At 66.7% G+C, this 57,671-nt stretch carries 50 protein-coding genes and 1 pseudogene (1 of these 51 running past the window's edge); 34 read left to right on the plus strand and 17 right to left on the minus strand.

Translation table 11 applies throughout. From position 1 onward, the window contains the following. The first annotated feature begins 281 nt into the window (after positions 1–281). Entirely contained in the window at positions 282–2,117 is a 1,836-nt protein-coding gene (locus tag CFB82_RS04470; RefSeq protein WP_089430682.1) for a S10 family peptidase, read from the plus strand. 157 nt (positions 2,118–2,274) lie between these two features. Here the strand turns inward: CFB82_RS04470 and CFB82_RS04475 are convergent, their stop codons facing one another. The 5 genes from CFB82_RS04475 to CFB82_RS04495 form a co-directional block, all read right to left on the minus strand. Then, on the minus strand, positions 2,275–3,063 hold the full coding sequence (locus tag CFB82_RS04475; RefSeq protein WP_069247280.1) for a sulfite exporter TauE/SafE family protein: 789 nt from the start codon (positions 3,061–3,063) through the stop codon (positions 2,275–2,277). 341 nt (positions 3,064–3,404) lie between these two features. Continuing rightward, positions 3,405–4,844: a DHA2 family efflux MFS transporter permease subunit gene (locus CFB82_RS04480; RefSeq protein ID WP_089445038.1), complete on the minus strand. Its 1,440-nt coding sequence runs from the start codon at positions 4,842–4,844 to the stop codon at positions 3,405–3,407. Positions 4,845–4,983: 139 nt separating this feature from the next. Beyond that, entirely contained in the window at positions 4,984–5,715 is a 732-nt protein-coding gene (locus CFB82_RS04485; RefSeq protein WP_069247282.1) for a DsbA family oxidoreductase, read from the minus strand. 207 nt (positions 5,716–5,922) lie between these two features. Further along, the gene (locus CFB82_RS04490) at positions 5,923–6,717 is read right to left on the minus strand and encodes a helix-turn-helix transcriptional regulator (RefSeq protein ID WP_069247283.1); all 795 of its coding nucleotides are present in this window, start codon (positions 6,715–6,717) and stop codon (positions 5,923–5,925) included. Beyond that, positions 6,714–7,676, minus strand: coding sequence for an ornithine cyclodeaminase family protein (locus CFB82_RS04495; protein ID WP_069247284.1), 963 nt, complete (start codon positions 7,674–7,676; stop codon positions 6,714–6,716). Before CFB82_RS04495 ends, CFB82_RS04490 begins: the two co-directional genes overlap by 4 nt. A gap of 379 nt (positions 7,677–8,055) precedes the next feature. Here CFB82_RS04495 and CFB82_RS04500 point away from each other — a divergent pair, with 379 nt between their 5' ends. From CFB82_RS04500 to CFB82_RS04545, 9 genes are all read left to right on the plus strand, one after another. Beyond that, on the plus strand, positions 8,056–8,835 hold the full coding sequence (locus tag CFB82_RS04500) for an ABC transporter substrate-binding protein (RefSeq protein WP_069247285.1): 780 nt from the start codon (positions 8,056–8,058) through the stop codon (positions 8,833–8,835). Between the two features lie 73 nt (positions 8,836–8,908). Next, positions 8,909–10,153 (plus strand): NAD(P)/FAD-dependent oxidoreductase, encoded by a 1,245-nt coding sequence (locus CFB82_RS04505; RefSeq protein WP_069247286.1) that lies wholly within the window; start codon positions 8,909–8,911, stop codon positions 10,151–10,153. 483 nt (positions 10,154–10,636) lie between these two features. Further along, complete coding sequence (locus CFB82_RS04515) at positions 10,637–13,858, plus strand: beta strand repeat-containing protein (RefSeq protein ID WP_089483539.1); 3,222 nt, start codon at positions 10,637–10,639, stop codon at positions 13,856–13,858. Positions 13,859–14,147: 289 nt separating this feature from the next. Further along, positions 14,148–14,507, plus strand: coding sequence for a COG4315 family predicted lipoprotein (locus CFB82_RS04520; RefSeq protein ID WP_069247288.1), 360 nt, complete (start codon positions 14,148–14,150; stop codon positions 14,505–14,507). Between the two features lie 34 nt (positions 14,508–14,541). Continuing rightward, positions 14,542–15,057, plus strand: coding sequence for a sigma-70 family RNA polymerase sigma factor (locus CFB82_RS04525; RefSeq protein ID WP_039361534.1), 516 nt, complete (start codon positions 14,542–14,544; stop codon positions 15,055–15,057). Next, positions 15,054–15,836, plus strand: a complete 783-nt coding sequence (locus tag CFB82_RS04530) for an anti-sigma factor family protein (protein ID WP_089483540.1) — start codon at positions 15,054–15,056, stop codon at positions 15,834–15,836. The genes CFB82_RS04525 and CFB82_RS04530 overlap by 4 nt, the downstream gene beginning before the upstream one ends. Positions 15,837–15,864: 28 nt before the next feature. After that, positions 15,865–16,296, plus strand: a complete 432-nt coding sequence (locus CFB82_RS04535; protein WP_174946097.1) for a quinol oxidase — start codon at positions 15,865–15,867, stop codon at positions 16,294–16,296. Then, positions 16,293–16,925, plus strand: coding sequence for a LolA family protein (locus tag CFB82_RS04540; RefSeq protein WP_069247291.1), 633 nt, complete (start codon positions 16,293–16,295; stop codon positions 16,923–16,925). Before CFB82_RS04535 ends, CFB82_RS04540 begins: the two co-directional genes overlap by 4 nt. A gap of 44 nt (positions 16,926–16,969) precedes the next feature. Then, positions 16,970–17,485 carry an SRPBCC family protein gene (locus CFB82_RS04545; RefSeq protein ID WP_069247292.1) on the plus strand — a complete coding sequence of 172 codons (516 nt, stop codon included), beginning with the start codon at positions 16,970–16,972 and terminating at the stop codon, positions 17,483–17,485. A 46-nt stretch (positions 17,486–17,531) separates the two neighbouring features. On the opposite strand, the gene CFB82_RS04550 is transcribed toward CFB82_RS04545, so the two are convergent. The 6 genes and pseudogenes from CFB82_RS04550 to CFB82_RS04575 form a co-directional block, all read right to left on the minus strand. After that, a complete protein-coding gene (locus tag CFB82_RS04550) occupies positions 17,532–18,581 on the minus strand; it encodes an ABC transporter ATP-binding protein (RefSeq protein ID WP_089483541.1) in 1,050 nt (349 codons plus the stop codon). Positions 18,582–18,608: 27 nt separating this feature from the next. After that, entirely contained in the window at positions 18,609–20,207 is a 1,599-nt protein-coding gene (locus tag CFB82_RS04555; RefSeq protein WP_089483542.1) for an ABC transporter permease, read from the minus strand. A 2-nt stretch (positions 20,208–20,209) separates the two neighbouring features. Continuing rightward, positions 20,210–21,244 carry an iron ABC transporter substrate-binding protein gene (locus CFB82_RS04560; RefSeq protein ID WP_089445047.1) on the minus strand — a complete coding sequence of 345 codons (1,035 nt, stop codon included), beginning with the start codon at positions 21,242–21,244 and terminating at the stop codon, positions 20,210–20,212. A gap of 65 nt (positions 21,245–21,309) precedes the next feature. Further along, the gene (gene efeB, locus CFB82_RS04565) at positions 21,310–22,614 is read right to left on the minus strand and encodes an iron uptake transporter deferrochelatase/peroxidase subunit (RefSeq protein WP_089445048.1); all 1,305 of its coding nucleotides are present in this window, start codon (positions 22,612–22,614) and stop codon (positions 21,310–21,312) included. Positions 22,615–22,625: 11 nt separating this feature from the next. Next, positions 22,626–23,758: pseudogene (locus tag CFB82_RS04570) on the minus strand (hypothetical protein). 64 nt (positions 23,759–23,822) lie between these two features. After that, the gene (locus tag CFB82_RS04575) at positions 23,823–25,289 is read right to left on the minus strand and encodes a carbohydrate porin (RefSeq protein ID WP_089445050.1); all 1,467 of its coding nucleotides are present in this window, start codon (positions 25,287–25,289) and stop codon (positions 23,823–23,825) included. Positions 25,290–25,969: 680 nt separating this feature from the next. On the opposite strand from CFB82_RS04575, the gene groES reads away from it, so the two are divergent. Both groES and groL read left to right on the plus strand, forming a co-directional pair. Then, positions 25,970–26,263, plus strand: coding sequence for a co-chaperone GroES (gene groES, locus CFB82_RS04580; RefSeq protein WP_004186661.1), 294 nt, complete (start codon positions 25,970–25,972; stop codon positions 26,261–26,263). A 46-nt stretch (positions 26,264–26,309) separates the two neighbouring features. Beyond that, positions 26,310–27,950 (plus strand): chaperonin GroEL, encoded by a 1,641-nt coding sequence (gene groL, locus CFB82_RS04585; protein ID WP_039361154.1) that lies wholly within the window; start codon positions 26,310–26,312, stop codon positions 27,948–27,950. Between the two features lie 188 nt (positions 27,951–28,138). Here groL and CFB82_RS04590 read toward each other — a convergent pair whose 3' ends face one another. Next, a complete protein-coding gene (locus CFB82_RS04590; RefSeq protein WP_089424656.1) occupies positions 28,139–29,005 on the minus strand; it encodes a hydroxymethylpyrimidine/phosphomethylpyrimidine kinase in 867 nt (288 codons plus the stop codon). Positions 29,006–29,259: 254 nt separating this feature from the next. On the opposite strand from CFB82_RS04590, the gene CFB82_RS04595 reads away from it, so the two are divergent. The 8 genes from CFB82_RS04595 (at position 29,260) to CFB82_RS04630 (ending at position 35,857) form a co-directional block, all read left to right on the plus strand. Further along, a complete protein-coding gene (locus CFB82_RS04595) occupies positions 29,260–29,430 on the plus strand; it encodes a rubredoxin (protein ID WP_004186709.1) in 171 nt (56 codons plus the stop codon). 104 nt (positions 29,431–29,534) lie between these two features. Beyond that, positions 29,535–30,836: a hypothetical protein gene (locus CFB82_RS04600; protein WP_089445051.1), complete on the plus strand. Its 1,302-nt coding sequence runs from the start codon at positions 29,535–29,537 to the stop codon at positions 30,834–30,836. A 182-nt stretch (positions 30,837–31,018) separates the two neighbouring features. Next, positions 31,019–31,597: a YqgE/AlgH family protein gene (locus tag CFB82_RS04605; protein WP_011351143.1), complete on the plus strand. Its 579-nt coding sequence runs from the start codon at positions 31,019–31,021 to the stop codon at positions 31,595–31,597. Then, complete coding sequence (gene ruvX / locus CFB82_RS04610) at positions 31,594–32,043, plus strand: Holliday junction resolvase RuvX (RefSeq protein WP_089445052.1); 450 nt, start codon at positions 31,594–31,596, stop codon at positions 32,041–32,043. Before CFB82_RS04605 ends, ruvX begins: the two co-directional genes overlap by 4 nt. After that, on the plus strand, positions 32,030–32,542 hold the full coding sequence (pyrR, locus tag CFB82_RS04615; RefSeq protein ID WP_089445053.1) for a bifunctional pyr operon transcriptional regulator/uracil phosphoribosyltransferase PyrR: 513 nt from the start codon (positions 32,030–32,032) through the stop codon (positions 32,540–32,542). The genes ruvX and pyrR overlap by 14 nt, the downstream gene beginning before the upstream one ends. Before the next feature lie 73 nt (positions 32,543–32,615). Continuing rightward, the gene (locus tag CFB82_RS04620; RefSeq protein ID WP_006476735.1) at positions 32,616–33,647 is read left to right on the plus strand and encodes an aspartate carbamoyltransferase catalytic subunit; all 1,032 of its coding nucleotides are present in this window, start codon (positions 32,616–32,618) and stop codon (positions 33,645–33,647) included. 52 nt (positions 33,648–33,699) lie between these two features. Next, complete coding sequence (locus CFB82_RS04625; protein ID WP_089445054.1) at positions 33,700–34,980, plus strand: dihydroorotase; 1,281 nt, start codon at positions 33,700–33,702, stop codon at positions 34,978–34,980. Between the two features lie 19 nt (positions 34,981–34,999). After that, positions 35,000–35,857, plus strand: coding sequence for a lysophospholipid acyltransferase family protein (locus CFB82_RS04630; protein WP_089445055.1), 858 nt, complete (start codon positions 35,000–35,002; stop codon positions 35,855–35,857). A 32-nt stretch (positions 35,858–35,889) separates the two neighbouring features. On the opposite strand, the gene CFB82_RS04635 is transcribed toward CFB82_RS04630, so the two are convergent. Next, positions 35,890–36,729, minus strand: a complete 840-nt coding sequence (locus CFB82_RS04635) for a symmetrical bis(5'-nucleosyl)-tetraphosphatase (RefSeq protein WP_089445056.1) — start codon at positions 36,727–36,729, stop codon at positions 35,890–35,892. A 339-nt stretch (positions 36,730–37,068) separates the two neighbouring features. On the opposite strand from CFB82_RS04635, the gene rfbB reads away from it, so the two are divergent. The 8 genes from rfbB (at position 37,069) to CFB82_RS04675 (ending at position 45,167) form a co-directional block, all read left to right on the plus strand. After that, positions 37,069–38,130, plus strand: coding sequence for a dTDP-glucose 4,6-dehydratase (rfbB, locus tag CFB82_RS04640; RefSeq protein WP_089445057.1), 1,062 nt, complete (start codon positions 37,069–37,071; stop codon positions 38,128–38,130). Positions 38,131–38,141: 11 nt separating this feature from the next. Beyond that, positions 38,142–39,035, plus strand: coding sequence for a glucose-1-phosphate thymidylyltransferase RfbA (gene rfbA, locus CFB82_RS04645; RefSeq protein ID WP_089445058.1), 894 nt, complete (start codon positions 38,142–38,144; stop codon positions 39,033–39,035). Continuing rightward, a complete protein-coding gene (gene rfbC / locus CFB82_RS04650) occupies positions 39,020–39,568 on the plus strand; it encodes a dTDP-4-dehydrorhamnose 3,5-epimerase (protein WP_089445059.1) in 549 nt (182 codons plus the stop codon). Before rfbA ends, rfbC begins: the two co-directional genes overlap by 16 nt. Next, positions 39,565–40,461: a dTDP-4-dehydrorhamnose reductase gene (rfbD, locus tag CFB82_RS04655; RefSeq protein WP_089445060.1), complete on the plus strand. Its 897-nt coding sequence runs from the start codon at positions 39,565–39,567 to the stop codon at positions 40,459–40,461. Before rfbC ends, rfbD begins: the two co-directional genes overlap by 4 nt. A 76-nt stretch (positions 40,462–40,537) precedes the next feature. Continuing rightward, a complete protein-coding gene (locus tag CFB82_RS04660; RefSeq protein WP_089445061.1) occupies positions 40,538–41,344 on the plus strand; it encodes an ABC transporter permease in 807 nt (268 codons plus the stop codon). Continuing rightward, positions 41,334–42,647, plus strand: a complete 1,314-nt coding sequence (locus CFB82_RS04665; protein WP_089445062.1) for an ABC transporter ATP-binding protein — start codon at positions 41,334–41,336, stop codon at positions 42,645–42,647. The genes CFB82_RS04660 and CFB82_RS04665 overlap by 11 nt, the downstream gene beginning before the upstream one ends. Positions 42,648–42,724: 77 nt before the next feature. Next, positions 42,725–43,870 carry a DegT/DnrJ/EryC1/StrS family aminotransferase gene (locus CFB82_RS04670; RefSeq protein WP_089445063.1) on the plus strand — a complete coding sequence of 382 codons (1,146 nt, stop codon included), beginning with the start codon at positions 42,725–42,727 and terminating at the stop codon, positions 43,868–43,870. Further along, positions 43,800–45,167 (plus strand): glycosyltransferase, encoded by a 1,368-nt coding sequence (locus CFB82_RS04675; RefSeq protein WP_256978734.1) that lies wholly within the window; start codon positions 43,800–43,802, stop codon positions 45,165–45,167. The genes CFB82_RS04670 and CFB82_RS04675 overlap by 71 nt, the downstream gene beginning before the upstream one ends. Positions 45,168–45,196: 29 nt before the next feature. Here CFB82_RS04675 and CFB82_RS43885 read toward each other — a convergent pair whose 3' ends face one another. After that, positions 45,197–45,613, minus strand: a complete 417-nt coding sequence (locus CFB82_RS43885) for a hypothetical protein (RefSeq protein WP_240159137.1) — start codon at positions 45,611–45,613, stop codon at positions 45,197–45,199. On the opposite strand from CFB82_RS43885, the gene CFB82_RS04680 reads away from it, so the two are divergent. Beyond that, a complete protein-coding gene (locus tag CFB82_RS04680; protein ID WP_256978735.1) occupies positions 45,608–46,567 on the plus strand; it encodes a glycosyltransferase family 4 protein in 960 nt (319 codons plus the stop codon). The two genes, CFB82_RS43885 and CFB82_RS04680, sit on opposite strands and share 6 nt — an antisense overlap. Before the next feature lie 55 nt (positions 46,568–46,622). Then, on the plus strand, positions 46,623–48,527 hold the full coding sequence (locus tag CFB82_RS04685) for a glycosyltransferase family 2 protein (RefSeq protein WP_256978737.1): 1,905 nt from the start codon (positions 46,623–46,625) through the stop codon (positions 48,525–48,527). A gap of 46 nt (positions 48,528–48,573) precedes the next feature. Here CFB82_RS04685 and CFB82_RS04690 read toward each other — a convergent pair whose 3' ends face one another. Both CFB82_RS04690 and CFB82_RS04695 read right to left on the minus strand, forming a co-directional pair. Beyond that, entirely contained in the window at positions 48,574–49,242 is a 669-nt protein-coding gene (locus tag CFB82_RS04690) for a NeuD/PglB/VioB family sugar acetyltransferase (protein WP_089445067.1), read from the minus strand. A gap of 115 nt (positions 49,243–49,357) precedes the next feature. Next, positions 49,358–51,733, minus strand: coding sequence for a glycosyltransferase (locus tag CFB82_RS04695; protein ID WP_089445068.1), 2,376 nt, complete (start codon positions 51,731–51,733; stop codon positions 49,358–49,360). Between the two features lie 353 nt (positions 51,734–52,086). Here CFB82_RS04695 and CFB82_RS04700 point away from each other — a divergent pair, with 353 nt between their 5' ends. From CFB82_RS04700 to CFB82_RS04715, 4 genes are read left to right on the plus strand one after another with little or no spacing between them, the layout of a single operon-like run. Beyond that, entirely contained in the window at positions 52,087–52,878 is a 792-nt protein-coding gene (locus CFB82_RS04700) for a glycosyltransferase family 2 protein (protein ID WP_256978739.1), read from the plus strand. Beyond that, positions 52,875–53,840, plus strand: a complete 966-nt coding sequence (locus CFB82_RS04705; RefSeq protein WP_089445070.1) for a UDP-glucose 4-epimerase family protein — start codon at positions 52,875–52,877, stop codon at positions 53,838–53,840. Before CFB82_RS04700 ends, CFB82_RS04705 begins: the two co-directional genes overlap by 4 nt. 5 nt (positions 53,841–53,845) lie before the next feature. Beyond that, a complete protein-coding gene (locus tag CFB82_RS04710) occupies positions 53,846–54,862 on the plus strand; it encodes an MraY family glycosyltransferase (protein WP_089445071.1) in 1,017 nt (338 codons plus the stop codon). A 12-nt stretch (positions 54,863–54,874) separates the two neighbouring features. Then, positions 54,875–56,749, plus strand: a complete 1,875-nt coding sequence (locus CFB82_RS04715) for a polysaccharide biosynthesis protein (protein WP_089445072.1) — start codon at positions 54,875–54,877, stop codon at positions 56,747–56,749. 99 nt (positions 56,750–56,848) lie between these two features. On the opposite strand, the gene CFB82_RS04720 is transcribed toward CFB82_RS04715, so the two are convergent. Continuing rightward, positions 56,849–57,671 carry the 3' portion of an MraY family glycosyltransferase gene (locus CFB82_RS04720; protein WP_089445073.1) on the minus strand. Its footprint extends 284 nt past the window's final position, so 823 of the gene's 1,107 nt are visible here — the last part of the coding sequence; its start codon lies off the right edge, out of view; it ends in the stop codon at positions 56,849–56,851.

The raw sequence follows: 57,671 nt of genomic DNA on the forward strand, positions 1-57,671 counted from the left end.
TACAGCCCGGAGCTCAATCGCATCGAGAAACTGTGGCACAAGATGAAATATGAGTGGCTGGCCTTCAAGGCGCGTGACATCCAAACCCTTGAAGAAGACGTCGATACGGTCCTTCAAGGATTCGGATCAAATTATAGATTTACTTTCTGTTGAGAGCTTATTCACCGAGCCGGTAAAAAACTCGGAGTGCGTCGCATAACGAATGCATTCCCGGTGCGGAGCGCCGGCGCAAATGATCCTTTGCGACCGGCGGTATTTATCGTTCTGTTCGAGAGGCAATAATGACGACACGGAAGTCCTTGAAAGACGGTTTCGCGCTATTCGGAACGACACTGAGCGTGCCGCTCGCAGCGGCCGCGGCCGCTGCGCTGCTCGTCACGGGGTGCGGCGGCGACGACGGGTCGAGTCCGGCCGCTTCGGCCGCCGCCGCCGCCGCGACGTCGGCCGGCGCCAGCACGTCGGCCAACACCACCGCAACGGCCGCCGCGGCCGACCAGCCGTACGTCGACAACGACGTGTACGGCACCGGGCCGAACGACGCGGTCACGGATTCCACGGAAGGGGCGGCCGTCGTGCACCGTACGGTCACGATCGGCGGCAAGACCATCAAATACACGGCCACCACGGGCCACCTGACGACGATCGATCCGGTCACGTCGGCGCCGAACGCGAAGATGTTCTACGTCGCGTACACGCAGGACAATCCGGACCCGTCGAAGCCGCGCCCGGTCACGTTCTTCTACAACGGCGGCCCCGGCTCGTCGTCGGTCTACCTGCTGCTCGGCTCGTACGGGCCGAAGCGCCTGCAGTCGTCGTTCCCGAACTTCACGCCGCCCGCGCCGTACAAGCTGCTCGACAACCCGGACAGCCTGCTCGACCGTACCGACCTCGTGTTCATCAACCCGGTCGGCACCGGTTACTCGGCGGCGATCGCCCCGGCGAAGAACAAGGACTTCTGGGGCACCGACCAGGACGCCCGCTCGATCGATCGCTTCATCCAGCGCTACCTGACCAAGTATTCGCGCTGGAATTCGCCGAAGTTCCTGTACGGCGAGTCGTACGGCACCGCGCGCAGCGCGGTCGTGTCGTGGGTGCTGCATGAGGACGGCATCGACCTGAACGGGATCACGCTGCAGTCGTCGATCCTCGACTACGCGAACGCGCTGTCCGCGCCGGGCACGTTCCCGACGCTCGCCGCCGATGCGTTCTACTGGAAGAAGACGACGCTCAACCCGACGCCGACCGACCTCGACGCGTACATGGTCCAGGCCCGCAACTACGCGGACAACACGCTCGCGCCGCTCGCGCAGAAGCCGAACCCGCAGGACGGCGGCTTCGTGAACGTGCGCCTGAACCTGAACCTGCAGACCGCGCAGCAGATGGGCGCGTACATCGGCACGGATCCGACGTCGCTGATCCAGACGTTCGGCAACCCGGCCGCGCTCGGCAACGTGCCGTCGTCGAACGACAACCCGCCGTACACGTTCTTCCTGACGCTCGTGCCGGGTACGCAGATCGGCCAGTACGACGGTCGCGCGAACTTCACGGGCAAGGGCATCGCGCCGTACATCCTGCCGAACTCGGGCAGTAACGATCCGTCGATCACGAACGTGGGCGGTGCGTACACGGTGCTGTGGAACAGCTACATCAACACCGACCTCAAGTACACGTCGACGTCGTCGTTCGTGGACCTGAACGACCAGGTCTTCAACAACTGGGACTTCAGCCACACCGACCCGACCGGCGCGAACAAGGGCGGCGGCAATACGCTGTACACGGCGGGCGACCTGGCGTCGACGATGAGCGTGAACCCGGACCTGAAGGTGCTGTCGGCCAACGGCTATTTCGACGCCGTCACGCCGTTCCACCAGACGGAGCTGACGCTCGCGCAGATGCCGCTCGACCCGACGCTCAAGGCGCAGAACCTGACGATCAAGAACTACCCGTCGGGCCACATGATCTACCTGAACGACGCGTCGCGGACCGCGCTGAAGGGCGATCTCGCCAACTTCTACGACGGCATCCTGGCCAACCGCACCGCGCTGCAGCGCGTGCTGAAGCTGCAGATGCGCACGCAGCAGCTCAAGCAGCAGAAGTTGCAGCAGCAGGGGCAGTAAGCGGCGAGGGCGGCTTGCGCCGCCCCGGATGGACGACAGCCCGATCGGCGCAGGCCGGTCGGGCTGTTTTTATTTGGGGAGGGCGAGGGGCCGGCGCGTCGTGCGCCGACAGAGAAATGGCGTCAAACCGTCGAGGACAGGGCGTTCGCGCCGCGTGTTACGCGAGCACGAGCCGGATGCCGACCGCGACGAGCGTCGAGGCGAGCAGGTTGCGCAACAGCCGTTCGGGCGCGCGCGCCGACAGCAGGCTGCCGATCACGATGCCGGGCAGCGAGCCGAGCAGCAGCGACAGCAGCATCGACCAGTCGACCGAGCCGAGCAGCCAGTGGCCCATGCCCGCGACGAGCGTGAGCGGCACCGCGTGCGCGATGTCGGAGCCGACGATGCGGGTCGTCGCGAGCATCGGATACAGCAGCAGGAGCACGGTCACGCCGATCGCGCCCGCACCGACCGACGTCATCGACACGAGCACGCCGAGCACGGCGCCCGTCAGCACGGTCGACCACAGCGTGCGCGCGGGGCTCGGCGCGAGCGGGTTGCGTGCGGCGAACGCGGTGAGCTGCGGCCGGAAGATCAGCGCGAGCGACGTGAGCAGCAGCGCGATGCCGAGCACGAGCTGGATCATCCGCGCGGTGCCCGGCGTGTTCATCCCGTGCGTATGCAGCCACCACAGCGTGACGGCCGCGGCCGGGACGCTGCCCGCCGCGAGCCGGCCCGTGATGCGCCAGTCGATCGAGCCTTTCAGGCCGTGGACGAGCGTGCCGGTGGCCTTGGTCGCGGCCGCGTACAGCAGGTCGGTGCCGACCGCCGTTGCGGGGTGGACGCCGAACAGCAGCACGAGGATCGGCGTCATCAACGAACCACCGCCAACGCCCGTCAGGCCGACGAGGATGCCGACGAACAGGCCGGACAACGAGTACAGCAGATCGATATGGGGAAGCGACATCGGAAGCAGACGGTTATGCGGCGACGGTTATGCAATGTTCGGCGGCGGCGCGTGGCCGCTGCGCGCGCATCAAAGTCCGCCATTGTCGCAAATGTGGCGCGTCGATGTACGACTGCGTTAAAAATCGAAGGGGAAAGCCCGTGGGGCGGGCATCCGGCTGGAAGTAAAACGGGCGTTTGAGTGGCGTGGGGGCGTGGTGGCCGTCCTCCTCGCGGCTGATCGGCCTGAAACGTCCGGTGAAGCGAGAGCGGGTGCCAGGCCTGGCACGTATAAAAAAGGGCGCGACAGTGCGCGCCCTGGTTCGATGGCGGCGGTGGACACCACCAGCCACCAGCCACCGGTCAGTGCATCGCGGGGCCGACGCCTTCGACCGCACCCTGCTGCCGGATGCGCAGCGCGAGGCCGATCAGCGCGGCGACGGCGGCGAATGCCGCGCCGAACGCGAAGGCCGCATGGTAGCCGCCGTTCAGCGCGTCGAGCGGCGCGGCATTCGCTGCCGCGAGCGCGTCGGCGCGGGCAGCCGCGAGGCTCGCGAGCACGGCGAGGCCGAGCGCGCCGCCCATCATGAACGCGGTGTTGACGATCCCCGACGCGAGCCCGGAATCGGCCGGATCGACGTCGCTCATCGCGGCGAGCAGCACCGGATTGAACGCGACGCCCGCGCCGATGCCGAGCAGCGTCATGCCGGGCAGCACGTGCCAGACGAAGCCGCCGTCCACCGGCGCACGCGAGAACAGTGCGAGGCCGCAGGCCGCGATCAGCAGGCCGGCCGCGATCGGGCCGCGGATGCCGAAGCGCATCACGATCCGCGCGGACAGCCCGAGCGAGAACGCGGCCATGATCAGGTTCGCCGGCAGGAAGGCGAGACCGACCTGCAGCGGCCCGTAGCCAAGCACGCGCTGCATGTACAGCGCGGACAGGAAGAACCACGCGAACATCGCGGCCGCCCACAGCACGGCGATCACGTTCGCGAGCGAGACGTTGCGCGAGGCGAACAGCGAGAGCGGCATCAGTGGATGCGCGGCGCGCGCCTCGATCGCGATGAACAGCGCGAGCAGCGCGGCGGCCGCGCCGATCAGCGCGACGGTCTGCGTCGACAGCCAGCCGGCCTCGTTGCCGCCGACGATCCCGTAGACGGCCAGCATCAACGACGCGGTCACGGTGATCGCACCCGCGACGTCGAGCCGCGCGTTGCCAGCCGGCGCGCGCAGGCGCGGCAGCAGCGCGGCGCACATCGCATAGACCGCGATGCCGATCGGCAGGTTGACGAGGAAGATCCAGTGCCACGACAGCGAGCTCGTCAGCAGCCCGCCGAGCAGCACGCCGATGCTGCCGCCGCCCGCGCAGACGAAGCCGTACACGCCCATCGCGCGGGCGCGTTCGCCGGGCTCGGTAAAGAGATTCATGATCAGCGACAGCGCGACGGCCGATACGACCGCGCCGCCGATTCCCTGCACCGCGCGCGCGGCGATCAGCATCGCCTGCGATTGCGCGAGGCCGCACGCGAGCGATGCGAGCGTGAAGACGACGAGGCCCGCGAGGAACATGCGCCGCTGGCCGTACAGGTCGCCGAGCCGCCCGCCGAGCAGCAGGCAGCCGCCGAACGTCAGCAGGTACGCGTTGACGACCCACACGAGGGCCGTCTCGGTGAAATGGAGGTCGGTGCTGATCGACGGCAGGGCAACGTTCACGATCGTGCTGTCGAGCACGATCATCAGCACGCCGAGGCAGAGAACGATCAGCGCGTACCAGCGCTTCTCGCCGTGAATCCCGTGGGTCATGGGCTTGCCGCCTTCTGATCGTTATTTGAACGGCTGCATTGTAGACCCCCTCGGCGCGGGCTTCCTGCCGGTTTGTGGCAGCAGCGATGCGTAGTCGCGCGTCCGGGCGGGACGCGCGTGACGATGGACGCGACGGGCGTTACGAGCGCGCCGGCAGTTCGCAGCCGTCGGGGCCGCACGCGGCTGCGTCGCCGCCATCGAGTTCGACGATGCCGTCGCGCCATGCCTGGTCGAGCGCCTGCGCGAACGCGTCGGCCGGTTGCGCGCCCGATACCGCGTAACGGCCGCCGAACACGAACAACGGCACGCCACGGCCGCCGATCTGCGCGGCGCGGGCGGCATCGGCGTCGACTTCGGCGTGGTACTGGTCGCTGCGCAGCACGGCTTCGACGGCCGAGCGCTCGAGCCCCGCTTCGACCGCGAATTCGGTCAGCTCGGCGTGATCGAACAGCGAGCCGTGCTCGCAGAAATACGCGCGGTACAGCCGCTCGGTCAGCACGTGTGCGCGGCCCGTCGCTTCCGCGAGCTTCACGAGCCGGTGGCCGTCGAGCGTATCGCCGACGAGCGTGCCGGGCAGGTCGTAGCGCAGCCCGACGCTCGCGGCCGCATCGGTCACCTGGCGCAGCATCTGGTCGACCTGCGCGGGCGACATCCGGTACTTGCCGGCGAGCATCGCCTCGACCGGCTCGACGGGCTGGCCGGGCATCAGCCGGTACGCACGCAGCGCGACGTCGACGCGGTCGGCGTGCGCGAACGCGGCGAGCGCCTCGTCGAAGCGGCGCTTGCCGATCCAGCACCACGGGCAGATCAGGTCGGACCAGATTTCGACGGTCAGGGTCGGGCGGGCAGTCGGGGCGGGAGCGGTCGTCATGGGCGGTTCCGGGCAGCAAAAAAAGTGTAACCGGGACTATATCATTTTGTTCTTCGACGCTTCGTGTTGGCCGGGCGGCCATGCGGTCATATGAAACGGGCGCCCGGCGTATCACGAAGCATAGACACGGAAGCGGCGTCCCGATAGCGAATGCCGATGCCCGGCCGTCGCCGTGTGCTGCGGCGAACCGGCCCGAAAGGGGAGCGCTTACGCGTCGCCCTGCGTTTCCTTCAGGTGCTTGAGGTGCTTGTAGACCGTCGCGCGGCCCATCCCGAGCACGTTCGCGACGTAGTTCGCCGCGCTCTTGCCGCGGAACGCGCCCTCCGCGTAAAGCGCTTCGACGAGCTCGCGCCGGTGCTCGCGCGTGAGCCCGTTCAGCCCGACCTGCCGCTCGCGCAGCCAGCCGTGCAGGAACGTGTTGATGCGCTCCTGCCAGTCGTCGCGGAACAGCTCGTCCGGCTGCGCGACGACGCCCGCGCCCTTGATGAACAGGTCGAGCGTCGCGCGCACCTCGTCGAACACCGCGATGTTGAAGTTGATGCACATCATCCCGGCCGGGCGGCCTTCGTCGTCGAACAGCACGTTGCTGACGCAGCGCATTCGCCGGCCGTCCCAGTTCAGCTTCTCGTACGGGCCGATCACGCGCTCGCGTGCGGAATGATCGATTTCCTCGAGCGCGGAATCGTCGCCGACCTCGCGCTTCGACAGGTTGTTCGCGAGATACAGCACGGTCTGGTCGTGCAGGTCGTGGATCACGACTTCCGCGTACGGGAAGAACAGCGCGGCGATGCCGTCGGCGATCGGCGCATAGCGGGTGAGCAGCAGGTCTTTGACGGGGGATTTCTTCTTGCGCATCGGGTTCGCCATCTCGGGTGGGCGGGGGCCGGGCAGCGCATCGGGCCGGCGTGCCGGCGCACCGTTGGCCGGCATGCCCGTGCGCCCGCGCGCGGCCGCCGCGGCGGTTGCGCCATTGTATCGGCCCCGCGCGCGCGTGCCGCTCATGCGCGCGTCAGGTGCGTGTACAGCGCGTGCGCGATCGCAATGTCCTCGAGGCCGAGGCCGATCGAGCGGAAGAACGCGTGACGGGCGTACGACGGTGCCGGGCAGGTGCCGGCGACGAGCGCGGGCAGGTCGCCGGCGATCCGCGCGGCGTCCCAGCCGTGCTCGGCCGCCGCGATCTGCATCTCGCCGGCGCTCGCGGGCGTCGTGTGCCGGTAGTCGCAGTACACGTCCATGTCGGGCAGCCAGGCCGGCGGGATCTCGTGCGCGTGTGCGACGTTCGTGCTGATCGACGTGACGAGCGCGGGGCGCGTGAGCATCCCGTCGCCGAGCACGGGCGTGCCCGACGACGTGCACAGCATCACGACGTCCGCGTCGCGCACGCAGGCTTCGACGCTCGCCGCGGCACGCGCACGCGGATCGAGCTGCGCGAGCGCCGCATGCTGCGCCGCGTCGCCGGCGAGCGAGGGCGAGTACACGCGGATCGTCTCCCAGTCGCGCAAGCCTGCCGTGTGCCGCAGGTGCGCGAGGCCGACCGCGCCCGCGCCGACGATCGCGAGATGGCGCGCGTCGCGCGGCGCGAGGCAGTCGACCGCGAGCGCGGTCGTGCCGGCCGTGCGCTCGACGGTGAGCCGCCCCGCGTCGCACCACATCAGCGGCTGGCCCGTGCGCATCGACATCAGCGCGGTCCACGCGGTGACGATGGGCTTGCCGCCCGTCACGACATACGGCGACAGCTTCGCGCCGAACACCTGCGCGTCGGCGAGCGCGCCGAGATACGTGATGAAGTCGCCTGCCTGATCGGGAAACAGCGTGAGCGTCTGCGGCGGCTGCACCGCGCGCGCCGCGGCGAGCGACGCGAACATGCTGCGCAGCGTGCCGAGCACGTCGAGCGACGGCAGGGCCGCGCGCACCGCGGCTTCGTCGACGGTCAGCGGCAGGGACGGGGCGGTTTGCGTCATGGGGACATCTCCGGTCGGGGCCGGACAGGACAGTCTCGATCGACGGTGTCCGGCAATGTTCGTGATGGACGAAAAGTCTAATATAGACAAACAAAATCGGGAGAATTTTTCTTTTCGAGACTTCGTGTCTTCGCTTGGCTCGAAAAAAACACCGGTAAATCAACGGCATTTCTGGTGGGTGGTGATTTTTTGATGTCGCGTATCGGGGCACGATTCTCGTATCCCCTATAGTCTATAGTAGACTTTGAGTCTATATTTCGCGTGCAGGACACGATGCGCCGCCGTGTGGCGGCCGCCTGCTTCGAATGCCGATCCGGCGTCCGGCCGGCACCGTCGTGCACCGATCTTCATCGCCTCAATCCAGAACGGAAGGACCGTCATGAACTGGAAGCTCTCCCTTTGCGCCGCCGCGGCGCTTGCCTGCGCGGCCGTCACGGCCCATGCGGAACAGACCACGTTGCGCTTCGGGATCGAAGCCGCCTATCCGCCGTTCGAGAGCAAGACGCCGGCCGGCCAGCTGCATGGCTTCGACGTCGACATCGGCAACGCGGTGTGCGCGAAGCTGAACATGAAATGCGTGTGGGTCGAGAATGCGTTCGACGGCCTGATCCCGGCGCTGCAGGCGCGCAAGTTCGACGCGATCAACTCGGCGATGAACATCACGTCGAAGCGCCGGCAGAGCATCGATTTCACGCCGGCGATCTACGTGGTGCCGATCGTGATGATCGCGAAGCACGGCTCGCCGCTGCGGCCCGACGTCGCGAGCCTGCGCGGCAAGCACGTCGGCGTGCTGCAGGGCTCGTCCCAGGAGGATTTCCTGAAGGCGCACTGGGCCAACGCGGGCGTGGCCGTCGTGTCGTACCAGGATCAGGACCAGATCTATGCCGATCTCGTCGCGGGTCGCCTCGACGCGGCCGTGCAGGAAGCACAGACCGCGCAGGACGGTTTCCTCGACAAGCCGGCCGGCCGCGACTACCAGATCGTCGGCGAGCCGCTGAAGGATCCGGCGACGCTCGGTGAAGGCACGGGCTTCGGGATGCGCAAGAACGACAAGGCGCTGCAGGCGAAGATCGTCGGTGCGCTCGACGCGCTGAAGAAGGACGGCACGCTCAGCGCGCTGTCGCAGAAGTACTTCAAGCGCGACATCGTCTCGAAGTAATCGTAATGACCGCCGTGCGCCGGCCGCCGCGCCGGCGCGTGTCGCATCGAATCTCGACGCAGTACGGGGAACCATGGATTTCGACGTCATCGTTCTGGGGGCCGGCATCGTCGGCGTGTCGTCGGCGCTGCATCTGCAGGATCGCGGGCTGCGCGTCGCGCTCGTCGACCGGCGCGCGCCCGGCGAGGAAACGAGCCACGGCAATGCGGGGCTGATCGAGCGCTCGTCGGTCGTGCCGTACGCGTTTCCGCGCCGGCTCGGCACGCTGCTGCGCTATGCGCGCAACCGCTCGGTCGATCTCTACTGGGACTACCGCGCGCTGCCCGCGTATGCGGGCTGGCTCGCGCGCTTCTGGCGCGAATCGTCGCCGCAGCGGCTGGCGGCCGCCGCGCGCGACCTGTTGCCGCTCGTCGCGGCGAGCGTGGTCGAGCACGACGCGCTGCTCGCGCGCACCGATGCGCAGCCGCTCGTGCACGACGGCGGGTGGATCGAGGCGTTCCGTTCGCCCACGCTGTTCGATGCGGAAACGCGCGCGCAGCAGCGCGTGGCCGACGCGCACGGGTTGCGGATGACCGTGCTCGACGCACATGCGTTGCGCGCACGCGAGCCCGGTATCGGCGACGCGTTCTGCGGCGCATTCCACTGGCAGGACCCGAAGACCGTGTCGAGCCCGGGCGGGTTGACCAAAGCCTACGCGCGGCTGTTCGAGCGCGACGGCGGCACGTTCGCGCTCGGCAATGCCCGGACGCTCGTGCAGGTGGATGGCGGCTGGCAGGTCGGTACCGAACACGGGCCGATCTCGGCCCGCTCGGCCGTGGTGGCGCTCGGGCCGTGGTCCGATCACGTCTTCGAGCCGCTCGGCTACCGGATTCCGCTGCGCGCGAAGCGCGGCTATCACATGCATTACCGGCCGACGCGCGCGCCGTTGAACGTGCCGGTGTGCGATACCGAGGCAGGTTTCGTCGTCGCGCCGATGGAAGGCGGCCGCCTGCGGCTCACGACCGGCGTCGAGATCGCGCTGCGCGGCGCACCGCCGACCGGCGTGCAGCTCGCGCGCGCCGAGCCGCTGGCGCGCGACGCGTTCGGCATCGGCGACCGGCTCGATCCCGAGCCGTGGCTCGGGATGCGGCCGTGCACGCCCGACATGCGCCCGGTGATCGGGCCCGCGCCGCGCCATCGCCACCTGTGGTTCGCGTTCGGCCATTGCCATCACGGGCTCACGCTCGGCCCCGCAAGCGGACGCCTGCTCGCCGAAATGATGACGGGCGCGCCGACCTATATCGATCCGCATCCGTACCGGCCCGCGCGCTTCGGCTGATCCGGCGGCGCGTGCTGCGTCGCGCGCGCCGGCCTTCACAATGTTTCAATCTGCTATCCGAATTATCGGAAATCACGCAATCGGAAATGATCTGCGTAATCGGCAAGAAAGATAATCGCGAAATAAAGAAAATCAGCAAATCGGCGATTTATCAATGCATTTTCATATTGCTGAAATGCGTAATGGGCACCCGCTCGTGACGGTGAGGCACACCATCGCAGCGGGTGTTCCGGTGTTACGCGGAATGTACCGGAACACGTTACCACGGGGCGCGCAAACGTTACGTTACATCCGCGTTCCGTCGGCCTTTTTCATCAGATGATTGCGGCGCCAAGGCCGTGAATTTTGTCTGAAATCGATTAAAAAGCGTTATTGCCCGTCAATAGGCAGACGAATTGATCCTGTTTTTCGAATTGGCACACTTCGTGCAATCCGTCCCCATGCTTTATCAACGTTGTGCCAACCGAGATGGGGAAAATAAAGATGAGACACAATTTTAAATTGACGGGTGTGGCGCTGTCGGTCGCGACGGTGTTCGGGGTACTGGCTTCGGGTTCCGCGATGGCGGGGGCCCTTGATGCGCTGCCGATTCCGCAAGTGATCGTCAACCCGCCGACGAACAGCGTGTCGGTCGGGTTGGTCGCGACGGGTACGTCGCCGCTGGGCTCGGTCACCGTGGCGGCAGGCGGGGCGGGCGCGATCCAGACGTCGCTGGGCGATCCCGGCCAGGTACTGTCGGGCGCCGTGGGGGCGGTGACGGGCGCACTCGGCGGTGGCGGCGGCACGGTACAGCCGCTCGCGCCGGTCCAGGGTGTGCTGAATCAGGTAACGGGTGCGTTGGGCGGCGGCAACCCGGCGGGTGCGTTGACCGGTGCGCTGAATACGGCGACGGGGACGCTGAGCAATGCGGTTGGCACGGTAACGGGGGCACTGGGTAATGTCGGCGGCGGGTCGAACCCGCTGGCACCGGTTCAGGGTGTCGTCAATCAAGTGACGGGTGCGGTCGGTGGCGGCAACCCGGCTGGCGCACTGACTGGCGCGATCGGTACGGTCACGGGCGCACTGGGCGGCGTCGGCGGTGGTTCGAACCCGCTGGCGCCGGTTCAAGGTGTCGTCAATCAAGTAACGGGTGCGCTCGGTGGCGGCAACCCGGCTGGCGCGTTGACCGGTGCACTTGGTACGGTGACGGGAGCACTGGGTGGCATCGGCGGTGGTTCGAACCCGCTGGCGCCGGTGCAAGGCGTCGTCAATCAAGTAACGGGCGCGCTCGGTGGCGGCGACCCGGCAGGCGCACTGACTGGCGCGATCGGCACGGTCACGGGCGCACTGGGCGGTGTCGGTGGCGGCTCGAATCCGCTGGCGCCGGTGCAAGGCGTCGTCAATCAAGTAACGGGCGCGCTCGGTGGCGGCGACCCGGCAGGCGCACTGACTGGCGCACTCGGCACGGTCACGGGCGCACTGGGTGGTAGCGGCGGCGGCTCGAATCCGCTGGCGCCGGTGCAAGGCGTCGTCAATCAAGTGACGGGCGCGCTCGGCAGCGGCAATCCGGCTGGCGCACTGACCGGTGCACTCGGCACGGTCACGGGTGCATTGGGCGGTATCGGCGGCGGCTCGAATCCGCTGGCGCCGGTACAGGGCGTCGTCAATCAGGTAACGGGCGCGCTCGGTAGCGGCAACCCGGCAGGTGCATTGACCGGCGCACTCGGCACGGTGACCGGCGCGCTGGGTAATGTCGGCGGCGGTTCGTACCCGCTGGGGGCGGTTCAAGGTGTCGTCAATCAAGTGACGACGGCGCTCAATAACGGCAACCCGGCCAGTGCGTTGACGGGTGCACTCGGTACGGTGGCCGGTGAACTGGGTGCCGGCAATCCGGCAGGCACGTTGACCGGCGCGCTCGGCAACGTGACGGGGGCACTGGGTGCTCTGGGCTCGATCGGCGGCGGCTCGAACCCGCTGGCGCCGGTACAAGGCGTCGTGAACCAGGTCACAGGCGCGCTCGGCAGCGGTAATCCGGCAGGCGCACTGACCGGCACACTCGGCACGGTGACGGGCGCATTGGGCGGCATCGGCGGCGGCTCGAACCCGCTGGCGCCGGTACAAGGCGTCGTGAACCAGGTCACGGGCGCGCTCGGCAGCGGTAATCCGGCAGGCGCACTGACCGGCGCCCTCGGCACGGTAACGGGCGCATTGGGCGGCATCGGTGGCGGCTCAAACCCGCTGGCGCCGGTACAAGGCGTCGTGAACCAGGTCACGGGCGCGCTCGGCAGCGGCAACCCGGCTGGCGCACTGACCGGCGCACTCGGCACGGTGACGGGGGCATTGGGCGGCATCGGCGGCGGCTCGAATCCGCTGGCGCCGGTACAAGGCGTCGTGAACCAGGTCACGGGCGCGCTCGGCAGCGGCAACCCGGCTGGCGCACTGACCGGCGCACTCGGCACGGTGACGGGGGCATTGGGCGGCATCGGTGGCGGCTCGAACCCGCTGGCGCCGGTACAAGGCGTCGTGAACCAGGTAACGGGTACGCTCGGCAGCGGCAATCCGGCAGGCGCACTGACCGGCGCACTCGGCACGGTGACGGGCGCACTGGGCGGCATCGGCGGCGGCTCGAACCCGCTGGCGCCGATCCAGAGCGTCGTCGACCAGGTCACGGGTACGCTCGGCAGCGGCAACCCGGCCGGCGCACTGAGCAACGCGGTCAACACGATCACGGGCACGCTCGGCAACGTCGGCGGCGCGGGAAGCCCGCTGGCGCCGGTGCAGGGCGTCGTCACGCAGCTCGCCGGCACGCTCGGCGACGCGGGAGGCCCGCTGGCGCCGGTGCAAGGCGTCGTGAACCAGGTCGTCGGCACGCTGTCCGGCGCGGGTGGCGGTAGCCCGATCACGCCGATCACGAACCTCGTCAACGGTCTGCAGAACGCGCTGCCGACGGGCGGCAACGCAGCCGGCGCGCTGACCGGCGCACTGGGCTCGGTGACGGGCGCACTCGGCAACCTGGGCGGCTCGAACCCGCTGGCGCCGGTGCAGGGCGTCGTGAACCAGGTCGTCGGCACGCTCGGCAGCAGCAACGCGGTCGGCACGGCCACGAACGCACTGGGTAATGCGGTCGGCTCCGTCGTGGGCGCACTCGGCAACCTCGGCGGCTCGAGCCCGCTGGCGCCGGTACAGGGCGTCGTGAACCAGGTGGTCGGCACGCTCGGCAACCTCGGCGGCTCGAACCCGCTGGCGCCGGTGCAAGGTGTCGTGAACCAGGTCGTCGGCACGCTGTCGGGCGCGGCAGGCAGCAACCCGATCGCCCCGATCACGAACCTCGTGAGCGGCCTGACGGGCGGCAGCAACCCGGCCGGCGCACTGACCGGTGCGCTCGGTTCGGTGTCGGGCGCACTCGCGAACGGTCCGGTGGCCCTCGGGCAGGCGGCCGGCGCGCTGTCGGGCGCGGCCGGTTCGACGGCAGCGGCGGGCGGCAGCCTGCTCGGCTCGGGCGCGAACGCGGCCGGCGGCACGGCGGGCGCAGTCGGCTCGCTGCTGACGACGGGCGCCAACGCGACGGCGACGGTCGTCAACGCGGTCGGTACGACGGTGGGCACGGCGCTCGGCTCCGCGCCGGGCCTGTCGGTCACGCCGCACTCGGGCAACAGCGCGCCGGGCAACCCGCTCGCGCCGGTGTCGTCGCTGCTCCAGTCGCTGACGGGCGCACTGCCGAAGTAACCGGCCGCGCACGCACGGCGGAGCCAGGATCGGCCGCCGTGCGCAACGGGCCGCACGACACGGCATGACAGCGATGTCATGCCGCGTTGTCTTTGGTGTCCCTTTTTTATTTCGTCGGACGAATGGCCGCCGCCAACGGCGCTCGCCGGCCGGCGTGGAATAACCGGTCGCCTCCATCCGTTTACATACCGAATCCCGGCAGCGCCGGCCGGCGGGATAATGGTCGTGACGAAGCCGATCGTCCCGGCCGGTGCCGCCGTGTCGCGATACCGCGTCAAGGAGAAAGGGCATGAAACGGATACTCGTCGCCGCCGCGCTGACGGCGTCAATCGTGCAGCCCGCCGCCGCGGAACCACCGCGAGCCGGCGACGGAAAGCTGGTCGACGAAGATCACATGACGCTGTACGTGTTCGATCGCGATGCGCCCGGCAAGAGCGCGTGCGACCGCGCGTGCGCGGCGAACTGGCCGCCTGCGCTTGCCGACGCGTACGACAAGGCAACCGGCGCGTTGAGTCTCGTCGCGCGTGACGACGGCAGCAAGCAATGGGCGTACCGCGGGCGCCCGCTGTATCGCTGGAAGCTCGATCACAAGCCCGGCGACGCGGGCGGTGAGGGGATCGGCGGCATGTGGCACGTCGCGCGTCCGTGACGACGGCCGGTGGGGCGGTGCGCGAGGCATCCCGATGAGCTACGAATCGGATCTGCTGGTGTGGTTGCCGCATCTCACGCGTTATGCGCGCGCGCTGACGGGTGACCGGGCCTGGGCAGACGATCTCGTGCAGGACACGCTCGAGCGTGCGCTGAACCGCCCGCCGCGCGACGGCGGCAACCTGCGTGCATGGCTGCTGACGCTGCTGCGGCACCGCTTCATCGACCAGTTGCGCGCGCGGCACGAGATCGCGGTCGACGATGCGACGGCGCCATGGCAGACGATGGCCGCACCGGCCGGCGAAATCGGCGGGCTGGTGTTGCGCGACGTGCAGCGCGCGCTGTACCGGCTGCCGGTCGAACAGCGCGAGGTGCTGCTGCTGGTCGCGCTCGAGGAATTGAGCTATCGCGATGCCGCGGAGGTGCTCGGCGTCCCGGTAGGAACGGTGATGTCGCGGCTTGCACGGGCGCGCGGGCAGATGCGCGCGCTGTTGTCCGACGAGCCGCCGGCGCACGGCACGGCTGCATTACGGGTGATCGGGAAGACATGATGGACGATCCGCACAAACCTTCGAACGAGCGGGACGACGATGCGTCGGCGCAACTGCTGTCCGCGTTGCTAGACGGCGAGCTGTCCGGGCACGAGCGTCGCGAGGTGCTCGAGCGCGTGCTGGCCGATCCGGAGGAAGCCGAACGATTCGCGCATTATCAGGCGCAGCGCGACGCGCTGCAGGCGCTGTTCCCGCTGCCGGCCGCCGCGTCCGCGCTGTTCGTGCAACGCCGTACGCCGCGCCGGCGCGGGATCGCCTATGCGTTCGCGGGGCTCGCGGCCGGGCTGCTGATCGGTGTCGCGCTGCATGCGGGCTGGATGGCGTTCGGCGGTGAACCGGCGTTCGCCGCGCGCGCGGATGTCGCCTATGCGACGTACGTGGCCGACCGCGACCATCCGGTCGAGGTCGGTGCAGGCGACCCCGACCATCTCGTCGCGTGGCTGTCCGCGCGTCTCGGGCGGCCCGTGCGTGCGCCGTCGCTCGACGAATATGGTTACCAGTTGCTCGGCGGCCGGCTGCTTCCCGGCGAAGCGGGGCCGGCCGCGCAACTCATGTACCAGCGCGCGGACGGCGAGCGCGTGACGCTGTACATGACGGCCTACGACACACGGCGGCTCGCGCCGCAGGCGATGTCGGCCGGCGACCGCTACACGTATTTCTGGTCGGATCGCGGGATGGGCTACGCATTGTCCGGCCAGGGCGACGAACGGCGCCTGCGCGAACTCGCGATCGAAGCGTGCGGCGAGCTCGGCGGCCCGACCGACGCGTGGAAAGGGTGACGCGCGCGGCGCCGGCAGGGAGCAGGTGATGAAGACCACGATGACGAAGGGGCTCGTGCCGATGCTGGTGCTGGCGGCGCTCGCCGCGGGCGCCGCGCTTGCTCGGGCGGAGGGCGACGCGCCGCTGCGCGTGCCGGTCGACGCCGACGGCGTGCAACGGGTGGCGATCGTCGGCGGCAGTTATTTCTTCCGACCGAACCACGTGATCGTGCGGGCGCACGTGCCGGTCGAGCTGACCGTGTCGGCCGAGCCCGGCCTGGTGCCGCACAGCTTCGAAATCGATGCGCCGCAAGCCGGCATCGCGGTGCGCACCGAGCTTGGCACGACGCCGAAGACGTTTCGCTTCACGCCGGCGCAGCCGGGCCGGTTCGCCTACTATTGCACGCATCGGCTGCTGTTTTTCAGGAGCCATCGCGAGCGCGGGATGGAAGGCGTGCTCGATGTCGAGGCGGCGCCGTGATCGCCGCGTTGCTGGCCGCGAGCCTGATAGGAGCGAGCATGACCGCCGATCCCGTGACCGTTGCGCAGGCGCATTTCGACCACGTCCGCTCGTACCGCGCGACGATCCGCTCGTCCGCGCGCGGCGGCGAGCACACCGAAATCCGTTACGCGTACCTGAAACCGGGCTTCGTCCGGATGGATTTCGTGTCGCCGCATCACGGCGCGGTGCTCGCCTACGATCCCGGCGACGGCAAGGTGCGGCTGCGTCCGTTCGGCGTGCATGCGCCGCCCGCGCTGACGCTGTCGCCGTCCAATCCGCTCGTGCGTGACCGCAGCGGCCACCGGGTCGACCGGTCGGACGTCGGCGAACTGCTGCGCAACGTCCATGCGCTGCAGGAAGGCGGCGCGACGGTGACCGAAGGCGAGGAGGCCGTCGGCGGCCGGACCGCGCTGCGCGTGTCGGTCACGGGCGCGCCCGCGCACGCGGTCGACGGCGTGCATCGCTACCGGCTGTGGCTCGATACCGAGGACGGCTTTCCGCGGAAGGTCGTCAGCTTCGCGGACGATGACGATGTGCCGCTCGAAACCGTGACGCTCGACGACATCGAGATCGACGTCGCGTTTCCCGAACGCTTCTTCGCGCCCTGAGCGGTGCGCTGACTCGTGCCCGTGACGGGCATGCCGGAGGCTGCATGGCGGAATACCGGTTCTCGACGACCTGGCGCGTGGACGCGCCGCTCGCGGCGGTGTGGGACGCGATCTACCAGGTCGACCGCTGGCCCGCCTGGTGGAAGGGTGCCGTGAGCACCGTCGAGATCGAACCGGGCGACGCGCGCGGCGTCGGCGCGCTGCATCGTTACACATGGAAGGGGGCGCTGCCGTACCGGTTGACCTTCGACATGCGCGTGCGACGCGTCGAGCCGCCGCATGCACTCGAAGGCCGCGCGAGCGGCGCGATCGAAGGCGACGGATGCTGGTCGTTCGTCGCCGACGGCGCACGCACGATCGTGCGCTACGACTGGCACATCCGCACGCACGTGCGCTGGATGAATCGGCTGGAGCCGCTCGGTCGCCCTCTGTTCCGATGGAACCACGACGTCGTGATGCGCGAAGGCGCGAAGGGGCTCGCGCGGCTGCTGGGCGCGGCGGTCGAGACGGAGGGCCGGACCTTCCGGCCTTTGCCGGATGCGGGCTGCGCCGATGCCTGAGCGCGGGTGAACGCGAGTAAAGGCGCGTAGCGGCGGGCCGCGCCGCTCAGCGCGCGTACGCCATCACCGCGCCATCCACCACCAATGCGACACGTTCGCCGACGGCCGGACACCGGTGTCCCGGCACGCGTGTGCGCACGCGTACGTCGCCATCGGCATCGAGGCGCACGAGCACGTCGGCGTCCTGACCCGCGAACTGCGCGACTTCGACACGCGCCGTCTGGCCGCGCGCCGCGTCGCCGTGCGTGACCGGCACGATACCGATCTGCTCGGGACGCAGCATCGCATCGGCCGGCCCGTCGGGCAGCGGCGCGACGAGCGGCAGGTCGCCGAGCGCGCAGGCGATGCGCATGTTGCGCACGCGGCCGGCGAGCAGCACCGCCTGTCCGACGAACGACGCGACGTCGCGTGTGACGGGTTGACGGTACAGCGTCTGCGGCGCGGCCGTCTGCACGAGCCGGCCGTGCCACATCACCGCCACTTCGTCGCCGAGCGTCATCGCCTCGGGCTGGTCGTGCGTGACGAGCACCGAGGTCGCGCCTGCCGCGGCGAGCGCATCGGCGACCGCGCTGCGCGTTTCGTGGCGCAGCGACGTGTCGAGCGCGGAGAACGGTTCGTCGAGGATCACGAGCGACGGCTCGGGCGCGAGCGCGCGAGCAAGCGCGACGCGCTGCTGCTGTCCGCCGGACAGTTGCTGCGGCGCACGGCTCGCATACGACGCGGGCAGCCCGACCATCTCGAGCAGTTCGTCGACGCGATGATGGCGCCGCCGCGCCGCGCGCGGCAGACCGAATGCGATGTTGTCGGCCACCGACAGGTGCGGAAACAGCGCACCTTCCTGCGGCACATAGCCGATCCGGCGCTGCTCGGGCGGCAGATGCACGTCGGGCGCGGCCACGCGGCGGCCATCGATTTCGACGGTGCCGCGCTCGGCGCGCTCGAAGCCGCACAGCACGCGCAGCAGGGTGGTCTTGCCGCTGCCGGACGGGCCGAGCAGCGCGAGGCGCGAGCCGCGCCGCACCGTGAGGTCGATGTCGTGCAGGACGGTATGCGATCCGAACGATTTCGACAGGCCGTGGATGCGTAGTTCGCTCATGGGCGGTTCCGGGGAAAAGGGCGGCGCTCAGTCGCGCACTGACGCGCGGCCGAGCAGCAGGAACAGCAGTCCCGATGCGCCGAGCGACAGCGCGACGAGCAGCGCCGCATAGGGCGCCGCGGCGGCGAACGCGAGCGTCGCCGTATCGCTCCACACCTGCGTCGCGAGCGTGCGGGTGCCGATCGGCGACAGCAGCAGCGTCGCGTTGAGTTCCGTCACGACCGAGATGAACACCATCGTCGCGGCCGCGCCGAGGCCGGGCGCCGCGAGCGGCAGCACCACGCGCGCGAGCGTCGCGCGCCAGCCGAGCCCGAGCGAGCGTGCGGTTTCCTCGAGCCGGACCTGCACGTGCGACAGCGCGGCGCGCACGCTGACGACCGCCAGCGGCAGGAACAGGATCGCGTACGCGGCGACGAGCGCCGGCGCGCTCTGGTAGAGCGGCTGCAGCAGCCGCACCGTGATCGACACGATCGCCAGCGCGACGACGATGCCCGGCACGCCCTGCACGGTCATCGCGGTGCGCTCGAGGAGCGTCGCGACGCGGCCCGGATAACGGACCAGCAGGAACGCGAGCGGCAGCGCGAGCAGCGTCGTGATGGCGGCCGCCATCAGGCCGTAGCCGGACGACGCCAGCGTGGCCTGCCACAGCAGTTCGGGCGACACGTCGGCCGGCGTGACGGCGGCCGCGCCCTGTTGCGTGAGCCAGTAGCCGATCATCGCGAGCGGCACGCCGAGCGTCGCCGCCGCGAGTGCGGCGAACGCGGCGGTGACGGGGCCGCGCAGAGGGCCGAGCGGATAACGCATCGCGACGCGGCGCGCGGCGCGGTGCGTATGACCGTAGCGCGCATGGCCGCGTGCGTGTGCCTCGATCGCGAGGCACAGCAGGCACAGCGCGATCAGCACGCAGCCGAGCAGCGATGCGCCGCCGCCGTCGAACGCGGTGCGGTATTCCGCATAGATCTCGGTCGTGAACGTGCGAAAGCGCAGCAACTGGAATGCGCCGAACTCGGACAGTACGCCGAGCGCGACGAGCAGCATCCCGCCGCACAGCGCGGGGCGCAGCTGCGGCAGCACGACGCGGACGAAGGTATGCGACGGCGAGCAGCCGAGCGTGCGTGCGCTTTCCTCCAGCGCGGGGTCGAGTTCGCGCAGCGCGGCGGCCACCGGCAGGTAGACGAGCGGGAAGTACGCGGAGGTCAGCACGATCAGCGCGCCGAGGAAATCCTGCAGGTCGAGGCTCAGCGACACCCACGCGTAGCTTGTGATGAACGGCGGCACCGCGAGCGGCGCGGCCGCGAGCGCGGTCCACAACGGCCGGGCGGGCAGGTCGGTGCGCTCGATGAACCACGCGAGCGCCGTGCCGAGCAGCGTGCACGCGAGGGTCGCGGCGAGCGTGATGGACAACGTGTTGACCAGCAGTTCGCCGACGAGCGGGCGCCACAGCAGCTCGATCGCATCGTCGACGCCGAAGGTGGCCGCGCGGTACAGCGTGAAGCCGAGCGGCAGCAGGATCGCGAGCGGCCCGCACGCGGCCGCGGCGACGAGCGCGCGCGACGGGCGGCGCCGTGGCGCGGTGTGCTCGCCGTCGCGTGCGGTGCCTGCCGTGCGGGACACGGTGTCGCTCATGCTCAGAGCAGGCCTGCCTGGCGCAGCAGCTTGCCGGCCTGGCTGTCGTCGCCGAGCTGTTCGAACGACAGCGCCGGCGGGCTCAGTTCGTTGAACGGCTTCAGGATCGGATCGGGCGCGACGCCCGGATGCAGCGGATACTCGAAGCTGATATGGCCGCCGGCCATCAGTTTCTGCGCACGCTCGCTGACGAGATACGCGACGAACTTCTGCGCTTCAGGCTGGTGCTTCGAGGCCTTCAGCACGGCGGCGCCGGACACGTTGACGGCACCGCCGACGTCGCCTTTGCCGAAGTGATGGATCGCGCTGCGGGTCGACTTGTCGCCGAGCTCGGCGTGCAGGCGGTCCCAGTAGTAGTTGTTGACGATGCCGGTCAGCACGCCGCCGCGGTTGACGGCCGCCGTCACGCCTTCGTCGTCGTCGAAGATCTGCGCGTTGGCCTTCAGGCCCTTCAGCCATTGCAGCGTCGCGGCTTCGCCGTGCAGCGCGAGCACCGCACTCACGAGCGGCAGGAAGTCCGCGTCGCTCGGCGCGACGCCGACCTTGCCCTTCCATTCCGGTTTCGCGAGATCGAGCAGCGAAGCGGGCAGCTGCTGCGGCTGGATTTTCGCGGTGTTGTAGACGAGCACGTTCTCGCGCGCGAGCACGCCGACCCAGTCGCCGTCGGCCGGGTTGAAGCGCGCGGGTACCGATTGCAGCGTGGCGGCGTCGGTCTTCGCGAACAGGCCCTTGCGGTCGAGCAGCACGAGCTCCGGCGAGTTCTCGGTGAAGTACACGTCGGCCGGCGTGCGGTCGCCTTCCGCGATGAGCTGCGCGGCGAGTGCCGGGCCTTCGCCCGAGCGCACCTTCACGGTGATCCCGCTCTGCGCCTCGAAGTCCTTGACGAGCTGGTTGACGACCTGCTCGTGCTGCGCGTTGTACAGCGTGAGCGTCGCGGCATGCGCGCGCGCGGCGTGCAGTGCGCCGGTCAGCATCAGCGCGGCGGCCGCCGCGGAAATCAGGTGCCGCAGCGGGCGGCTAACGGGTGAAGTGTTCATGAGGTTTTCAGCAGGTTGCATCCGGCCGGGCCGGGAAGGTGTGCCTTGGCTTGCGTGGCGTGTCGTCATGCGTCGAACAGCGCGGCGCCGATGTACGAACCCGGTTGCGCGCCCGGCGGGCACGCGAAGATCGCGCTGCCGACGTGCGTGGTGAACTGGTTCATGATGTCCAGCTTCGCGAGCTTCTCGTTGATCGGAATGAAGCCCTTGCGCGGGTCGCGCTGGTGCGCGACGAACATCAGCCCCGCGTCGTACTCGGTCTGCTGGCGCCACGGCGGCCAGCGCTCGATGTAGAAGTTCGTGCTGTCGTTGTACGAGTACGCGCGGCGCAGGATCTGCGCGCCGTTGTTCAACTGCGGCGACGCGAGGCGCGCGTGCGCGTTGTCGGGGATCACCGGGTTGCCGTCCTTGTCGGCCGCGTCGAGATCGAGCGCCTCGAACTCGTGCTTCTGGCCGAGCGGCGCGCCGCTGTACTTGTGACGGCCGACCACCTGCTCCTGGAAGCCGAGCTCGGTGTTGTCCCAGTGCTCGAGCGTGATGCGGATGCGGCGCACGACCGTATAGGTGCCCCCGTTCATCCATGCCGGGCCTTCGCTGCCGGCCCACACGAATTCATCCATCGCGGCCGGGTCGGACATCGGCGGATTCATCGTGCCGTCCTTGAAGCCCATCAGGTTGCGCGGCGTCTCGCCGGGCTTGCCCGACGTGAAGCCGGCCTGGCCCCAGCGCATCTGCGCCGCTTTCGCGCCGAGGCGCACGAGCTGGCGCACCGCGTGGAACGCAACCTGCGCGTCGTCCGCGCACGCCTGGATGAACAGGGCGCCGCCGGTCTTTTCCGGCAGCAACTGGTCGCCGTTGAAGCGCGGCAGGTCGACGAGCGCGGCGGGGCGATGCTTCGCGAGGCCGAAGCGATCCTTGCCGGCGAGCGCGAACATGCCGGGGCCGAAGCCGAACGTGATCGTCAGGCGCGCGGGGCCGAGGCCGAGCGCGTCGCCCCCGTCCGCCGGCGCGATGTCGTCGACGCCCGTCGCGGCGAGCGGCAGTGCGGTATCACCGCGCGTCATGCGCGCGGCGGCGTCGGTCCAGGTTTTCAGCAGCGTGATGACATCCGCGCGCTGGGCCGTCGTCAGGTCGAGCGCCGCGAAATACGCGTGGCGCTGCTGCGGCGTCGCGATGCCGCTCTGGTGCTTGCCATAGAACGGCTCGACGCCGTCGTGCGCGGAAGCGGGCGCGGGTGCGGCGGCGGGTGCATCCGCTGCCTTCGCGGCCGGGATCGACGCCGCCGCGAGGCCGGCGGCCACCGCGGCGCCGCCCGCCTTCAGGAAGCCGCGCCGCGCGGGGCGCGGTGGCTGGTTGGAATCGTCTGCCATGATGGGCTCCCTTACTTCGCGAGCAACAGCGTGTTGACGTCGTCCGCGACGTAGTAAAAACCGTCGCCTTCGGGCGTCATGGCGATGCCGAACAGGTTGCCGTTGCCGGGGGGCGATTGCGCCTTGTCGGTATTGATCCAGCGTGCGTAGATCTGCTTGCCGGCGACCGGGTCGATCTCGACGACCTGGCCGTTCTGCGCGTTGGTCGCGAGCAGGTGGCCGTTCGGTGCGGTGGCGAGCGCGAGCGGGCGGCGCAGGAAGCCGTCGGCGGTCACCTGGCGGCCGACGCCCGCGCTGGTGTCGCGTGTGAGCGGGTCGTCGATCTCGACGATGCGGTTGCCGATCGCGTCCGACACGTACAGCTTCTTCTGGTCGCCCGACAGCGCGAGGCCGGTCGGGCCGACCAGGAACACCCCCTTGTCGGCCTGCGCGCCGAGGCCGCTCGCAACGATCGTTTCCTGCTTGATGACGGGCGGCTTGCCGGCCGGCACGTCGAGGTCGAGACGCAGTACGGTCGCCTGCTTGTAGACGGGCGGATTGCCGTCCGCGCCGCCGACGCCGAAGCCGGCCATGCTGACGAACAGCGTCGCGCTGTCGCCGCGGTCGACCACGGCCATGTTGCCCCACGGGTCGTTGATGTTCGGGGTCGACCACGTCGACGCGATCTTGCCCTGCGGATCGAGCACGATCAGGCAGCCGGCGCCCTTGGTGTTGGTCGTGCCGTCGTTGCTCGGCGTGCTGCCGACGATCACCCAGCCGGATTTCAGCATCGTCATCGCCGTCGACAGGCCGATGCCGCCCGGGCACGCCTTCAGGTCGCGCGGGATCGACGCGAACAGGCTCAACTGCTTCGTCGACGGGCGGTAGTCGACGATGGTGCTGCCGGTGCCCTGCAGGTTCGCCGAGTTGTTGAAGTTGTCGACGAGCACGTCGCCCGCCTGGATCGTGCCGGCCGACACCGGTGCGACCGCGATCGCGTACGGGTTCTGGTCGCCGTTGTCCGGCACCGTGTTGACGAGCGTGGTGTGGCGATGCACGGTCTCGAGGAAACCTTGCGGCTCGGCGAGTGCGCCGGCGCGGCCGTCAGTGCGGCGACGGCCAGTGCGCCCGTCGCGAGACGGCGAAGCGGGGCGGATGGATTCATGTGGGGCTCCTGGGGAGCGCGCCGTCCGGGCGGCGCGCGAAAATGGTCAGCGTGGGCGCGTCGCTCAGAACGTGATCGTCGTCCGCGCGCCGAGCACGAACGTGTTGCGCAGCGGCTGGGTCGCGTCGCTCGGGTTCTGGCCGGCGCCGGCATTGAACGTGTACTGCGCGTCGGCCTGGACGATCCACCACGGGTTGACCTGGTACTGGTAGGTCGCTTCGAGCGTCGTCTCGCGCGTGCGCACGCCGTAGGGGCCGGTCGCGAACGTTCGCGCGGTCTGGTCGAGGTCGGTCACGTGGTTGCCGACCTGGATGTACGTGACGCCGAGGCCGACGCTGTCGTTGTCGCGGCCTGCGAACGGCGCCTTCAGCACGATCCCCGCGTTGGCGGAGAAGCTCACCAGGTTGCGGTCGCCCGGCGCGCCCATCACGCGCGCGAACACGCCGAGGCTGCGCGGCCCGGTCGGGTCGGGGCGCCAGATCATCTGGTCGGCCACCGCGTAGAAGCTGTAGTTGCCGTGACGCTGCTGCGCGTCGCCGTTCGACGCGGGATCCGAGAGCGACAGCCCGTCGGTGCCCACGTTCTGGTCCGCGAAGCGGCCGTTGTGATACCAGACGCCGATCTTGTAGGTGCCCGGCAGCCCGCTCGAGCGGCCGGTGTCCATTTCGCCGTCCGACGGCTGGTTCAGCGCGTACTGCAGTTCGCCGATATAGAGCGCGCCGTTGTGCAGGTTGAAGTTGGTGCCGCTGAGGTTGTTCGGGTTGTTGCCGAGCGGGTCGCCGTCGAACACGCCTGCGAGCGCGGTGAGTTTCGGCGTGAGCTGCGCGCGCACGCGCACGCCGAGGCCCGCGAGCGGATACGCGGGGCCGCCGTTCGGCAGGTCGTACGACGGCAGCGCGGGCCAGCCGAACATCGTGTTGACGAACGTGTTCGCATACGTGCTGACCATGAATTCCTGGTCCAGGCTCTGCTGGCCGATCTTCACGTCGACGCGCTTGTCGAGGAACGACTGCTGGTACCACAGCTCCCACAGGCGCGTCGTGCCCTGCGCCTCGATGCCGCTCGCGGTGTTGAGCGTGCCGAGGTTCCGCGCACTCAGGTTGGTGCCGTGGATCTGCAGTGCGCTGACGTTGAACGTGCCGCCAGGCAGGCCGATTGCCTTCTGCGTGTCGACCGTCAAGGTGGCCGTCGTCAAGCCGTCGTACGCGCCGCCGCGGTTCAGGCCGCCGCGCAGGTTCGCGAGGTATTCGCTGGTTTCGGTGATCTGCAGCGTCGCGCCGTACTTGCCGAGCCACGGGCGGATGCCGCCCATGTCGCCGAGCAGGCTCTGGCGCGTCCAGATGCCGGTCCACATGTTGGTCGGCTTCGCCTGGATCGCCAGGTCGGCCTCGGGGGCTTCGGGCTGTGCGTCGACCGGCACGTCGGCGAAAGCCGCGCCGCTCGCGAACGATGCACACGCGAGGATGGCCGCGCACGCGGCGGGGCGCATCCGGGCCCGGAGGTTGTCTCCCTCGAACGACGCAAACTTCATATCAAATCCGTGGTTCTAATTAGTGTGGAGTCCTGCTTGTCGGTCGCTGTCCGGATGCTCGGCACCGATCGGCCAGGGCATGAAGATGAACGCAACGCGGCGCATCGTAGGAGTCTCAAATGAGAAAGTCAATGTAAACGAGAATGATTCGCATCTAAATTACTGAATGTAATCCACCTCCTTACGGATGGAGCCCGACATGTGTTTGGTGCCGAGGTAAACCGTAAATATCGCCGTAATGAAAATGAATGCTTCGATGCGGATCGATGGATCCGCGGGGCGGGGCGCAGGAGGCAACCGGCGGGCGCCGGATGACGCGTGCCGGCGGACGGAATCGACGCCGCTACGGAATTTATGAGGTAATGCCGCCGATCGCAGGAACTCCGTGCTTTCCCGGTGTCCAAACGGGGCTGGATGAGATTCCCGGGCCGCGCGGCCCCATCGACAAGGCCGGGCGACGCTTGTCGGGGTTTGTTTTCAAAGGATTTTTTGTCGGATCCTCGTGCTTTTTTCGCCCCATCCCCGCCTTGAAAATTCGTCCGGTTCCCCTTCTTGAATTTGTCAAAACCCGTCCATATAATTAGCACTCGCTGCACGAGAGTGCTAACAATTCTCTGCCGGGCGACCCGCCGGGCAGATTCCCTAAGCGTTCTTCAATCTCAGTCAAGAGAGGAGTGAATATGAACCTTCGTCCTTTGCACGATCGCGTGATCGTCAAGCGCCTGGATCAGGAAACCAAGACCGCCTCGGGCATCGTGATCCCCGACGCAGCAGCTGAAAAGCCGGATCAAGGCGAAGTCCTGGCCATCGGCCCGGGCAAGCGCGACGACAAGGGCGCACCGATCGCACTCGACGTGAAGGTCGGCGATCGCGTCCTGTTCGGCAAGTACGCTGGTCAGACCGTCAAGGTCGACGGCCAGGAACTGCTGGTCATGCGCGAAGAAGACATCATGGCCGTGGTCAACGCGAAGTAAGCGTCCACTGACGGTACATATTCCCAAGAATTCAAGGAGTTAGAAGATGGCAGCTAAAGACGTCGTATTCGGCGATTCCGCCCGTTCGAAGATGGTCGAAGGCGTGAACATTCTCGCCAACGCAGTCAAGGTCACGCTGGGTCCGAAGGGCCGCAACGTCGTGCTCGAGCGCAGCTTCGGCGGCCCGACGGTCACCAAGGACGGTGTGTCGGTCGCGAAGGAAATCGAGCTGAAGGACAAGCTCCAGAACATGGGCGCGCAAATGGTCAAGGAAGTCGCTTCCAAGACCAGCGACAACGCAGGCGACGGCACGACGACGGCAACCGTCCTCGCGCAATCGATCGTTCGCGAAGGCATGAAGTACGTCGCATCGGGCATGAACCCGATGGACCTGAAGCGCGGCATCGACAAGGCAGTCGCAGCGGCTGTCGAAGAGCTGAAGAAGATCAGCAAGCCGTGCACGACCAACAAGGAAATCGCACAGGTCGGCTCGATCTCGGCGAACAGCGACACGTCGATCGGCGATCGCATCGCTGAAGCGATGGACAAGGTCGGCAAGGAAGGCGTCATCACCGTCGAAGACGGCAAGTCGCTGGCTGACGAACTCGACGTCGTCGAAGGCATGCAATTCGACCGCGGCTACCTGTCGCCGTACTTCATCAACAACCCGGAAAAGCAAGTCGCCGTCCTCGACAACCCGTTCGTGCTGCTGCACGACAAGAAGGTGTCGAACATCCGTGATCTGCTGCCGGTGCTCGAGCAAGTCGCGAAGGCTGGCCGTCCGCTGCTGATCATCGCGGAAGACATCGAAGGCGAAGCGCTCGCAACGCTGGTCGTCAACAACATCCGCGGCATCCTGAAGACCGTTGCGGTCAAGGCGCCGGGCTTCGGCGATCGTCGCAAGGCGATGCTGGAAGACATCGCGATCCTGACCGGCGGCCAGGTGATCGCGGAAGAAACCGGCCTGACGCTCGAGAAGGCAACGCTGGCAGAACTGGGTCAGGCGAAGCGCATCGAAGTGGGCAAGGAAAACACGACGATCATCGACGGCGCAGGCGAAGCCGTGAACATCGAAGCACGCGTGAAGCAAGTGCGCGCGCAAATCGAAGAAGCGACGTCGGACTACGACCGTGAAAAGCTGCAAGAGCGCGTGGCCAAGCTGGCCGGCGGTGTTGCAGTGATCAAGGTCGGTGCTGCGACCGAAGTCGAAATGAAGGAAAAGAAGGCACGTGTCGAAGACGCACTGCACGCAACGCGCGCAGCTGTGGAAGAAGGCATCGTGGCAGGTGGCGGCGTTGCGCTGATCCGCGCTCGCACCGCGATCGCGGGCCTGACCGGCGCTAACGCCGATCAAAACGCCGGCATCAAGATCGTGCTGCGCGCAATGGAAGAGCCGCTGCGCCAGATCGTCACGAACGGCGGCGAAGAAGCCAGCGTCGTGGTGGCGGCAGTTGCTGCAGGCCAGGGCAACTACGGCTACAACGCAGCGACGGGCGAGTACGTCGACATGGTCGAAGCCGGTGTCGTCGACCCGACCAAGGTCACGCGTACCGCACTGCAGAACGCAGCGTCGGTTGCAGGCCTGCTGCTGACGACGGACGCAGCTGTTGCTGAACTGCCGAAGGAAGATGCACCGATGCCGGGCGGCATGCCGGGCGGCATGGGCGGCATGGGCATGGACATGTAATCGACTTCGGTCGATGGTGTCCGGAGCGCGCAGCGATGCGCGTTCCAGCCAAAAGAAAAGACCCGCAGCGATGTGGGTCTTTTTTTATGTGCGCGCGGATTTCGATGCGTGCGCGGGGCGGCCGGAGGTGCTGCGCCCAAAGGGCCTGACGTGGGGGCGACGGCGGGGCATGCCCCGCCGCACGTGCGTCAATGCCGGTGCGATGTCCTCGGCACCGGGTCGGCCTTCACGGCCGGCGGCGTATCCGAATCTTCGTTGCTGCGCGCCCAGAAGAACCGGTCGGGCAGGTACGCCCCCATGCCGGGCCGGAACGCATCACGCACGGCCTGGTACAGGTATTCCTGCGCCTCGCGAACCGCTTCGGGCGGCTCCTGGCCGTTCGCGAGCAGCGCCGCGATGGCCGCGCCCAGCGTGTCGGTGATGCCCATCAGCCGGTGCGGCGAGCGATCCCACATGTCCTCGCGGAGCTGGCCTTCCTCGCCGTACAGCGTATTGACGAGCCGGTGCGAGCCCGTCTCGGACGACAGGATGTACTCGCAGCCCTGCGACAGCAGGTGCGAGACGGCCGCGTCGAGATTCGGCGCCTCGGCGTCGCCGTCCGGCTGCGCAAGCGCGATCAGCGTCGCGTAGTCGGCGACCAGCAGTGTGGTTTGCGGCGCCAGCAGGTCGGCGATCGATTCGCGCAGGTCGTCGGCGGCGAGCACGTGCTCGTCGTCGAGCGTGAAGTCGGGCGCGAGCACGAGCGGCACGCCGTCGTAGTCGGCGACGACCTCGGCAATCGCGCTCACGACTTCCGCGCGCGTCGCCGCGCCGATCTTGAACGCCGCAACCGGCATGTCTTCGAGCAGCATGCGCGCCTGGGCGGCGACCACGTCGGGATCGAGGCCGGTCACTTCGTCGCAGGCGGCCGAGTCGCGCACGGTGTAGCCCGTCAGGACGGACACGCCGTGACAGCCCATGCTCGCCAGGGTCAACAGATCGGCTTGAATGCCAGAGCCGCCGGTGGGGTCGGACAGGCCAAAGGTGAGGACGATCGGAGGGGCGTTGCTGGACATGTAAAAATGGGGCAAGAGAAAAACGGGAAAGCGACGGGCATGCGGACGGCGAGGCGAAATGGGCGTTTTCGGCCCTGTGTTGCCCGGCAGGCCGCACTTTTCAGCCATTATGCGGCGGAATCCGGCCTGCACGACGGATTTTTTAGCGCAGCGCAACGTAGTCGCGTTACTCCAGCGCGATTGCTAGGCAGTCCGGCCCCGACACGGTACCATCATGGCTCCCGAATTTACCGACTTTCCCGACGCGGCTTAAGATGGAATACAAGAGCTGGATGTGCCTGATTTGTGGCTGGATTTACGACGAAGAAGCCGGGCTGCCGGAAGAGGGCATTGCCCCGGGCACGCGCTGGGAAGACGTCCCGATCAACTGGACGTGTCCTGAATGCGGCGCCCGCAAGGAAGACTTCGAGATGGTCCAGATCTGACCGGACCCTTGGCCCACGGACACACCGCTCAGGCCTCGCATCGGCCCGGCGCTCGCGCGTCGAGGCTTGCGCGAGCGACTTGACGATGACAGGCGCGCGTGTCCATGAGGCCCGAACCGGCGAACGTTCCCCACCCTGACGCATTGCCCAACCCGCGCGGCGGGGCCGTGCGCGCGGCCGACGCATGGCTTGCGGCGGCCGCCGACGCTTTCGAGCATCGCGACGACGCGGCCGCACCGCTGTCCGCTGCGGCGGCCGTGCTGGCGGAAGCCGGCTGGCTGCCGGCCGCGCGTTTCGCGGGGCAGCTGTCGGCCGCCGTGCCGCTCGTCGCCACCGAGCCGACTTCGGCCGGTTGGCGTGCCGCGCTGCGCGATTTCCGCGCGGCCGTCGCACGCCACAACCTGCGCGAACTTGCCTGCTCGCCCGTTCTCTTCGAACATTTCCGTGCATTGCGTGCGCAAAGCGCCGCCGACCTGCGCGCGCAGGCGCCGCTCGACGCGCTCGCGCTCGTCGGCCGCGCGGTGCCGCCCGCCACGCTGCGCGCGCTGCCCGACGCGTTCGCGACCCGGATTCGTGCCCGCTACGAACAGGCGCTGCTCGGTGTGCTGCGTGCGGAACACGGCGCACCCGACGCGGCGCTCGACGAACTCGATGCGATGCTGGCCGCGCTCGCCAGCGACGATCCATACGATTTCTGGCGGCTCGCGGCCGCCTGCGTGCGCGCATTGCGCGCCAGCGGCGCACCCGAGCTGAAGCGCTTTCTCGCGCGGACGAACCTGCTGCTCGGCGAGCACGCGCAGGGCCGGCGCAGTGCGCCGCCCGAACTCGTGCGTGAGACGGTGGCGCTGCTGTGGCGCGATTTCGCGCTGTTCGGCGCCGCGGCCGAGGATGTCGCGCTCGTCGACGTGCTGCACGACTACGGGTTGACGGTCGACTGGCACGTCGCCGGCACGCCCGCGTCCGAAGCGTTGTGGGAGGCCGATGCCGCCCGGGCCGAACACGATGCGGTCGCGGTTGCGCCGACCCGCGCGCTCGGCGTCGTGACGGTCAATGCGCATGCCTATGAGGATTTCCTGCAGACGGCCGATGCGTCGATGGCCGACCTGGCTGCCGATCCGGCGAGCGCCGACGCGGGTGCCGCATGGCATGCGTCCGGCGCCGCCTACCGGGTCGGTACCGCCGCGTGCGCGCTGGGGCTCGGTCACGCGGCGCTCCTGGCCGACACGCTCGGCCTCGCGTGGCGGCGTGCGGCGCACGGCGTGCCGCTCGCCGACGGCGGCCTCGATGCACACGGCCACGCGTCCGACATGCTGCGCGCGGCGCTGCTGAAGATTGCGGCCGGCGTTGCGCCGCCGGACCTCACGGCGGTGTCCGGCGCGCTCGGCGCGGCGCTCGGACGGGCCTGACGAACAAGGGGACGAACACGCGCCGGCGGCCCTTGCCGCGCGGGCCCGCAACACGCTGCCGACAGCGCCCGCGCGCGTGTTAGAGTGCCGTGTGATCCGTGCGCGCCGTTGCCAGCGCGGTGCGGCGTTGCTTGTTGATCGCGGCCCGGTCAGGCCGCGGCGTCTTTGCTAAAATTCAAACCATGTCAAAGCCTTCCGATCGCATCAATCTCACCAACCAGTTCCTGATCGCCATGCCGAACATGGCCGATCCGACGTTCTCGGGAACGGTGGTCTATCTTTGCGATCACAGCGAGCGCGGTGCGCTCGGCCTCGTCATCAATCGTCCTACCGACATCGACCTCGAATCGCTGTTCAACCGCATCGACCTGAAGCTCGACATCGAGCCGCTGCTGCACATCCCGGTGTACTTCGGCGGCCCGGTCCAGACCGAGCGCGGTTTCGTGCTGCACGAGCCGGTGGAGGGCGCGAGCTACAACTCGTCGATGTCCGTCGAGGGCGGGCTGGAGATGACCACGTCGAAGGACGTGCTGGAGGCGGTCGCGACGGGCACCGGCCCGAAACGCTTCCTGCTGACGCTCGGCCATGCGGGCTGGGGGGCAGGGCAGCTCGAGGAAGAAATTTCCCGCAACGGCTGGCTGACCGTGGCCGCCGATCCGCGCATCGTGTTCGACACGCCGGCCGAAGAGCGCTTCGAAGCCGCACTCGGCCTGCTCGGCGTCAGCTCGTCGATGCTGTCCGGCGAAGCAGGGCACGCATGAGTGGCGCGAGTGCGCGCGATGCGACGTTCCTCGCGTTCGACTACGGCGAAAAACGTATCGGCGTCGCGGTCGGCAATGCGCTGACGCGCTCGGCCCGCGCGCTCGTCGTGATCCAGAACCTGAACCGCGAACACCGCTTCAAGGCGGTCGGCGACCTGCTGGCCGAATGGCGGCCGGACGCGCTCGTCGTCGGCCTGCCGATGCATCCGGACGGCACGCCGCACGACATGACGCAGCAGGCGAAGCGCTTCGGCAACCAGCTGAACGGCCGCTTCGGGCTGCCCGTCACGTGGGTCGACGAGCGCTATTCGTCGGTCGAGGCCGAGGCCGGGCTGCGCGAGCGCAATGTGCGCGGCCGCGCACGGGCCGACATGCTCGATGCCGAGGCCGCGCGCGTCATCCTTCAACAGTATTTCGATCAATCGTCCGACCATGAGCACCATTGACGCCGAGGCGCTTTACCGCGTCCTGCTCGACCAGATCCGCGCCGCGTACGGCACGGCTTTCGCCGAACCGGGCGGCCCGCGGCTCGCCGGCATTCACAGCGGCGGCGCATGGCTTGCCGAGCGCCTCGCGCGCGACCTCGGCGCGACGGCGTTCGGCGTCGTGAACGTCGCGCTGCACCGCGACGATTACGCGAAGAAGGGGCTGCACAGCCAGGCCAGCCCGACGTCGCTGCCGTTCGAGGTCGACGGCGCGCGCATCGTGCTCGTCGACGACGTGCTGTTTACCGGGCGCACCGTGCGCGCGGCACTCAACGAGCTGTTCGACTATGGCCGTCCGGCCGCGGTCGAGCTCGCGGTGCTCGCCGATCGCGGCGGCCGCGAGCTGCCGGTCGCCGCGCGCTTCGCGGGCGGCGCGCTCGACGTGCCGGCCGGCGCGACGCTCGTGCTCGCACGCGACGATGCGCAGTTCACGCTGCGCGTCGAGGCGCACGGCGCCTGAACGACACGCGAACCGTATCCCGGGCCGCTGGTTTGCACCGCGGCCCGTTTGCATAGTTGGAATCACGCACACCATGACCACCGACACCACTGGCCGCACCGGCAATCCCGCTGCGGCCGCGAGCCCCGACCGGTTCCGCTACGGCTTCCTGAAGGGCAACCCGCAGCTCACGAAAAACGGCGAACTGAAGCACCTGCTGTCGATCGAGGGCCTGCCGCGCTCGATCGTCAACCACATCCTCGATACGGCCGAGCAGTTCGTCAGCGTGACGGACCGTGAAGTGAAGAAGGTGCCGCTGCTGCGCGGCAAGTCCGTGTTCAACCTGTTCTTCGAGAACTCGACGCGCACGCGCACGACCTTCGAGATCGCCGCGACGCGCCTGTCGGCCGACGTGCTGAACCTGAACATCAATGCGTCGTCGACGAGCAAGGGCGAATCGCTGCTCGACACGATCAACAACCTGTCGGCGATGCATGCCGACCTGTTCGTCGTGCGCCACGCGTCGAGCGGCGCGCCGTACCTGATCGCCGAGCACTGCGCACCGCACGTGCACGTGATCAACGCCGGCGACGGCCGCCATGCGCACCCGACGCAGGGCCTGCTCGACATGTACACGATCCGTCACTACAAGCGCGACTTCACGAAGCTGCGCGTGGCGATCGTCGGCGACATCCTGCATTCGCGTGTCGCGCGCTCCGACATCCACGCGCTCACCACGCTCGGCGTGCCGGAAGTGCGCGCGATCGGCCCGCGCACGCTGCTGCCGGGCGGTCTCGAGCAGATGGGCGTGAAGGTGTTCCACAACCTCGACGAAGGGCTGAAGGGCGTCGACGTGATCATCATGCTGCGCCTGCAGAACGAGCGGATGAGCGGCGCGCTGCTGCCGTCCGCGCAGGAATACTTCAAGACCTGGGGCCTGACGCCCGAGCGCCTCGCGCTCGCCGCGCCCGACGCGATCGTGATGCACCCGGGCCCGATGAACCGCGGCGTCGAGATCGATTCGCAGGTCGCCGATGGCCCGCAGTCGGTGATCCTCAACCAGGTCACGTTCGGCATCGCCGTGCGGATGGCGGTGATGGGCATCGTCGCCGGCAACAGCGACTGAGCCCGCTTTCGCGCCTCCTTATTCACGCAATCAACGCATTCACAGACAGCGCATGAAGATTCATATCAAAGGCGGCACGCTGATCGACCCGGTCGCCGGCACCGAGCAGCGGGCCGACGTATTCGTCGCGGACGGCAAGATCGCCGCGCTCGGCACGGCGGCGCCGGCCGGTTTCAACGCGGACAACACGATCGACGCGGCGGGCCTGATCGTCGCGCCCGGCCTCGTCGACCTGTGCGCGCGGCTGCGCGAGCCCGGCTACGAACACAAGGCGACGCTCGCGTCCGAGATGGCCGCGGCCGTCGCGGGCGGTGTCACGACCCTCGTGTGCCCGCCGGATACCGACCCCGTGCTCGACGAGCCGGGCCTCGTCGAGATGCTCAAGTTCCGTGCGCGCAACCTGCACCAGGCGAACGTGCATCCGCTCGGCGCGCTGACGGTCGGCCTCAAGGGTGAGGTGATCACCGAGATGGTCGCGCTGACCGAGTCCGGTTGCGTCGGCTTCACGCATGCCAACGTGCCGGTGCGCGACACGCAGGTGCTGCTGCGTGCGCTGCAGTACGCGAGCACCTACGACTACACCACGTGGCTGCGCCCGCAAGACGCCTTCATCGGCCGCGGCGGTGTCGCCGCGAGCGGTGCGCTGGCGTCGCGGCTCGGGCTGTCCGGCGTGCCGGTCGCGGCCGAGACGATCGCGCTGCACACGATCTTCGAACTGATGCGCGTGACGGGCGCACGCGTGCACCTCGCGCGGCTGTCGTCGGCAGCCGGCCTCGCGCTCGTGCGCGAGGCGAAGGCCGAGGGGCTGCCCGTGACCTGCGACGTCGGCGTGAATCACCTGCATCTGATCGACGTCGACATCGGCTACTTCGATTCGCAGTTCCGGCTCGATCCGCCGCTGCGCAGCGAGCGCGATCGCGAAGCGATTCGCGTGGCGCTCGCCGACGGCACGATCGATGCGATCTGCTCCGACCACACGCCGGTCGACGACGACGAGAAGCTGCTGCCGTTCGGCGAAGCGACGCCGGGCGCGACCGGGCTCGAGCTGCTGCTGTCGCTGACGCTGAAGTGGGCCGACGAGACGCGTACGCCGCTTGCGCAGGCGCTGCGCCGCATCACGTCCGCACCGGCCGACGTGCTGAAGCTGCCGGCCGGCCGCCTTGCCGAAGGCGGCGCGGCCGACCTGTGCGTGTTCGATCCGCGTGCCCACTGGCGTGTCGAGCCGCGGGCGCTGAAGAGCCAGGGCCACAACTCGCCGTTCCTCGGCTACGAACTGCCGGCCACCGTGCGCGCGACGCTCGTGGCCGGGCGGGTCGCGTTCGAGCGCCACTGAACCACGCCGGACTATCGCCATGATTGCCATTCGCAAGCTGCGTCTCGTCTTTCACCTGTTGCGCGGCATGGCGATCGTCGCGCTGCGTTTTTCGCACGTCACACCCGCGCGCCGCGCCGAGCTGATACGCCGCTGGTCGCTCAAGCTGCTGCGGATCTGCGGGATGCGCCTCGTCGTCCATAACGACAGCGCGCGGCTCGACGCGAGCGCGCTCGTGGTCGGCAATCACGTGTCGTGGCTCGACATCTACACGGTCAACGCGTGGCGGCCGACGCCGTTCGTGTCGAAGGCCGAGGTGCGGCAGTGGCCGGTGGTCGGCTGGCTCGCCGAGAAGCTCGACACCGTGTTCCTGCAGCGCGAGAAGCGCACCGAGGCGATGCGCGTCATGCACGAGATGGCCGAGCGCCTGCGCAACGGCGGGCTGATGTGCGTGTTTCCGGAAGGGACGACGACCGACGGGCAGGAGCTGCTGCCGTTCCACGCGAACCTGTTCCAGGCCGCGGTATCGGCCGGCTGCGCGGTGCAGCCGATCTGCCTGATGTACGAGGACGCGCAGCGGCGGCAGTCGGTCGCGCCGGCCTACACGGGCGAACTGGCGCTCGGCACGTCGCTCGACATGGTGTTGCGCGGCGGCCCGCTCGTCGCGCACCTTTACGTGTGCGAACCCATCGCGCCGGGCGGCGACCGGCGGGCGACGTCCGCGGCGGCGCGCGATGCGATCGCGGCTGCGCTTGCAAAGCTGCAGGAGAAGGTTGGCAAGCCGACGGCCGAGTCGCTCGCGGAATTGCAGAAGCATGCGTATCCAGCGACGGAACTCGGTGCCGGTGCGGCAGGCGACGAGGCGGCTGACGCACCCGTGCCGGGGCGTGAGGGTTGACGCGCGTTCAGGCGACGCGGGTCAGCCTTTAATCACTCTCCGCCCGGCGCGCGGCACGCTTCGCATTGCACCTGCGTGACCGTGCGCTGCGCCGGATCGGCCGTCAGCCGTACGGCCGACAGCTGGTTCCCCCACACACACCCTGAATCGAGCGCGATGACGTTCTCGCGCACCATCAGGCCGAGCGCGGCCCAGTGGCCGAACACGACCGTCACGTCCTCCGTGCGGCGCCCCGGTACGTCGAACCACGGCAGGTAGCCAGGCGGCGCGCTGCCGGGGCCGCCGTTCGCCTTGAAGTCCATCGCACCGTCGGGCGTGCAGAAGCGTACGCGCGTGAACGCATTGAATGCCACCCGCATCCGGTCGCGTTTCTTCAGGTTCGGATGCCACTGGTTCGGTTCGTTCCCGTACAGGTGCTGCAGCGTGTCGCGCCAGTCCGGCGCGCGCAGTGCCCGCTGCAGTTCGTCGGCGAGTTCCAGCACGAGGGTCGCATCCCACTGCGGCAGCACGCCCGCATGCACGAGCAGCATCCCGTTCTCCGCATGCACGAACGGGCGGTGACGGACCCAGTCGAGCAGCGCATCGGCGTCGGGCGCGTCGAGGATCTCGCCGATGGTGTCGCCCGGGCGTTCGGTGCGCAGGCCGGCGGAGACCGCGAGCAGGTGCAGGTCGTGATTGCCGAGCACGACGGTCGCGCGCGGGCCGAGGTCGACGAGTGCGCGCAGCGCGGCGAGGGAGTCCGGGCCGCGGTTGACGACGTCGCCGGCGATCCAGAGGGGCGTGTCGGCGGGGGCTGAAAGCTTTTCTAACAAAGACTGGAAGGCGGAATGACAGCCTTGGATGTCGCCGATGGCGATGGGGGCGGGAAGCATGAGGGTCAGATCGTGCCGAAACGGGGTGAACTGGGGAGAATCGTATGAATATAAGGTAGCGCCATGGCTGTTCCACATCGGGCGGCCCGCCAGGCATGCGATTCTTCGTGGCGAAAAGGGTCCTCGCGCTGTATCAAGTTGTTAGCAGCATGGAGTTGGCACCGGCTGGATTCCTATAATTGACATTTTCACTCTGAAATTAACATCTCGTGACTTTGCTGGTATGACGACCGGTTAAAATGCCGGGCCTGATCGGCCGAGACTCGGCCACTGTGACATGACAAGAAGTGCGACGAGCGCCTGCCTGGCGCGCCGCACATTATTACTAGAGGACGTTTCATGATCCTGGTTACCGGCGGCGCGGGTTTTATCGGTGCCAACTTTGTACTCGACTGGATGGGCGTCTCGGACGAAGCCGTGCTCAACGTCGACAAGCTGACCTATGCGGGCAATCTGCGGACGCTGGCACCGCTCGACGGGAATCCGGATCATGTGTTCGCTCGTGTCGATATCTGCGATCGCGCGGCACTCGATGCGCTGTTTGCCGAGCATCGGCCGCGCGCCGTGATCCATTTTGCCGCCGAGAGCCACGTCGACCGCTCGATCCACGGGCCGGCCGATTTCGTGCAGACCAACGTCGTCGGCACGTTCACGCTGCTCGAAGCAGCGCGTACGTACTGGAATGGCCTGAACGACGCGAACAAGGCAGCATTCCGCTTCCTGCACGTGTCGACCGACGAGGTGTTCGGGTCGCTGTCCGCGACCGACCCCCAGTTCTCGGAAACGACGCCTTACGCCCCGAACAGCCCCTATTCGGCGACAAAGGCCGGCTCCGACCATCTGGTGCGTGCGTATCATCACACGTACGGCCTGCCGACGCTCACAACGAACTGCTCGAACAACTACGGTCCGTACCAGTTCCCGGAGAAACTGATCCCGCTGATGATCGCAAATGCGCTCGCCGGCAAGCCGCTGCCGGTCTACGGCGACGGCCAGAACGTGCGCGACTGGCTGTACGTCGGCGATCACTGCAGTGCGATCCGCGAAGTGCTTGCGCGCGGCGTGCCGGGCGAGACGTACAACATCGGCGGCTGGAACGAGAAGAAGAACCTCGACGTCGTGCACACGCTCTGTGATCTGCTCGACGCGGCGCGGCCGAAGGCGACGGGCTCGTACCGCGATCTGATCACGTACGTGACGGACCGCCCGGGCCATGATCGCCGCTATGCGATCGATGCGCGCAAGCTCGAGCGCGAGCTTGGCTGGAAGCCGGCCGAAACGTTCGAGACCGGGCTCGCGAAGACCGTGCGCTGGTATCTCGACAATCAGGGATGGGTGGACGAGGTCGTGTCCGGCGATTACCGCAAGTGGGTCGAAACGAACTATGCGCAACGCACGTGAGGATCTGATCGATGGCACGTAAAGGCATTATTCTCGCCGGCGGCTCGGGCACGCGGCTGTATCCGATTACCCACTCGGTGTCGAAGCAGCTGCTGCCGGTGTACGACAAGCCGATGATTTACTACCCGCTTTCGACGTTGATGCTCGCGGGAATTCGCGACGTGCTGGTCATTTCGACGCCGGCGGACACGCCGCGCTTCGAGGCGTTGCTGGGCGACGGCTCGAAGTGGGGGATGAACCTGCAGTACGCGGTCCAGCCGTCGCCCGACGGGCTCGCGCAGGCGTTCATCATCGGGCGGGATTTCATCGGTAACGATCCGAGCGCACTGGTGCTCGGCGACAACATCTTCCACGGTCACGATCTCGCGAAGCAGCTTCACGCGGCGAATGGGCGTACCGACAGCGCGACCGTGTTTGCCTATCACGTGCAGGATCCGGAGCGCTACGGCATCGTCGAATTCGACGACCAGATGCGCGCGATGTCGATCGAGGAGAAGCCGGCCCAGCCGCGCTCCCGCTACGCCGTGACCGGTCTCTATTTCTACGACAACGACGTGTGCGACATTGCGGCTGACATCAAGCCGTCAGCGCGCGGCGAGCTCGAAATCACCGACGTCAATTCCCGTTATCTCGCGGCAGGCAAGCTGCAAGTGGAGATCATGGGGCGCGGCTACGCATGGCTCGACACGGGCACGCACGATTCGCTGATGGAGGCCGCGGCTTTCATCGCGACCCTGCAGAAGCGCCAAGGCCTCGTGGTGGCATGCCCGGAGGAGATTGCATACCGAATGGGCTGGATCGATGCCGAGCGCCTGCTGACGCTCGCCGCGCCTCTCGCCAAGAACGCGTACGGGCAATATCTGAAGAACCTACTGACGGACAAGATTCTATGGCAATCACGGTAACTTCCACGGCAATTCCGGACGTCAAGCTGATCGAGCCCAAAGTCTTCGGCGACGCTCGCGGGTATTTCCTCGAGAGCTTCAATCAGCGGGAATTCCGTGAGCAGGTTGCGGATGTCGAGTTCGTTCAGGATAACGAGTCGCGCTCGGTCAAGTCCGTGCTGCGCGGGATGCACTATCAGGTCCGCCATGCGCAGGGCAAGCTGGTCCGCGTCGTCGAAGGCGAAGTGTTCGACGTCGCCGTCGATCTGCGTCGTTCCTCGCCGACGTTCGGCAAATGGGTTGGCAGTGTTCTGTCCGCGGAAAACCACCTTCAGATGTGGGTGCCTGCCGGATTTGCGCACGGCTTTCTGGTGATGTCCGAGGCGGCGACGTTTCAATACAAGACGACCGATTTCTGGTATCCCGAATTCGAGCGCGTGCTGCTTTGGAACGACGCACACGTTGGCATCGACTGGCCGCTCGACGGCGCTCCGGTGATCGCACCGAAGGATCTCGCCGGCACCGTGCTGGCGGATCTGGAGGCCTACGCATGAAGATTCTCGTGACGGGTGCGAACGGGCAGGTCGGATGGGAGCTCGTGCGTGCGCTGCAACCGCTGGGCCAGGTGGTAGCCGCGACACGTCAAGTCGTTGATCTCGGCGATGCGGCGGCCGTCGCTGCATATGTCGACGCGCTCGCGCCCGATCTCGTGGTCAATGCGGCTGCCTATACCGCGGTGGATCGCGCCGAGGACGAGCCCGACTCTGCATTTGCAATCAACCGCGATGCGGCGGGCGCGCTCGCGCGTGCCACCCGGAAGCGTGGCGCATTGCTGATCCACTTCTCGACCGACTATGTGTTCGACGGGAGCAAGCAGACGCCGTATGCCGAGAGCGACGACGTCCGCCCGCTGAACGTTTACGGCGCGAGCAAGCTGGCCGGCGAACAGGCGATCGCCGAAGCCGGCGGCGACTGGCTCGTGTTCCGCACGTCGTGGGTCTACGCGTCGCGCGGCCAGAATTTCCTGCGCACGATGCTTCGGCTGGGTGCGAGTCGCGAGACCCTGTCGGTCGTCAGCGATCAGTTCGGCGCGCCGACGAGCGCGCGCATGATTGCGGACCTGACCGCGCACGCGGCGGCGAAAGCGCTCGTCGAGCAGCGGGCGGAATTGTTCGCGAGCGGCCTCTATCACATGACGGCGCAAGGCTCGACGACCTGGCACGCGTTCGCGGAAGCCATTTTTGCCGGCGCCAGAAGCCTGTCCCCACAGATAGGCCTGTCTGTCCGCGAAGTGAAGCCGATCCCCGCAGCCGAGTATCCGGCGAAGACGCCGCGTCCGACCTTTTCGGTGCTCGACAATACGCGGTTCGACGAGCGTTTCGGATTGCATCGGCCGCAGTGGTCGGACGGGCTTGCGCTCGTCCTCGCGGAACTGTTCGATGCCTGATGCCGCCCTGCCCGGGCGGTGCACATCACATCTCATGCCGAGTCGTTCGTGCGGCATGGTTTAGCTAGAGATTGTCATGCGGGAAATCATTCAACCATCACTGCCTATCTGGCGGCATCGCCGCCTGATCCTCCAAATGGCGCGCCGCGAAGTGGTCGGCCGATATCGCGGCTCGGTGCTCGGCCTGCTGTGGTCGTTCTTCAACCCGCTGCTGCTGCTGACCGTCTATACGTTCGTGTTCAGCGTGATTTTCAAGGCGCGCTGGAATACCGGATCCGATTCGAAGACGGAATTTGCAGTCGTGCTATTCGTCGGGATGATCATGTTTCAGGTGTTCTCGGAAGCCGTGAACCGTGCGCCATCACTGATCATCAGTAACGCGAACTACGTGAAGAAGGTCGTGTTCCCGCTCGAGGTGCTGCCTGTCGTCGCATTGCTTGTCGCGCTGTTCCATGCCGCGATCAGCTTCTGCGTGCTGGTGCTCGCGATGCTCGTGCTGGGTTTCCAGGTGCATCTCACGATCCTCTATTTCCCGCTGATCGTATTGCCGTTCATCCTGTTCACCCTCGGTGTCTGCTGGTTCCTGGCGTCGCTGGGCGTGTTTATCCAGGACATCGGCCAGTCGATCGGGCTCGTGACGACGGTGCTGATGTTCCTGACGCCGGTGTTTTATCCGGTGAGCTCGTTGCCGGCCAGTTACCAGCGTATCGTCGGAATGAATCCGCTCGCGTTCGTCATCGAGCAAAGCCGCAACGTCGTGATCTTTGGAGGCGTGCCGAGCTGGACCGGTGTGTTGGTGATGGTGATCGTCAGTGTCGGCGTCGCGGTACTGGGCTACCAATGGTTTAATCGCACGCGGAAAGGATTCGCAGATGTCCTCTGATCTTGCAGTCAGCGTGAAGGATCTAAGCAAGGTCTTTCATATTTACGATAACCCGCGCGCACGCCTGATGCAGATGCTGTTCGGCTCCCGCAAGCAGTATTACCGGGAATTCTGGGCGTTGCGCGATGTCTCGTTCGATATCGCGCGCGGTGAGACGGTGGGGATTGTCGGCCACAACGGCTCCGGCAAGTCCACGCTGCTCCAGGTGATCTCGGGGACGCTCGCGCCGAGCGCCGGCAACGTCGAAACGAACGGTAAGGTTGCCGCGCTGCTCGAGCTCGGGTCGGGCTTCAATCCCGAGTTCACCGGTCGCGAAAACGTGATGCTGTACGGCCAGATTCTCGGGATGAGCGAGGAGGAGCTGGAAGAGAAGTATCCGGCCATCGTCGATTTCTCCGAGATCGGCGATTTCGTCAACCAGCCGCTGAAGACGTACTCGTCGGGCATGTACGTGCGCCTCGCATTTTCGGTCGCGATCCACGTCAATCCGGACATCCTGATCGTCGACGAGGCGCTGTCGGTCGGCGACGCGCTGTTCCAGGCGAAGTGCATGGCCGTGATGAAGAAGTTGATGGATCGCGGCACGACGCTGCTGTTCGTCAGCCACGACCCGGGTTCGGTGAAGGCACTGTGCAACCGCGCGATCCTGCTCGATCACGGCAACATGCTTGCCGTCGGATCGACGGACCATGTGATCGAATCGTATTACTCGTCCTATGTCCGCAAGAAGCAGCACGTGATTGCCGACGACGAGGCGCCGTCGACGCAGATCGCCGAGCTCGACGCCGACCTCAACGACGGCGCGGACGAGTTCCAGAAGCAGGCGGCGTTTCAGCGGATCCGCAACGGCCGCGCGAGCTTCGTCAACGTGCAACTGCTGAACGAGCAGGGGCGCGCGACGCGCCAGGTTACCTACGGCGACACCGTGACGCTGAGAATGGTCGTGAGCGTCGAGGAAGACTTGCCGCTGCTGGCATTCGGCTATCACCTGCGCGACAAGAACGGGTTCGATATCGCGTACTCGGACACCGGCCTCGAGCACGCGCATTTGTACGACGTGCATGCGGGCGAAGTCCACGTGGTCGACTGGACGTTCAAGGTATCGCTGCGCGGCGGCGACTACAGCATCAGCGCCGCCACGTCGGTGCCGACCGACCTGAGCATCGGCCAGGTCGACACGTGCGATCATGTGCCGATCGCCGTGCAATTCAACGTCTCGCGCGGCACCTATCTGCCGCTTTATGGCGCCGTACATTTCGACAACAAGGTCCAGACGCGGCTGTTGTCGAAGACGGTAGCCTGACGCAGCGTTGGCCGGCAGCGGATCCGGCGCCGGGGCCGGCGTGCGGATCCGCACGAGGAATCAATCAGGAGTGCCCTATGAGACAAAAGCCGGATGGTTTCGCCAATCCGATCTACGTGACGAAACCGATGTTGCCGCCGCTCGGCGAGTTCACGTCGCAGCTGGAAGACATCTGGGACAGCGCGTGGCTGACGAACGGCGGTGCGAAGCACGCCGCGCTGGAGGCAGCGCTCGCGAAGCGGCTCGGTGCCCGGCACTTCTCGCTGTTCAACAACGGGACGAGCGCACTGCTCGTCGCTTGCCAGGCGCTGCGGCTCGCCGGAGAAGTCATCACGACGCCGTTTACGTTTCCCGCGACGCCGCATGTGCTGCACTGGAACAACGTGACGCCGGTGTTCTGCGACATCGATGAGGAAACGCTGACCATCGACCCGGCGGTGGCCGAAGCGCTGATCACGCCGCGCACGACGGGTGTGCTCGGCGTGCATGTATACGGGATGCCGTGCGACGTGAACGCGTTCGAGCGCATTCGCGAGCAGTACGGCGTCAAGGTGCTCTACGACGGCGCGCACGCGTTCGGCACGGAAATCGACGGCAAGCCGGTCGCCGAGTTCGGCGACGCGACGATGTACAGCTTCCACGCGACGAAGCTGTTCCACTCGGCCGAAGGCGGCGGGCTGGCAATGGCTGACGAGGCGATGAAGCGGCGCGTCGATCTGCTAAAGAATTTCGGCATCTTGAACGAGACCGAAGTCATCATGCCGGGTACCAACGGCAAGATGAACGAAGTACAGGCGGCACTGGGTCTCGTCAATCTCGCCCATTACGATGCCGAGCATGCCGCGCGGCAGCGCGTTGCCCAGGTTTACCTGAGCCGCCTGGACGAGATTCCCGGCATCACGTGCTTCCGGCTGCCTCCGAACATCGGCCATAGCATGCAGTATTTCATCGTGCGCGTGAACCCGCAGGCATGCGGCGTGTCGCGCGATCGGTTGTACGACATGCTGAAGCAGTTCAACGTGTTTTCGCGGCGCTATTTCTACCCGCTTTGCAGTGAGCACAATTGTTATCGCGCGCTACCGAGCGCCGATCCTGGAAGATTGCCGATTGCGACGCGCGTGTCGCGCGAAGTGCTGGCGTTGCCGCTGTACGGTGAACTCGGGGAAGACGGGGCGAATCGCATCGTCGACATCATTCAATACATCTGCAATGGCAAACAGTAATTATTCGACCGGAGATTCGCGGCCGCGTGTCAGCGTTCTCACGACGTCTTACAACTACGGCAGATTCATCGGGGAGACGATCCGGTCGGTGCTGTCCCAGACGTACGCGTCGTGGGAACTGATCATTGTCGACGACTGTTCGACAGACGATTCCTGGGAGGTCATCCAGCAGTTCGATGACCCGCGGATTCGCGCGGTGCGCCAGGAGCGCAACCAGGGCGCGTGCGCGGCGTACAACACGGCGCTGCGCCTCGCGTCCGGAGAATTCATCGCGAGCCTGGATTCCGACGATGTGTTCGCGCCCGAGAAGCTTGCCGCGCAGGTTGCGTTCATGGACGCCCATCCGGATGTCGATATCTGCGGCAGCTTCATGGCTGAGATCGATGCGTCGAGCCAGCCGGTCGACCCCGACAAATGCTTTTATGCGCCGTGGTTCAATCAGGATCTCGACCTGAATGCGCCCGACAGCTGGGTGTGGGAGAACCACCTGTGCCATTCGACCGTGCTGGTCAGGAAGTCCACGCACGACCGGATCGGCTTTTTCCGGGAGGACCTGACCTACTCGCCAGACTGGGATTTCTGGCTTCGTTCGCTCGCCGGCGGCGCCCGGTTTCATGTGATGAAGGACGCGCTCCTCCTCTACCGTGCGCACGGCGGCAACGTGACGCATCGCAATCGCGATGCGCTGATGTGGGAGTATGCGGATATCTCCGGCGGCGTCGTGCACCCGTACCTCGAGCGGATCGAGCGCTTCGACCTGCTCCGCAAGAGCATGGAGTCGTTCGTCGGGCGCTTCTTCGAGATTGACGGCGACTGGCGGCGGTTCCTGGAGCTGATCGAGATGCTGCGCGTGTACGACCGTCACGAGGACACGTTCAGGATTCCGCCGCATCTGTTCTTCAATGGCGAACTGACAGCGTTCGTCACGAGACTCGCGTCCGGGTGGTCGCCGCAGGCTTTTGCCGCCGTTCGCGAGCGCCTGTCGAAGCCGAAGGGTGCGTACGATGGTTCGGCGCCGGCGCCGGCGGCGGACGCGCAGGCGGCCGCAGGCGCCGCGACGTTTCAACTGCTGATTCGAGGCGAGCGCGACCGTGCGCTTGCCGAACTGGATCAGGTGCGTACCGAGCACGAACGTGTCGCCGCGGAACTCGAGCACGCGAAAGCGGAGCTGCGTGCCGCGGCCGACCGGGAAGGGCGGCTCACCGCCAGCCTGGCTGACGCGCAGACGGAACTCGATCGTGTCAGGGGCACCATCTGGGGCAAGGCGGATAATCTGTACCGGCGCCTGAGCCGATAGCCCATGCACCAGCGAATGATTCAAGATATCTAACCATGCCGCGATACCAGCATCTTCTGTACTTTGCACAACGCGTCTACCATCGCCTGCCGTTGAGCCAGGAGGCGAAGTGGCGCGTCCGCAAGGCCATTTCGCCGGTTATCACGTCGTTGCGCCACGGCAAGTCGATTCGTCAGGCGCTGCGGTCTGCCGTCACGCGTGAGGTGTTGCTCGACCACGCGCGTGAGTCGCGCCTGCAACACTTGATGCTCGACCTCGCGCAGCATGGCGTGAGAAATGTCAGCCATGTCATTGCCGTGCCGTTCCTTGGAACGGGGGGCGCGGAGAATGTCGCGCTCAATTTCTCGAAAGCGCTCCGCGAGATCCATCCGGACCGTCAGGTCCTGCTCGTCGTTGCCGATCGCGATCTGGTCGACGAGCGCGTTGCGCGGATCGACGGTGTGCATGTGGTCGTCCTGCGCGATTTCACGCGCGACGATTCGTACGCGCTGAAGCAGGCGCTGCTGTACGACATGCTGCTGGCGATCCGGCCCGCCGTATTCCACAACATCAACAGCGAGGTCGCGTGGAACGCGGTCATCGCGCAAGGGCCGCAGCTCAAGGAAGTCACGCGCCTGTTCGCCAGCATTTTCGCGTTCCAGTTCGCCGAGGACGGAAAGAGCAAGATCGGCTACGCGGCCTATTTCCTGCAACCGGGGCTGCCGGCGCTGACTGCGCTGCTGTCCGACAACCAGCGCTTCGTGACCGATGCACGCGCCGAGTACGGCCTCGGGCAGCAGGGCGACAAGCTGCGCGCCGTGTACAACCCCAGCCGCTTGGCGACCGCCGGGTGGAAGGCCCGGGCGCTCGCGAGCATCGCGAGCCGCGGGCAGGACCTGGCGGGGCAGCGCCCTGCGTTTCTGTGGGCCGGGCGGCTCGACAAGGAGAAGCGCGTCGACCTGTTGCTGGCGCTCGTGCAGGCGTGCCCGCACATCGATTTCTACGTCTACGGCCAGGCTGTCGTCAACGTCAGTGAGCAGCTTCCCGATCTCGCGAACCTGCATCTGATGGGGCCGTTCACGTCCCCGGACGAGTTGGTGCGCGACCGCGCGTACACCGGCTTCATCTTCACATCGAAATGGGAAGGTATGCCGAATATCCTGCTGGAAATCGGCACATTGGGCGTACCGATCATCGCGCCGTCGGTCGGCGGCGTGGGCGAGCTGATATCGGATTCGACCGGATATCTGCTGTCGGAGAAGCCGGATGTCGCCGATTATCGCGCGGCGATGGAATCAGTCATTTCGAATTCGCAGGAAGTCGAAGCGCGCGCACGCGCGCTCGTCGAGCTGATCGACGAGCGGCATACGTGGCAGCGGTTCGTCGAGCATGTCAAGGAGTTGGAAGGTTATGGGATCTGACCGGAAAGAATCGGGCACGGACGACTCGCGTGATTTGTCGTTGCCGCTCGTATCGGTGGTAATCCCCTGTTTCAATCAGGCGCAGTATCTGAATGAGTCGATCTCGTCGGTGCTCGACGCATACCGCGGGCCGTTGGAAATCATCGTCGTCGACGACGGCAGCACGGCATCCCGGACCGATATCCACTTACGTGCGGCGGAAGCGCTGTCGCCCGCAGTACGGGTGATTTCGCAGCAGAACGCGGGGCTTTCGGGCGCGCGCAACACGGGTATTGCCGCTGCGAACGGCGAATTCGTGCAATTGCTGGACGCGGACGACCTCATCGTTCCGCCGAAGCTCGACTTGCAGGTTGCGCATTTCCAGGTGGCGAATGCGCTCGACGTATCGGTGTCCAACTTCCTGTTGTGTGACGATTCCCGCTCGGTCTTTTCGAAGCATGACGAGGCGATCGCACATTCGGCGCTCGTGCTGTCCGATTTTCTGTACAAATGGGAGCGCGGCTTCGCGATTCCGATTCATTGCGCACTGTTCCGCCGCGCCGTGCTGCTGGACACGCCGTTCGATACATCCGCGCGCGCCAAGGAAGACTGGCTGTTCTGGTGCGGCCTGAGTGCGCGCGGCGCACGGATGGCCTATATCAACGCGCACAACGCGATCTACCGGCAGCACGCGCAAAGCATGCGCCGGTCCTATGTGAAGATGGGCAAGAGCTGGCTGCACGCGGCTGCCAAGATCGACGCGATGGTGTCCGCGCGCGAACCGGCGTTTTTCGAGTCTGCGGTCGACTGGTTCGAGAATTTCTATCGGAAGCACCCTGCGTACGCAGAGGAAATCGCGCAGTTGCGCGGCCTCCCGCGTGCAGCCGGATCGGGCGCTGCCGCGTCGCCGGCCGTTCCCGTCGATCTGCACGCGCAGAAGCTCGCGCGCTTGCAGGCGGCCATCGCGAAGATGCCGGTGTCGGCGGCGCCGCTCATCAGCGTCGTGATCCCCGCATACAACCATTTCGACTATATCGATGGTTGCCTGCTGTCCGTTATCGAGCAGCAGGACGTCGCATTCGAGATCATTTGCGTCGACGATTGTTCTCCCGATGCGCGTACGACGGCGCTGTTGCGCGCGTTGCAGGGAACTCACCCGAACGTGCGGATTGTCCTCAACAGCGAGAACAAGGGCATTTCGCGCACGCAGAACGAGGCGGTCGCGCAGGCGGTCGGAGAATACGTTGCCTTCGTCGATTGTGACGATGCATTGGCGCTCGGCGCGCTGTCTCGTGTCGCGCAAGTCGTGACGCAGGGGCAGCCATGCGATTACCTGTTCACGGACCGGTTCGACATCGACGAAAGTGGCAACGAAATCCGGCGGGCCGACTACGGCGGATATCCGGCAATTGCGTTCAGGAACGACGAGGGCATCAAGGACGATCTGCTCGACGGCATGGTCGCGTCGCACCTGAAGGTCATTCGACGCGATGCATATCTGCAGTCAGGTGGTTCGATCGACGCGTATTCCGGCATCCAGGATTGGGAACTGGCGCTGAAGATCGCGGAATTCGGCAGCTTCCACTACCTGCATGAGCCGCTCTATCGGCATCGGATCCATACGCGATCCGTCACGTCGTCGGACAGCGTCGGCCAGTTCAGGAAGACCAATATCGTTCGCCGGCAGTTTGCCGCCAGATGGCTCTGTGGCGGGCGCGATCGAACCGGGCCGGTCGAGCGGTTTTCGAGCGACGCGAGATCGATGCCGTCGATTGCTCAACTGAAGGAAGCGTGGCGGCAGGGGCGACGATGCGAGATGTTCGTCGCGGCGGACGCACCGCCTCCCGTGCTCAATTTCCTGCGGGAATTCAATTCGTACTTCGACCGCATCGTGTGGACGAGTGCCGAAACCTATGCGGGCCTGCTCGGGTACGTGCAGCCAGGTGTGATGGTCGCGCACGGACAGGAGCAGCCTGACTGACCGCGGCGGCGCGCGACGCGCACACCACGGCGTGCGCCTGCGCGGTTCACGCCGGCCGTTTCACCATCGGCGCAGCCGGGTTGCCGACAACGGTCATGCCCGGTGGTACGTCCTTGGTCACGACGGCCCCCATACCGATCACCGCACCCTTGCCGATCGTCAGGGGTTTGTCGGGCGTGCCTTGCTTCAGCACCGCGCCCGTACCGATGTAGGCATCGTCTTCGATCACGATCCGGCCGTTACAGGCGACGCGCGGAGCGAACGTCACAAAATCGCCGACTACGCAGTCGTGAGCGACATAGCTGTAGATGTTGCACTGGAAATGGCGGCCGATCTTGATATCCGATGTGCACATCGAGAAATCGCAGAACACCGCACCCTCGCCAACCTCGACGTTGTCGAGCGACACATGCGAACCGGCAGTCAGTGATCCGAACGCGAGGCCTTCGCTTTCGCAGCGCTGGACCAGCGTGCGGCGGGCCGCGGACGAGCCGAGCGACACGACGACCGCGCGGTCGCGATGCGCCGGCGTGATGAGGGCATCGAAGGAAATGACTTCGACGCCATTTTGGACGGTGCCGATTTCCGACGGCGTGTCGGAGACGAAGACGATTCCGGATGCCGAACCGGTACCGGTCCGGGCTTGATGTTGCCGTGCCAGCGGCAGGATCTCGCGCCCGAACCCGCCGCACCCGTAAATAGCGATTCGCTCCATCATTTACTCCGGTCTGAATGGGGAGCAGTCTAAAGGTAGCGATACACGGCGGGCAACCTCATTATGCGGGTTGCCCGACCGGCTTGCGCGGTATGGCGGCGGCACGGACCGGCGATCACCTTCCTGTAAACGGCCGCATGATCGCCCGCAGCAGCGGACCCAGTACCGGAATCCGGTGAAGGCGCAGATACGCGCGATAGATGATGAATATCCGTGCGCGCTGAAACGCGACCCACTGGTTCGCGTACTGCCGCAGTTCGACGGACTCGTTCCTGAGGAGATCGGATTCGCGCGCATGAACGAGCAGCTTTGCGCGCGCGTCTGCGAGTTCCCGTCTCAATCGACGCAGTTCTTCCTGGTTTTCCGCGGACGAAGCGGCTTGATCGGCGGGCACCTGAGCAGGCGGATGGGATTCTTGATGGGAGGCATTCATACCGAATATCCGCTGAATGTTCGCGACGTACTGTGCGTCGCCGTGCTTGTCGTGAACGTAGTCGGAAGCGCGCTTCGACAGCGCTCCGAGCAGATCGGGTTGTGCGTACAGGCGCTCGATGGCCTCCCGATACGCGTCGACGGCTTCGTCGATGTCGTTGGATGCCTCGATGAGCATGCCGGTTTGACCGTCGAGCACGGCTTCGCCGATGCCGCCGATGTTCGGTGCGATGACCGGGAGTCCCGAGCCCATGGCTTCGAGAATCACGTTCGGCAATCCGTCGAACCACGACGTATAGACGAGCGCGTCGTACTCGTGCAGCGGAAGATCCGCGAACGCCGAGAACGGCCCTTTGTAGTTTGCGCCGGTCAAGTCGATTTCGAAGCCTGGCGTGATGCCGCCATACAGGTCGAGCGTGATGCCGGTGCCGCTCTGCGCGAAGTACTTCGACAGCGCGACGGCCAGTTGCGGCCGCTTCTGGCCGTCCAGCCGCGACGCCCACAGCAGGCGTCGTCGCGGTGTCGCATGAATCGTCGGCTCCTTGACGCCGTGCAGCAGCGCGGGGAGATTGATCCAGCGGGACGCGCCGGCGCCGAAGATGAACTTGTCGTCGACGACGGTCTGTTCGTTGTCGGTGACGATCCGTGTGATGTGCTGGATGTTGTTCGTCAGAAACTCGACCGCGCCGCCCGAAATGATCGAGACGTCGTCTTCATAGACGCGCGTGTCGCAGAAACGATAGTACGTGACATCACGTCCGCTGAATTGCGCGAAATGGCGGCTCAGCATGCGATGTGAAAACACGCACGCACGAATGTGCAGCCGGGCGTCGGGCGCCGCTGCGCGAATCAGGCGTGCGGTGATGCGATCGCGTTGACGATCGTCGAGATCCTTGCCGAGCACCGCGACGTCGATGAAGATCGCAGCGTCTGGCAGCCGCGACAGCCACGCATGCTTGTCCATTGGTTCGCCGGACAGCACGAGGATGCGTTTCGACGCACCGCTTGCCAGCAGGCCGTTCATTACGTCGAGAACGTAGCGCTCCGCGCCGCCGGCGGGCAGGAACGGAATCAGGAACACGTCCGTAATCGGTCCGGCGTCGCGAATGGCTTCGCACATTTCGTAGTAGACCGCGGAGGGCTCGGGCGTCGACCACATCGCGCTCGTCTGGCTGCCGTGCCGCAGCGACAACGTATCGACGGCAGGATCGATCCGGTTGGCGGCTTCGGTCATATCCGACAGCATCCGGCTGCCGAGGAACTTCTGCTTGACGTCGTACCACGGCGGCAGCGTACGTTCGCCGGCGCGATACGCGCGATAATCGTCGGCGAATACGCGCAGGTAGACGTCCGGGGCGAACAGGTTGGTGTCCGGCGTTTCGAGCTCGACGCTCTGGTTGCGCGCGGTTGCCATGATGCTTTGCTGGCGCTGACGATAGTACAGAACCGTATCGGGGATGTAGTGCGCCTTCATCCCGAGCGCAATCGCACACGAATTGAAGTGCCAGTCTTCGAATGCGTGGCCGCGTTGCGTGTCGCAGTGAACGTACTTGAGACGATCGAATGTCGAGCGATGGAAGAACACGCGCGACACGTACGGATGGATGTCCGCAAGCAGGAACGGCATCAGATCCGCTTCGCCGTACTCGGTAATGAAGTACATCGAACCGAATGCGATCAGGTACTGCGGGAACAGCAGGGCATCGTTGCCGTACTGCTTCGCAGCCGCTAGCGCTTCGACGAAGAAATTGAACGACACGAGATCGTCGGCGTCGGCCGTGGCGAAATATTCGCCTCGTGCAATTGCGCAACCGGAGTTTCGGCTCAGGCCCAGCGACCGGTTCGAGACCTCGATCGTCTGGACCCCATCAAAACTGGAGAAATCTGCCGACGCGATGACGGAGCGGGTCGCTTCGTTCGGGTTATCAAGGACGACGACAATTTCCAGGGTGATACCGCGGGCTCTTGCGAAGTCTGCCGCTTCAGTCAGGGACCGCAACGTCCGGTTGATGATGCCGCCCTCATTGTGGGCGTTGAGAATCACCGAAATATCAAACATAGGGTGCAGCTGGCCGGATGCGTATCGAGGTCACGCATTATATACAGAAGCATTTGGCGTTTCGGCGCGCGCACCCGCCCGCGGGGGCGGGGGCAGCGCACGCGAGGGCTGCCCGCTCCGTGCAGATGAGCCCCTGCCTTGTGCCCCTTTTTCCGGTCATGGCGCCTGTGGCGCGCGCCGCCACGTCATAATTGCTACAAATGGCAATCTCGGTTGCGCGGGCTGGCCTGCCTGCGCACACTAGTAACGCGCCTTACGCGCAAAATGTAAACAATAGTCAGCACGTGACTTCTCATCCGCAAGCATCCACTCGCTCACCGCACCCCGTCGACGAAATACTGTCGATTTCCATCGTGACGTACCATCCGGACGAGGCACTCCTCGCTCGTACGTTCTCCAGCCTCCGTGCGGCGTGCGCGCGTCTCCGGGCCGTGCGCGGCGGCGGTGCCATCAGCGTTTGCCTTGTCGACAACGGCGGCTTGCCGGATTTCGCAGCCGATCTTGCCGCATTCGAGCAGGCCGGCATCTCCTGTAGCGTGCTGTCCGGTCACGGCAACGTTGGCTACGGACGCGGGCACAACCTTGCGATCGAAGCGGCACGCAGCCGCTATCACCTGATCCTGAATCCCGATATCGACCTCGAGCCGGATGCGCTCGTGCACGCGCTCGACTTTCTCGACGCGCATCCTGAAGCAGGTTTGCTGTCGCCGCGCATCGGTGACGAATCGGGACGGATCCAGTATCTGTGCCGCCGCTATCCGGCGCTGGTGGATCTTCTGGTCAGGGGATTCCTGCCTGCGGCCTTGCGCCCGCCGTTCGAGCGACGGCTGGCAAGTTACGAGATGCGCGACCGTATCAATGAAACCGACGTCGTGTGGGATCCGCCTATCGTCAGCGGCTGTTTCATGCTGTTCCGCACCGATGTGCTCGCGCGTCTGCAGGGCTTCGATCCACGCTATTTCCTCTACTTCGAGGACTACGACCTCAGCTTGCGGACCGGTGAGTGCGCACGAACGGTCTACCTGCCGCTGGCGCGCGTGATTCATCACGGCGGCGGCGCATCCCGCAAGGGTTCCGCGCACATCCGCATGTTCGCGGCGTCGGCGTTCAAGTTCTATAACCGCTTTGGCTGGAGGCTGTGGTGACTCGCATCGTCGTGACGGGGGCAAACGGCTTCGTCGGCCGTGCGGTCTGCCGGCTGGCGCTCGCGGCAGGACATACGGTCACGGCGCTGGTACGCCGTCCCGGCGGATGCGTCGACGGCGTTCGCGAGTGGGTGCATGACGCGCCGGATTTCGCCGGGCTCGCGCACGCGTGGCCGGATGATCTGGAGGCCGATTGCGTGATCCACCTGGCCGCGCGTGTCCATGTGATGCACGACGAATCGCCAGATCCGGATGCCGCGTTCGAGGCGACCAACGTCGCAGGGACGCTGCGCGTTGCCGAAGCGGCGCATGCGCACGGCGCACGCCGCTTCGTATTTGCCAGCAGCATCAAGGCAATCGCCGAGGGCGATCGCGGCGTGCCGCTCGCGGAGGACATCGTACCCGCACCGCAGGATCCATACGGCCGTTCGAAACTGCATGCGGAGCAGGCACTCGCGCAATTCGGGCGGCAGGCGGGCATCGATGTAGTCACCGTCCGTCCGCCGCTCGTCTACGGCCCCGGCGTGCGGGCCAACTTCCTGCGAATGATGGACGCCGTCGCGCGAGGATTGCCGCTCCCGCTCGGCGCGATCGAGGCACGCCGCAGCCTCGTCTATATCGACAACCTCGCTGACGCGCTGCTGCGGTGCGCAACCGATCCAAGGGCAGCGGGCGAGTGCTTTCATGTCGCCGACGACGACGCGCCGTCGGTGGCCGGGTTGCTGAGGCTGGTCGGCGACGCGCTCGGCAGGCCGGCACGGCTGTTCCCTGTACCGGCCGCGATGCTACGCACGCTCGGCAGGCTGACCGGCCGCAGCGCCGCCGTCGACCGCCTGACGGGCAGCCTGCAGCTCGACACCGGCCGCATGAAGCGCATGCTCGACTGGCGACCACCTTATACGACGAGACAGGGCCTCGAGGCGACCGCCGCGTGGTATCGTTCGCGCGACAAACAGAAATAGACAATATGCATCCCGCGATTACCACGTGGCTCACGGTGGCCGGCGTCGCAATAGCCGCTGCCTTCGCCTCGACCCTTATCCTGCGGACGCTGCTCGCGACGGGGCTGGCCTGGCGCCTCGCGACCGATATTCCGAACGACCGTTCGCTGCATACACTGCCGACGCCGCGTGTGGGCGGCTGGGGCATTGTGCCGGTGTCCGTGATCGCAATGCTGTGGCTCGCGCCGTCGATGTGGCTGGTCGCCGTGGCCGCTGCGGGCCTCGCCGCGCTGTCGCAACTCGACGATCGGCGCGGGCTGCCCGCGCGGGTCCGGTTCGCGGCACACCTTGCCGCGGTCGTCGCGCTGATCGTCGTCTATCCGGCCGCCGCGCCGTGGTGGCTTCTCGTCGGCATCGGTTTCGGAATGGTTTGGCTGACCAATCTGTACAATTTCATGGACGGCGCGGACGGCCTTGCCGGTGGCATGGCGCTATTCGGCTTCGGCGCGTATGCGGCCGCCGCCCTGGCGGGCGCGCAGCCGGAGCCGGATCTCGTGGCGGGCGGCGCGGCGATCGCAGGCGCCGCGTTCGGCTTCCTGCTGCTGAATTTCCATCCAGCGAAGCTGTTTCTCGGCGACGCGGGCTCGATTCCGCTTGGGTTCATGGCGGGCGCGCTCGGTTACTGGGGGTGGCGAGGCGGGGTCTGGCCGATCTGGTTTCCGGCGATGGTGTTCTCGCCCTTTATTGCGGATGCATCTGTAACACTTGCGAGACGTTTGTTACGCGGCGAAAAGTTCTGGCAGGCGCACCGGGAGCATTATTATCAGCGCATGGTTCGCTCCGGCACCGGTCATCGGCGCACTGCCATCTACTGGTACCTCGTGATGCTCGCGGGCATAATTGTAGCCCTGTGGGCGTTGGGCCGTCCCACACTGCAGCAGTGGGGGCTGTTTGTCGCCTGGTATGGCGTTCTTGCGTGCATCGGTTGCGTGATCGACGCGCGCTGGCGCCGTGTCGGCATGGCCACCGAAAACAAATCTTGAGGTCTCCCGCCGATGTTGCGATCCAAAGCATCTTGGCTGTCATTGAGTGCTTTCCTGTTCGACCTGCTGGCGGTGCTTGCAGCGTGGTTGTTCGCCTATCTCGTCCGATTCAACGGTAGCGTCCCGACCGATTTCCTGAGCGGCGCGCTGATGGCGCTGACGTGGGTGCTGCCCGTGTACGCGCTGATGTTCCACGTGTTCGGCCTGTATCGCGGGCTGTGGGTGTTCGCGAGCCTGCCAGACCTGATGCGTATCGCGAAGGCAGTGGGTGGCGGTGGCGTGATCGTGATGATTGGCGCCGTGATGTTCCAGCCGGTGCCGATCATTCCGCGCTCGGTGCTGCTCGTGTCGCCCCTGATGCTGTTTCTGGCGATGGGCGGCGCACGCGCGCTGTATCGCGCGACGAAGGAGTACTACCTGTACGGCGGGCTCGTCGGCAAGGGCAAGCCGGTGCTGGTGCTCGGCGCCGGTACGGCAGGCGCGAGCCTCGCCCGCGAACTGTCGCGCTCGGGCGAATGGCGCCTCGTCGGCCTGCTCGACGACGACGTCACGAAGCAGGGCCGCGAAATCTACGGCTACAAGGTGCTGGGCTCGTTCAACGACCTCAAGCACTGGACCGATGCAATGAAGGTCGATTACGCGATCATCGCGATTCCGTCAGCGTCGGTCGAAACACAGCGCCGAGTCGCGACGCTGTGCGTGCGGGCCGGCGTGAAGGCGATGGTGCTGCCGTCGCTGACCGCGCTGATGCCGGGGCAGGGCTTCCTGTCGCAGGTACGAAACATCGATCTCGAGGATCTGCTCGGCCGCGACGCGGTGACGATCGACACGCCGCATGTCGAAGCATTGCTGCGCGGCCGCGTCGTGATGGTGACGGGCGCGGGCGGGTCGATCGGCTCCGAGCTGTGCCGGCAGATCCTGCGCTTCGCGCCGGCGCAGCTCGTCGCGTTCGACCTGTCCGAGTACGCGATGTACCGGCTGACCGAGGAGCTGCGCGAGCGCTTCCCCGACCTGCCTGTCGTGCCGATCATCGGCGATGCGAAGGATTCGCTGCTGCTCGACCAGGTGATGTCGCGTCATGCGCCGCACATCGTGTTCCACGCGGCTGCCTACAAGCACGTGCCGCTGATGGAGGAGCACAACGCGTGGCAGGCGCTGCGCAACAATGTGCTCGGCACCTATCGCGTGGCCCGCGCGGCGATTCGCCACGATGTGCGTCACTTCGTGCTGATCTCGACCGACAAGGCCGTCAATCCGACCAACGTGATGGGCGCGAGCAAGCGCCTCGCCGAAATGGCCTGTCAGGCGCTGCAGCAGACGAGCGGGCGCACGCAGTTCGAGACGGTGCGCTTCGGTAACGTGCTCGGCAGCGCGGGCAGCGTGATCCCGAAGTTCCAGCAGCAGATCGCGAAGGGCGGCCCGGTCACGGTCACGCACCCGGAGATCACGCGCTTCTTCATGACGATTCCGGAAGCGTCGCAGCTGGTGCTGCAGGCGTCGAGCATGGGGCATGGCGGCGAGATCTTCATTCTCGACATGGGCGAGCCGGTGAAGATCGTCGATCTGGCGTGCGACCTGATCCGCCTGTACGGTTTCTCGGAAGAGCAGATCCGGATCGAATTCACCGGGCTGCGGCCCGGCGAGAAGCTCTATGAGGAACTGCTCGCCGATGACGAGGCAACGACGCGTACCCCGCATCCGAAGCTGCGAATCGCGCGGGCGCGGGAAGTGCCGGACAATTTCCTCGACGAGCTGCTGCCGTGGCTGATGCAGCATCGTGTCCTGCCCGATGACGAAGTGCGGCGCGACCTGCGGCGCTGGGTGCCCGAGTATCAGACGGCTGCCGTTCCGGCGCTGAAGAGCGTACGGGTCGCGTCGAACCGCTGAACGCGGAGGTCCGTGTGGTCGCCGCCACAGCGGCCAGCCGGCCGGCCAAAAAGAAAAGCGCCCCGCAGGGCGCTTTTTTCATGCCGGGCCGAGAACGGCTCAGCGACTGGGCCGGTGTTTGCGTACCACCATCCACCTCGGCGCGCGGAACCGCACGATGCTGATGTACAGCCAGACATAGGTCAGCGCAAACAGCACGACGAACACGAACAGGTGCACCGTATGCCGCCAGAACAGCGTCGCGGGAATCACCGCGACGAGGCACAGCAGCCATAGGTACGGCGACGTCAGCGAATTGCGCCGCGTCAGATCGTGCGCATGCTTCGTCCCCACGGCCCAGCGCATCAGCCGCTTGTACACGAGCATATGCAGATGCACACCGTCCGGGATGCCGGGCGACATCCCGCGGATGAATTTCTTCCGGTAGATCGAAAAGCAGGTCTCGAAGATCGGGTACATGAACAGCAGCACCGGGTACCACGCGGACACCTCGCGGTTGCGCATCACGAGCATGATCGCGAGCTCCGCGAGCATGAAGCCGATGAAGTACGCGCCGCCGTCGCCGAGGAAGATCAGTCCGGCCGGGAAATTCCACAGGAAAAACCCGAGCACGGCGCCCATCATGATGATCGACGCGGACATCACGACCGGGTCGTTGACGTGGAAAGCGACATACGCGAGCGACGCGAACATCATGAAGCTGACCATCGACGCGAGCCCGTTGAAGCCGTCGATGATGTTGATCGCGTTCGCGAGCGCCGCGACCGCGAGCACGGTGATGAACGCCGAGATGACCACGTAGCCGAGCAGGAAATCGAGCGGCGGCACGCTGATGCGCTTGACCGCGATGCCCAGCAGCCAGAACGCCAGCGCGGCCGCCCCCATCGTGCAGAGCAGCCGCGCGCGCGGCGACACGCGCTTC

It is taken from the genome of Burkholderia sp. HI2714 (genome assembly GCF_002223085.1).
GTDB classification, from domain to species: Bacteria; Pseudomonadota; Gammaproteobacteria; order Burkholderiales; family Burkholderiaceae; genus Burkholderia; species Burkholderia lata_D.

Coding starts and splice junctions, on each gene's coding strand:
- ruvX (WP_089445052.1), top strand. CDS start 31,594: ATGAGTGGCGCGAGTGCGCGCGATGCGACGTTCCTCGCGTTCGACTAC.
- CFB82_RS04715 (WP_089445072.1), top strand. CDS start 54,875: ATGTTGCGATCCAAAGCATCTTGGCTGTCATTGAGTGCTTTCCTGTTC.
- CFB82_RS04670 (WP_089445063.1), top strand. CDS start 42,725: ATGAGACAAAAGCCGGATGGTTTCGCCAATCCGATCTACGTGACGAAA.
- rfbB (WP_089445057.1), top strand. CDS start 37,069: ATGATCCTGGTTACCGGCGGCGCGGGTTTTATCGGTGCCAACTTTGTA.
- CFB82_RS04515 (WP_089483539.1), top strand. CDS start 10,637: ATGAGACACAATTTTAAATTGACGGGTGTGGCGCTGTCGGTCGCGACG.
- CFB82_RS04530 (WP_089483540.1), top strand. CDS start 15,054: ATGATGGACGATCCGCACAAACCTTCGAACGAGCGGGACGACGATGCG.
- CFB82_RS04545 (WP_069247292.1), top strand. CDS start 16,970: ATGGCGGAATACCGGTTCTCGACGACCTGGCGCGTGGACGCGCCGCTC.
- groL (WP_039361154.1), top strand. CDS start 26,310: ATGGCAGCTAAAGACGTCGTATTCGGCGATTCCGCCCGTTCGAAGATG.
- CFB82_RS04555 (WP_089483542.1), bottom strand. CDS start 20,207: ATGAGCGACACCGTGTCCCGCACGGCAGGCACCGCACGCGACGGCGAG.
- CFB82_RS04505 (WP_069247286.1), top strand. CDS start 8,909: ATGGATTTCGACGTCATCGTTCTGGGGGCCGGCATCGTCGGCGTGTCG.
- efeB (WP_089445048.1), bottom strand. CDS start 22,614: ATGGCAGACGATTCCAACCAGCCACCGCGCCCCGCGCGGCGCGGCTTC.
- CFB82_RS04480 (WP_089445038.1), bottom strand. CDS start 4,844: ATGACCCACGGGATTCACGGCGAGAAGCGCTGGTACGCGCTGATCGTT.
- CFB82_RS04635 (WP_089445056.1), bottom strand. CDS start 36,729: ATGCTTCCCGCCCCCATCGCCATCGGCGACATCCAAGGCTGTCATTCC.
- rfbD (WP_089445060.1), top strand. CDS start 39,565: ATGAAGATTCTCGTGACGGGTGCGAACGGGCAGGTCGGATGGGAGCTC.
- CFB82_RS04665 (WP_089445062.1), top strand. CDS start 41,334: ATGTCCTCTGATCTTGCAGTCAGCGTGAAGGATCTAAGCAAGGTCTTT.
- CFB82_RS04625 (WP_089445054.1), top strand. CDS start 33,700: ATGAAGATTCATATCAAAGGCGGCACGCTGATCGACCCGGTCGCCGGC.
- CFB82_RS04520 (WP_069247288.1), top strand. CDS start 14,148: ATGAAACGGATACTCGTCGCCGCCGCGCTGACGGCGTCAATCGTGCAG.
- CFB82_RS04550 (WP_089483541.1), bottom strand. CDS start 18,581: ATGAGCGAACTACGCATCCACGGCCTGTCGAAATCGTTCGGATCGCAT.
- CFB82_RS04470 (WP_089430682.1), top strand. CDS start 282: ATGACGACACGGAAGTCCTTGAAAGACGGTTTCGCGCTATTCGGAACG.
- CFB82_RS43885 (WP_240159137.1), bottom strand. CDS start 45,613: ATGCACACCGTCGATCCGCGCAACGCGCTCGTCGACCAGATCGCGATC.
- CFB82_RS04620 (WP_006476735.1), top strand. CDS start 32,616: ATGACCACCGACACCACTGGCCGCACCGGCAATCCCGCTGCGGCCGCG.
- rfbA (WP_089445058.1), top strand. CDS start 38,142: ATGGCACGTAAAGGCATTATTCTCGCCGGCGGCTCGGGCACGCGGCTG.
- rfbC (WP_089445059.1), top strand. CDS start 39,020: ATGGCAATCACGGTAACTTCCACGGCAATTCCGGACGTCAAGCTGATC.
- CFB82_RS04690 (WP_089445067.1), bottom strand. CDS start 49,242: ATGGAGCGAATCGCTATTTACGGGTGCGGCGGGTTCGGGCGCGAGATC.
- CFB82_RS04535 (WP_174946097.1), top strand. CDS start 15,865: ATGAAGACCACGATGACGAAGGGGCTCGTGCCGATGCTGGTGCTGGCG.
- CFB82_RS04590 (WP_089424656.1), bottom strand. CDS start 29,005: ATGTCCAGCAACGCCCCTCCGATCGTCCTCACCTTTGGCCTGTCCGAC.
- CFB82_RS04525 (WP_039361534.1), top strand. CDS start 14,542: ATGAGCTACGAATCGGATCTGCTGGTGTGGTTGCCGCATCTCACGCGT.
- CFB82_RS04605 (WP_011351143.1), top strand. CDS start 31,019: ATGTCAAAGCCTTCCGATCGCATCAATCTCACCAACCAGTTCCTGATC.
- CFB82_RS04695 (WP_089445068.1), bottom strand. CDS start 51,733: ATGTTTGATATTTCGGTGATTCTCAACGCCCACAATGAGGGCGGCATC.
- CFB82_RS04485 (WP_069247282.1), bottom strand. CDS start 5,715: ATGACGACCGCTCCCGCCCCGACTGCCCGCCCGACCCTGACCGTCGAA.
- CFB82_RS04475 (WP_069247280.1), bottom strand. CDS start 3,063: ATGTCGCTTCCCCATATCGATCTGCTGTACTCGTTGTCCGGCCTGTTC.
- CFB82_RS04600 (WP_089445051.1), top strand. CDS start 29,535: ATGAGGCCCGAACCGGCGAACGTTCCCCACCCTGACGCATTGCCCAAC.
- CFB82_RS04500 (WP_069247285.1), top strand. CDS start 8,056: ATGAACTGGAAGCTCTCCCTTTGCGCCGCCGCGGCGCTTGCCTGCGCG.
- pyrR (WP_089445053.1), top strand. CDS start 32,030: ATGAGCACCATTGACGCCGAGGCGCTTTACCGCGTCCTGCTCGACCAG.
- CFB82_RS04660 (WP_089445061.1), top strand. CDS start 40,538: ATGCGGGAAATCATTCAACCATCACTGCCTATCTGGCGGCATCGCCGC.
- CFB82_RS04575 (WP_089445050.1), bottom strand. CDS start 25,289: ATGAAGTTTGCGTCGTTCGAGGGAGACAACCTCCGGGCCCGGATGCGC.
- CFB82_RS04630 (WP_089445055.1), top strand. CDS start 35,000: ATGATTGCCATTCGCAAGCTGCGTCTCGTCTTTCACCTGTTGCGCGGC.
- groES (WP_004186661.1), top strand. CDS start 25,970: ATGAACCTTCGTCCTTTGCACGATCGCGTGATCGTCAAGCGCCTGGAT.
- CFB82_RS04595 (WP_004186709.1), top strand. CDS start 29,260: ATGGAATACAAGAGCTGGATGTGCCTGATTTGTGGCTGGATTTACGAC.
- CFB82_RS04490 (WP_069247283.1), bottom strand. CDS start 6,717: ATGAGCGGCACGCGCGCGCGGGGCCGATACAATGGCGCAACCGCCGCG.
- CFB82_RS04560 (WP_089445047.1), bottom strand. CDS start 21,244: ATGAACACTTCACCCGTTAGCCGCCCGCTGCGGCACCTGATTTCCGCG.
- CFB82_RS04495 (WP_069247284.1), bottom strand. CDS start 7,676: ATGACGCAAACCGCCCCGTCCCTGCCGCTGACCGTCGACGAAGCCGCG.
- CFB82_RS04710 (WP_089445071.1), top strand. CDS start 53,846: ATGCATCCCGCGATTACCACGTGGCTCACGGTGGCCGGCGTCGCAATA.